A 55014-nucleotide genomic window follows, 5' to 3' on the forward strand; every position below is an offset into this window, starting at 1 on the left:
GGATGGGCACACCCACCCCTCTCCCAAAAAGTGCGCGCATTATAAGAGCACCCTTCTATTAGGTCAAACCGTTATGGGGTGCGGGAGGGCCTGTTGCAAGGGGTTTCGGGAAGCCCCGGCGGGCGCTTTACTGGATGTGTTCGAGGATACCGTCGAGTTCGTCGAGGCTGTTGTACTCGATGACCAGGCGGCCCTTCCCTTGCCGGTTGTAGCGGACCTGAACGGGGGCGCCGAGGCGGTCGGACAGGCGGCTCTCGAGTTGCCGGACCTCGGGCGAGGGACCGCTGTCCTTGCGCGGCTCGGGCTGGGCGGACAGCACCTTCTTGACCAGTTGTTCGGTGGCGCGGACGGTCATGTCGCGCTTGACGACCGTCGCGGCCACACCGGGCTGGTCGTCCAGCGGCAGCGCGAGCAGGCAGCGGGCATGGCCCATCTCGAGGCGGCCCTCGTTCACGTGTTCCTTGACCGCATCGTGCAGCTCCAGCAGACGCAGCAGGTTGGTCACGGACGTACGCGAACGGCCGACCGCATCGGCCGCGGCCTGGTGGGTCATCTCGAATTCGTCGATCAGACGCCGGATGGCCTGCGCCTCTTCCAGCGGATTGAGGTCCTCGCGCTGGATGTTCTCGATCAGCGACATCGCGGCCGCCGCCTGATCCGGGATATCACGCACGACCGCCGGGACGCTCTCCAGCCCGGCGATCTGGGCGGCACGCCAGCGGCGCTCGCCGGCGATCAGCTCGAAGCCGCCCTCGACCCGCCGCACGACGACCGGCTGGACAATGCCCTGGGCGCGGATGGACTCCGCCAGTTCGGCGAGCGCGGGCTCGGACATGTGCACGCGCGGCTGATACTGACCGCGGCGGATCTGTTCGATCGGCAGTTGCGCCAGGGAGTCGCTCTCGTCGCCGCCGCTCTGTGCCCCCGACAGGAGGGCATCGAGCCCGCGGCCCAGTCCACGTTTTGCCATCGTTTCAGTCCTGCTCGTGTATGCGGGATCAGCGGCGCAGCATCTCGCCAGCCAGCGCGAGGTAGGCCACCGCCCCGCGCGAGGAGGCATCATACAACAAGGCCGGCTGACCAAAGCTGGGGGCCTCGGCCAGACGGATGTTGCGCGGGATCACAGTCCGGAACACGCGTTCGCCGAAGTGGCCGGTGAGCTGGTCGGAGACGTCACCGGACAGGCGGTTGCGCGGGTCGAACATGGTGCGCAACAACCCGGCGATGCGCAGCTGCGGGTTCGGGCCCTTCTGGATACTCTCGATCGTGCGCATCAGCGCGGTCAGGCCTTCGAGCGCGTAGTACTCGCACTGCATCGGGATCACCACCCCGTCGGCGGCCACCAGGCCGTTGACCGTCAACAGGTTCAGCGAGGGCGGACAGTCGATCAGGATATGGTCGTAGTCGGCGGCCACCGGGGCCAGTGCCTCGCGCATGCGGTACTCGCGCCGCTCCTGGTCCATCAGGCGAACCTCGGCCACGGTCAGGTCCCCGTTGGCCGGCACCAGATCGAAGCCTCCCTCGACGCGATGGGCGGCCTCGGGAACCGTCGCCTGGCCCAGCAGCACCTCGCAGGAGGTCGGGTCGTCGGCATGCTTGTCCACACCGGAACCGGTGGTGGCATTGCCCTGCGGGTCGAGGTCCACGACCAGCACGCGCTTGCCCAGCCGCGCAAGCGAGGCGGCGAGGTTCACGCAGGTGGTGGTCTTGCCCACCCCGCCCTTCTGATTGGTGATGGCCAGCGTATCGGTCACGTCTCGGCTCTCTCGATAATGGCGATGTGCCGCTCGGCGGTCTCGCCGGGAATGGTAACCGGGTCCACACTCCGGTACGACCACGGGGCGGGCAGCGGCGCGTCCGCCACCGAGCGCTGTCCGAGCATGGCCAGCACGCGACCGCCCGGGGCCACCTGCGGTGCGACGCGCGCGACCATGTCCGCCGGGGCCTTGAACGCCCGCGCCAGCACCGTGGTGTAGGGCGCGGAGGGCCGGAAGTCCTCGATCCGCGTGTGCACGGCCTCGACCCGGGTCAGCCCGGCGAGCCCGACCACGTTGCGCAAGAAGCGGATGCGCTTGGCCGCGCTGTCCAGCAGGCAGAAATCGCGCTCGCGCTCGCAGGCGGCCAGCACGAAGCCCGGCAGGCCGGCGCCCGTCCCGACATCCAGGATGCGGTCCCCGTGAAGATACGGGCGCAGGGTCAGGCTGTCGAGGATGTGGCGGGGGATCCACTGTGCCGGGTCGCGCACCGCGGTCAGGTTGTGCACCCGGTTCCAGCGCCCGAGGTGCTCCAGATAGACCGCCAGGGCCTCGATAGCGGTTGCGTCCAGCGCCCACTCGTCGGCCACGGCGGAAAGCGCCGCGCGCCAGTCGTTACTCGCCACTGGCGCGCTGTTTCAGGTGTACGGCCAGGGCGGACAGCGCAGCCGGGGTCACGCCCGGGATGCGCTGGGCCTGACCCAGCGTATGCGGACGGAATTCGGCGAGCTTCTGGCGGATCTCGTTGGACAGGCCGTGCACGCGTGCGTAGTCGAGGTTGTCCGGCAGTGCCGTCTGGTCGGCCTTCGCCTGGCGTGCGACCTCGGCCTGCTGGCGCTCGATGTACCCGGCGTATTTGGCCTGGATCTCGACCTGCTCGCGCACGTCCGGCGTGCAGGCCGCATCCAGTTCGGGGAGCGCACCCATCAGCCCGTCATAGTCGGCCTCCGGCCGGCGCAGCAGGTCGAGCAGCGTGGCATCCGGCTCCGGGGCCTTGCCGAGGAGCTCGACCAGGGCCGGGCGGAGGCGCTGATCCCGATCTGGTCGCGTCTGTGCAAGCCGGCTCATTTCCGACTCGATCGCGGCGGCGCGGCACTCGAACTGTGCCCAGCGGGCATCGTCGACCAGGCCGTACTCGCGGCCGATCGGGGTCAGGCGCAGATCCGCGTTGTCCTCGCGCAGCAGCAGCCGGTATTCCGCGCGCGAGGTGAACATCCGATAGGGCTCCTGCGTGCCGCGGGTGACCAGGTCGTCGATCAGCACGCCGATGTAGGCCTCGGAACGCTGCGGGATCCAGGGCTCGGCGTCCTCCACAAGGCGGGCGGCATTGAGTCCTGCGACCAGGCCCTGGGCGGCGGCCTCTTCGTATCCGGTGGTGCCGTTGATCTGCCCGGCGAAGAACAGATTGGCCACCTCGCGCGTGGCCAGCGACGGGCGCAGGCCGCGCGGGTCGAAGTAGTCGTACTCGATCGCGTAGCCCGGACGGGTTATGCGGGCGTGCTCGAAGCCCTCGATGCTCTGCACCAGCGGCACCTGGATCGCATAGGGCAGGGAGGTGGAGATCCCGTTCGGGTAGAGCTCGTGGGTGGTCAGCCCTTCCGGCTCGACGAAGACCTGGTGGCTGGCCTTGTCGGCAAAGCGCACGACCTTGTCCTCGATCGAGGGGCAGTAACGCGGTCCGGTGCTGTCGATCTGGCCGGAATACATCGGCGCCTGATCGAGGTTCGCCCGGATCAGTTCATGCGTCTTTTCGCTGGTGCGCGCGATATGACAGGGGCGTTGGGCCGGGTGATCGTCCATCGAGCCGGTGAACGAGAAGACCGGGCGCGGGTCGTCGCCGGGCTGCACCTCGAGGCGCGCGAAGTCGACGCTGCGCCCGTCGATGCGCGGCGGGGTGCCGGTCTTCAGACGCCCGACCGCAAAGGCCATCTCGCGCAGGCGCGCGGCCAGGCGCACGCTCGGCGGATCGCCCGCGCGGCCGCCCGGCTGCTGGGTCAGCCCGGTATGCATCTGACCATTCAGGAAGGTCCCCACCGTCAGCACGACGGCACGGGCCTGGAACGCAATCCCCGCCTCGGTGACTACACCGGTCACGCGGTCACCCTCCATGGTGATGTCGGCCACCGGCTGCTGAAAGATCTCGAGATTCGGCTCGGCCTCCACGAGCTGGCGAATGGCCTGGCGATAGAGCTGCCGGTCGGACTGGGCGCGGGTCGCACGCACTGCCGGGCCCTTGCGCCGATTGAGGATGCGGAAGTGGATGCCGGCGGCATCCGCCGCCCGCGCCATCACGCCCCCCAGGGCATCGATCTCCTTCACAAGGTGGCCCTTGCCGATGCCGCCGATCGCCGGATTGCAGCTCATCTGGCCAATGGTCTCGATGTTGTGGGTCAGCAGCAGCGTGCGCGCACCCGCGCGCGCCGCGGCCAGTGCGGCCTCGGTGCCGGCGTGTCCGCCGCCAATCACGATGACATCGAATTCTTCTGCCATGACCTCTATAAGCCCGACCCATGGTCGGCCCGAAAACGTAAAATCAGCAGTTTAGCAGGAGTGGCGGCGGCATCGAAGCGGCCGCAACGGGATCGCGGAATCCTGGGGTAACAAGGCGAGCGTATACATGGATCAGGGTTTCCCTACGCCATCACTTGCCGATGCAGAAGCCGGCGAAGATCTCGCCGAGCAGGGCCTCGTGGTCCTGGCGACCCAGCAGGGCATCCAGCGCGGCCTCGGCCAGGCGCAGCTCCTCGGCGATCAGGTCGGGCGCAGCACTGGCCTCGATACGTCCCAGATGCAGCGCCGCCAGGCGCAGGCCATCTAGATGGCGTGCCCGCACACTGAAGCGCTGCTGTCCGCCCTCGCCGGCACCCAGCCGCTCGACGATCGCCTGCTTCAGTTCATCAATGCCCGCGCCCGTGCGCGCCGAGATGACGATCCCCTCTGCAGGTCGGGAATCCCCAACGCAGTCCTGCTTGTTCCAGACCGTGAGCCGCGGGATCTCGGGTGGGGCCTCCAGATCGGGGACGGCCTCCGGCCGGGTCAGATCCCGCAGCTCCAGGATCAGGTCGGCCCCGGTCGCCGCCTCGCGGGCGCGCTGCATGCCGATCCGCTCTACCGGATCGTCGCTGGCATGCAAGCCGGCGGTATCGATCAGCTCGACCGGGATGCCGTGAATGGCGATGGGTGAGCGCAGGACGTCGCGGGTGGTCCCGGGGCGATCGGTGACGATCGCCACCTCGCTCTCGGCCAGGCGATTCATCAGGCTGGACTTGCCGACATTCGGGGCACCCACCAGGGCCAGACGCAGGCCCTGGGCGAAGTAGCGGGCCGGGCGCAAACGCTCGAGGAGCGCAAGGATAGTCGTGTGCAGGTTCTCCGCCCGCCGGGCGATATCCGGGGCGGCCTCGGATTCGAGGTCGGTCTCGCCGAAGTCGATCTCGGCCTCGATGATCACGCGCATGTCGCGGATGGCCCGGGAGACCGGCTCCAGCTCCGCGGCCAGCGCGCCATCGAGGCTGGAGCGGGCCAGGCGCGCGGCCTGGGCCGTCTGGGCATGGATCAGGTCCGCGACGGCCTCCGCCTGCGCGAGGTCGAGGCGGCCATTGAGAAAGGCCTGTTCGGTGAATTCGCCCGGCCGTGCGCGGCGCGCACCAAGGCCGACCGCTGCCGCGACCATCCCCTCCAGCAGCACCGGGCTGCCGTGGCCCTGCAGCTCGATCACGTCCTCGCCGGTGTAGGAATGGGGGGCGGGGAAATAGAGGATCAGGCCATCGTCGATCGCCTCGCCGCTGGCCGGATCGAGGAGGCGGCCGTAGTGGGCATGGCGCGGTCGCAGGCGGTCGCGCCCGGTCAGGCGCCGCGCGATCGCCAGTGCCTCGGGGCCCGACAGGCGGACCACGCCGATGCCGCCGACCCCCGGCGGGGTGGCGACCGCGACGATGGTATCCGCCACGGTCACGGCCCGGTCAGCTCTTCTGCTTGTCCGGGTCCTCGCCGCCCTCGATCTTGCGCGTGATGTACCACTGCTGGGCGATGGAGAACAGGTTGTTGGTGAACCAGTACAGCACCAGGCCCGCCGGGAAGAAGGCGAAGAAGATCGTGAACACGAATGGCAGTGCCATGAAGATCTTCTGCTGCACCGGGTCCATCGGCGGCGGGTTCAGCTTGTACTGCACGAACATGGACACGCCCATCAGGATCGGCAGGATGAAGTACGGATCACGCGAGGACAGATCCTGAATCCACAGCCACCACGGCGCCTGGCGCAGTTCCACACTCTCCAGCAGCACCCAGTACAGGGCAATGAACACCGGGATCTGGACCAGGATCGGAAGACAGCCACCCAGCGGGTTGATCTTCTCCTTCTTGTACAGGTCCATCAGCGCCTGGTTCATGCGCTGCTTGTCGTCCTTGTAACGCTCCTTCAGTGCCTGCAGCTTGGGCGCGACCTTGCGCATGCGCGCCATCGAGCGGTAGCTGGTCGCGGACAGCTTGAAGAACGCGATCTTGATCAGGATGGTCAGCAGCACGATCGACCAGCCCCAGTTGCCGACCACGCTGTGGATCAGGTCCAGCAGCCAGAACAGCGGCTTGGCCAGGAAGGTGAACATCCCGTAGTCGACGGTCAGTTCCAGCCCCTGGGCAATCTCGGAGAGTTCGTCCTGCAGCTTCGGCCCGACCCACAGGCGCGTCTGCAGCTGCCCGCTTTCGCCCGGGCGCACCGTCAGGGGCTCGGCCGAGTGCAGGCCGATCAGGTATTCCTCGCCGACCTCGCCGGGCACGGCGCGCGCGTACAGGGCGTTCACCTCGTCACCGCCCGGGACCCAGGCCGAGACGAAATAGTGCTGGATCATCGCGACCCAGCCGCCATGCAGACGCTGCTGGATCGGGTCATCGGCGAGCGACTCGAAACGTTCGCGCTGGTAGCTGCCGTCGTAGTAGGCGGCCCCGGTAAAGGTATACAGCCACCAGGCCTCCCGGTCGGGTGTCGGGCCGTGGCGCAGCTGTCGATACTGGCGACCGGTCCAGGAGGAATCGCCCTGGTTGCGAATTTCGTAGTCCACCTCGATCAGGTGGGTTCCTCGGGTAAAGGTGTAGGTCTTGATGACCTCGATCTCGCCATCGTCCGAAGTCCAGCGCATCGGGACCTGGAGCGTGTCATCGTCCTCCGCCATCTCGAAGTGATCGCCGTCGACTTCGAAATTGGCGTGGTGCGAGGGCGCTCGGCCCTCCAACGCCCGGTCGTTGACGCGGTCGTGGGTCAGGCCACTCTGGGCGACGTAACCACGCACGCGATGGTCGAACAGGCGCACGGGCACCAGCGGGTCGTCCTGCAGGTCCCGTGGGTACTGGAGGAGATCGGCGCGCAGGATAGTACCGCCACGGGTGTCAATCAGTAGTTCGTGCTTGTCGGTACGGACCGTGAACTGGCGGCGATCCGGTTCCTGGATCGGGCTGATCTCGGGCTCGTCCTCGGCCGCGGCGCGGGGATCATCCTCGTCCTCGAACTGCGGCGCATCGGGCACGTCCTCGGGGCGCGCCTCGGGATCCTCGACTTCCTGCTCGGCGGTCTCGGGCTCCGCGGGGGTGCCGTAATCCTGGTTCCAGGCCTGCCACATCAGGAACAGGACAAAGGCCAGGCTGAGCCACAAGAGGGGACGCAAGTTATCCATGAGCGCGACTATTTCCGGGAGCGATGCGAATGGGCGGACAGGCGAGGTTCCGGGACGGGGTCATAACCGCCGGGCGACCACGGGTGGCAGCGCAGAATCCGCCGCAGGCCAAGCCAGAAGCCGCGCGCGACGCCGTGTTTCTCCACCGCCTCGACCGTGTAGGCCGAGCACGTCGGGTAATGCCGGCAGTGCGGCGCCATGAACGGTGAGATGCCGTATTGATAGGCGCGCACCGGCAGCAGGGCAATCTTGCGTACGAGCGTCATTGCAGGCGATCCAGCAGCGTTTCCATCTCCGAGCGCAGGGCCCGACTGTCACAGGCGCCGGCCCCTGGCCGGGCCAGGATGATCAGGTCCACCGGCGGCAGCACGGCGCGGCGTTGGCGAAAGGCCTCGCGCGCAATGCGCTTGATCCGATTGCGGTCCGTCGCCTTCCGGACATGGCGCTTGCCAATGGCCAACCCCAGCCGGGGCCCGTCGGCAACCTCGCGCGCGCGATACAGCAGCGTCAAGTAACGACCACGTACGGGCCGCGCATCGGCAAAGACGTGCTGGTAATCAGCACCGACCAGCAGGCGCGCCTGGCGCGGGAAGCCCTGCGCCCGGGCAGTCATGATGGCCGGCGGGTCAGCGCGTTCAGTTGGTCGGGCAGAGACGCTTGCGGCCCTTGGCGCGACGGGCGTTCAGGACCTTGCGGCCGCCACGGGTGGCCATGCGGGCACGAAAGCCATGGGTACGGGCACGGACAAGCCGACTCGGTTGGAAGGTGCGCTTCATGACGGATCTCGGACTATGGGATAAAGGGCGGAGAAAACTACCTCCAACGGTGCGTGAAGTCAATGAGCGGGCAGGAATCGGCTAGCGCCGGGGGGCGCCATCGGCGTAGACTCGGGGCCCCCGAACCTCGTGATCCCGGAGAGCCGCGTGTGACTGCCAATTCCCTGTGGACAGCCTGTCTGGATCGCCTGCAGGGTCGCGTAAGTGAGCAACAGCTGAACACCTGGCTGCGGCCCCTGCACGCCGAAGAGGAGGAAGGGGCCTTGCGCTTGCTGGCACCGAACCAGTTCGTCTTCGAGCATGTACGCGATCACCTGTTGCGGTCCATCGAGGAGGCCGTGAGCGAAGTACGTCCCGGGTCCGACGAGGTCGATGGGCAGCGCGTGCGGCTGGGTATCGGCGGTGCCGAGTGGCCAGCCGGGCAGCCGGAGGGCGTCGAGCCCGTCAGGGCTCCGTCAGGGACGAAACAACCGCGGGCAACCCTCCCGAAGGGTCCGGTAAGCAACCTCAACCCCGCGTTCACTTTCGAAACCTTTGTGGAAGGCAAATCGAACCAGCTGGCACGGGCCGCAAGCCTGCAGGTCGCCGAGAATCCCGGCGTCGCCTATAACCCTTTGTTTATATACGGCGGCGTGGGCCTCGGGAAGACCCACCTGATGCATGCAATCGGAAACCGCATCCTGGCCCGTCAACCGGAGGGGCGGATCATCTATCTGCACTCCGAACGCTTTGTGGCTGACATGATCAAGGCGTTGCAGCACAACGCGATCGACGATTTCAAGCAGTACTATCGAAGCGCGGATGCCTTGCTGATCGACGACATCCAGTTCTTTGCCAACAAGGAACGCTCGCAAGAAGAATTCTTCCATACCTTCAATGCATTACTGGAAGGTCAGCAGCAGATCATTCTGACTTCGGACCGCTACCCGAAAGAGGTCGAGGGGCTGGAGGAACGCCTCAAGTCGCGATTCGGCTGGGGACTGACCATCGCTATCGAGCCCCCGGAACTGGAGACACGCGTAGCCATCCTGCAGCGCAAGGCAGAGCAGGCCGGTATCGAGCTGCCGACGGAAGTCGCCTTTTTCATGGGCAAACGCATACGGTCGAACATCCGCGAGCTGGAAGGGTCGCTGCGGCGGGTCATTGCCAATGCGCACTTCACCGGGAAACCCATCACCCTCGACTTTGCGAAGGAAGCGTTGCGCGATCTCCTGGCGGTGCAAAGCAAGCTGATCACGCTGGAGAACATCCAGAAGACAGTCGCAGACTACTATCGCATCAAGGTGGCCGATCTGCTCTCCACCCGCCGCAGCCGTTCGGTCGCAAGGCCGCGCCAGATGGCCATGGCGCTTGCCAAGGAGCTTACGCAGCACAGCTTGCCGGAGATCGGTCAAGCGTTCGGTGGTCGCGATCATACGACGGTGATCCATGCCTGCCGCAAGATCGCGGAGTTGCGCGAAGCCGATGCCAGCCTGGACGAGGATTACGCCAATCTGCTGCGTACCCTGAGCAGCTGAACCCTCGGAAAGGCGAATACCGGCCCGGGAACAAGCTGTGGATAAGATGGGAGTAAATCGTGCGTATCCAGCAGAAAAAGTCCGGACCCGATTTCATCCACAGGATAGACACAGGCCTTGCAGAGGATTCAGGACCGCTGAGAGCCTTAAAAAATCATTAAAGTCAAATAGATAACGGTTTTCCTCACAGGGAGCCGCGGGCCTTATTATTATCAGTTTTAAATTACTTAAACCCAATTACAGGACACCGCCATGGAACTCTCTTTCCAGCGCGAAGCGATGACTGATGCCCTGCAACGGATTGTTGGGGCGGCCGAGAAGCGCTTGACGATGCCGATACTTGGTAACGTCCGCTTACGCCCGGACGAACGTGGCGGAATCCGGATGGATACGACGGACCTGGAGCTGGCCTGGCAGGGCGGGGCTGCCGGAACAATCCCGGGCGAATGCGATGTGACGGTATCGGTGCGCAAGTTGCTGGATGTGGTAAAGGCGGCACCGGAAGAAAGCGAAATTCGGGCGACGATCGATGGCGAGCGGATGTCGGTCGGGTTCGCCGGTTCCCGCTTCAGTCTCGCGACTCTTCCGGGTGCGGATTTCCCGGACTGGGAGAGCAAGAGCGCAGAGTGGACCCTGGATATCCCGCAGAATCGGCTGCGGCGGTTGTTGGAGGCAACGATGTTCTCAATGGCGCAGCAGGATGTGCGCTACTACTTGCAAGGATTGTTGCTCGTGGCCAGTGGGCCAAGTCTGCGGGCCGTGGCCACCGATGGGCATCGCCTGGCGCTGGCAGAGGCTGAACTCGATCAGGCGGTCGACGGGCGTGTAGAGAAGATCGTGCCGCGCAAGACGATCGCAGAGCTCCGGCGCAATCTCTCCGACGATGATGTGCCGGTGCGAGTGGGATTCAGCGATGACCAGGTGCTGTTCGATCTGGGAGAAGCGGTGCTACGCAGCAAGGTCATAGAAGGCCGTTTCCCGGATTACGAGCGCGTCATCCCGACGGATTTGCCGGCGACGCTGACGGTGGAGCGGGAACGCCTCAAGCAGGCACTCGGGCGAGTGGCGATTGTGGCGTCGGACAAGTATCGCGGCGTCCGGATGACGCTCGGGGATCAAGGGTGTCAGGTAATGACGCACAATGCGGATCGTGAAGAGGCGCAGGAATCTGTCGAGGCGGAATACCAGGGGCCGGCGATGGAGATCGGGTTCAATCTTGGTTACCTGGTCGATGTACTCAATGCGATCGAGACGGATCAGGTTCGGATCGGTCTGCGCGATGGAAATTCTTCGATTCTGGTCCAGGCTGAGCCACCAGGCGGCGCGCGCTACGTCGTGATGCCGATGCGACTTTAGTCGCGGTGGGGTGATTGCCCGTCGTGCTGGAAGCCCTGTGGTGGCATGGTGTGCGCAATCTCGTGGAGCAGGCCTTCGAGCCGGGTAGCGGCATCAACCGTCTCGTCGGCCCGAATGGTGCGGGCAAGACCTCGGTGCTGGAGGCCTGCCATGTGCTTGCGGCGGGTCGATCGTTTCGGACGCCGCAGCTTCGCAGGGTGGTGACATCTGGGAAGAAATCTCTGTGGGTTGGCGGTCAGGTGCGGGACCGCCAGGGCGGGGTGCATCGCCTGGGGGTCAACTGGGAGGGTGCGCGCCGCTCGCGGCTGGATGGTCGCTGGATGGAGGGGCACGCCAGTGTGGCCGAATGGCTTCCTGTACGGGTACTGCATGCGGGCTCGTTCGAGCTGCTGACCGGTTCGCCGGAAGAGCGGCGTCGGCTTCTGGACTGGGGCTGCTTTCACTCCGAGGCGTCGTATCGGCGGCAGTGGCAGCAATGGCGTCGGGCACACGAGCAACGGAATGCGGCGCTGCGCACCGGCGATCATCGGGCGGTGCGCGAGTTCGAGCGACCGCTGATCGAGGCCGGGGAAAAGATTACCTCGGCTCGTGAGGGCTACATCGAAAGCTGGCAAGCGAGTACCGCGAGGGCGGCCGCTGCATTTGGCTTCTCCGAACGTCTGGACGGTTTTCGGCTGCGGCTTCGGGTGGGCTGGGATCGGGACCGATCGCTTGCGGAGGCGATTGAGCGGAGTCGGGCGTCGGACATGGAGCGCGGGTTCGGGCAGGTCGGTCCGCAGCGTGCGGACATCGAGCTGCGTTTCGAGGGTCGGCCGGCGGCCGAGGCGTCGAGGGGTGAGCAAAAGCGCCTGATTGTGGCGCTGACCGGTGGGCAGGCGGGGATGCTCGAGGCGCAGACGGGCCGGGCTCCAGTCGTGCTCCTGGATGATGTTGTCTCGGAACTGGATGTCGACGCAGTGGAAGGTCTGATGACTGGCCTGTCGAGTTATGGATGGCAGGTGCTGGTGACCGCGGTGGACCCGGTGATCCCGGGGCTGGACCGTGCCGACTCGACCCAATTGTTTCACGTGGAACATGGTGTCGTGTCTCCGGCCTGAGGTCCGCCCGGCCCCTGTCTTTGGGTTATACTGCAGTGTCTGCCACCGGCCGGATACCGCACTCCATGTCCGAAACTGAACCGCTCGATCCCGAAACCTACGATTCTTCCCAGATCCGTGTCCTCAAGGGCCTGGATGCCGTGCGCAAGCGTCCCGGCATGTACATCGGCGATACCGATGACGGGACGGGGCTCCACCATATGGTGTTCGAAGTCGTCGACAACTCGATCGACGAGGCCCTCGCCGGCCACTGCGACACCATCGAGGTGACGATCCACGAAGACAACGCCGTGTCGGTCTCGGATAACGGTCGTGGCATCCCGGTGGATATCCACGAAGAAGAAGGCAAGTCCGCGGCGGAGGTGATCCTCACGGTACTGCACGCCGGGGGCAAGTTCGACAACAACTCCTACAAGGTTTCCGGGGGGCTGCACGGTGTGGGTGTCTCGGTGGTCAATGCCCTGTCGGAAGAGCTGCGCCTGGAGATCCACCGCGCCGGCGAGCGCCACGAGCAGACCTACCACCTCGGCGTCCCGGAAACCGCGCTGGCAGTCGCCGGTCCGACCGACCGGACCGGGACCCGGATCTGGTTCCGCCCGAGCGCGGAGATCTTCAGCGGTATCGAATTCCATTACGAGATCCTGGCCAAGCGCCTGCGTGAACTCTCGTTCCTGAATTCCGGTGTAAGGATTACGCTGCGCGACCAGCGCGACAACCGCGAGGAGACCTTTCTGTTCGAGGGCGGTATCCGCGCATTTGTCGAACACCTGAACCAGAAGAAAACGGCTCTCCACCCGACCGTTGTCTATGCGAACCAGACCCGCGAAGATGACTATGTCGTGGAGGTGGCCCTGCAGTGGAATGACTCCTACCAGGAGAACATCTTCTGCTACACCAACAATATCCCGCAGCGCGATGGCGGCACTCACATGGCCGGTTTTCGCGCGGCCCTTACGCGCACGATCAATCAGTACCTGGAGAACGAGGGCCTGATCAAGAAGGCCAAGGTCGCCACTGCCGGCGATGACATGCGCGAAGGCCTGACTGCGGTGCTGTCGGTCAAGGTGCCCGACCCGAAGTTCTCGTCGCAGACCAAGGACAAGCTCGTGTCCTCCGAGGTCAAGCCGATCGTCGATAGCGTTCTGTCAGATGCCGTACACAACTTCCTGCTGGAGAACCCCACCGAGGCCAAGGCGATCACCGATAAGGTGCTCGAGGCCGCGCGTGCCCGCGAGGCAGCCCGCAAGGCGCGGGAGGTCACACGCCGCAAGGGGGCGCTGGATGTCGCCGGTCTGCCCGGCAAGCTCGCGGATTGCCAGGAAAAGGACCCGGCCCATTCCGAGCTCTATCTGGTGGAGGGTGATTCTGCGGGCGGATCGGCAAAGCAGGGTCGCGATCGTCACTTCCAGGCGATCCTGCCGCTCAAGGGCAAGATCCTGAATGTCGAGCGGGCCCGGTTCGACCGCATGCTCGGCTCCGCCGAGGTCGGCACGCTCATTACGGCACTCGGTTGCGGGATTGGCAAGGACGAATACGATCCGGACAAGCTGCGCTACCACCGCATCATCATCATGACTGACGCGGACGTCGACGGCTCGCACATCCGCACCCTGTTGTTGACCTTCTTCTTCCGGCAGATGCCCGAGCTGATCGAGCGCGGCCACGTGTACATCGCCCAGCCCCCGCTGTACAAGATCAAGCGCGGCAAGCGCGAGCAGTATGTCCGGGACGAGGCCGAGATGGGTGAAATCGTGGTCTCGCTTGCTCTGGACGGCGCGGCGCTCTATCCGGGCCCCGAGGCCCCGCCGGTGACCGGCGAGGCCTTTGAAGAACTGGTCAAGGGTTATCAGAAGGCTGCGCGAGCCGTCGAGCGGCTGGGTCGCCTGTACGATTCGCGCATCCTTTGGGCGATGCTCGAGGCGGACGCCATTCCCGAACCGCGCAGTGTCACTAACCCTGACGTTCAGGCCTGGTTTGCCCGGATACTCGAAAGCATCTCCAGTGACCGGGCGGGTGCCACCCGCTACAGCCTCGGGCCCGTCACCGACGTCGACGGCCATGCACAGCTGAGCCTCGATCGCATCGAGCATGGGGCGGCCCTCTCGCAATACATCACCGATGACACCCTGGCGTCCCGCGATTTCCAGACCATCCTGGATCTGTCGGCCCGGCTGAATGCCCTGCTGGATTCCGGTGCCTACATCAAGCGTGGCGAACGGGTTCACCGCATCCAGGGTTTCTCCGAGGCGATGGAGTGGCTGCTTCACGAGGGCCGCCGTGGCCTTGCCACCCAGCGCTACAAGGGCCTTGGCGAGATGAACCCGGAACAGCTGTGGGAGACCACCATGAATCCGGAAACGCGGCGGCTCCTCCAGGTTCGCGTCGAGGACGCGATCCGGGCCGACGAGATCTTCACCACCCTGATGGGCGACCAGGTCGAACCCCGTCGCGATTTCATCGAGACGCGGGCCCTCAGTGCGGAGAACGTCGACGTGTAGTGACTGATGGCGATCCTCGTCATCCTTGCGATTGTCGGGCTCGTCGCTCTGACACTGGCGATCGCCCGCTTGTATTCCCATCTGGCTGTGCAGGAACGGCGGGTGGTCGGGGCATGGGACCAGCTGGAGCGCCTCCTGGTGCAGCGAAACGGTCACCTGCAGCAGGTCTGTACCGAAGGCGGAGATCGTGGTCCCGCCGCCCTGCGAGACCTGCATCGATCCTTGCAGCGCCAGGAGACTGCCCGTCGCCAGGGGGATCTGACTACAGTCGCCGAGGCCGAACGCGAGATCAGGAGCCTCTGGGATTTAATATCGTCACAAGGTCTTGATTTAAAAGCCGAAAAAGAAGGGGAAGCGGGCCGCCGAGTGGCCGCTCTGGACCAGGCGATCCGGGACACCCTGGTCCGTTACAACAGCGCCCTGGACGCGTATCAGCGTACGCGGCGCGCCCCCTTCTACGCACCGCTTGCGTGGCTCGCGGGCATGGGCCGTTACCTCCCCCTGCAGCCCCCTTCATCCGACAAGACTTCGCGCTGAGTCGACCGGACGGTTTCTGTGCAGAATCGAGGCGCGCAACCCCCGGAACACCCTCCCGGGGTTGCGGTCCGAATGGCATAATTCCCTCCCTAGTCGAACCAGGAGTCTCCGTGCCCAATCCCCTGCTGCAAACGGATCGTCTGCCGGCGTTTCGATCGATCGCCCCCGAACACGTGATACCGGCGCTCGATACCGTCCTCCAGGAGAATCGCGACGGGATCGAACAGCTCGTTGCGCAGGCCGGCGAGGCCCCCACCTGGGACGGCCTGGTCGCACCGCTCCAGCACCTGGATGCCCGACTCTCCCAGGTATGGGCGCCGGTTGGTCACCTGAATGCGGTGATGAACAGCCCTGAGCTGCGTCAGGCCTACAATGCCTGCCTGCCCAAGCTGTCCGAGTTCGGCAGCTGGGTGTCGCAGCACCAGGGCCTGTATGCCGCCTTCCGCCGCCTCGCCGATGGCCCGGAGTATGCCCAGCTCTCGCCCGAGCGGCGCAAGGTGATTGATGACGCCCTGCGTGATTTCCATCTGAGCGGCGTCGATCTCCCCGAGGATGCGCGTGCTCGCCTGCGCGAGATCGACTCCCGTCTGTCCGAGCTGACGGCCCGCTTCGAGGAGAACGTCCTCGATGCGACCCAGTCCTGGACCTGGCAGACCGACGACCCGGACGCACTCTCGGGCGTCCCGGCCGCCGAACAGGCGATGCTCGCCCAGAACGCCCGTGCCCACGAACAGACCGGCTACCTTGTCACCCTCGACTTTCCCAGCTATTTCGCCGTCATGAGCCACGCGGACGATCGCGACCTGCGTCGCCGGGTCTACGAGGCCTTCGCGACCCGTGCATCTGAACAGGGCCCCGATGCAGGCCGCTTCGATAACAGCGAAGTGATGGTCGAAATCCTCCAGCTACGGGAGGAGAAGGCAGGTATCACCGGGTTCGGGCACTACGCCGAGCGTTCGCTGGCGACCAAGATGGCCGAGACCGCCGCCCAGGTCGACACTTTTCTGCAGGACCTCGCCCGGCGCGCGCGCCCCCGGGCCGAGCAGGATCTGCAGGAACTGCGTACCTTCGCGCGCGAGGAGCTGGGGCTCGATTCCCTCGAGGCCTGGGACATGGCCTATGCCGCCGAGAAGATGCGTGAACGACGCTTGGGCCTGAGCCAGACGATGCTGAAGCCTTATTTCCCCGCCACCCAGGTTGTCGAGGGTCTGTTCCGTCTGGTCGAGCGCCTGTTTGGCGTGCGTTTCGAGGCCGACCCGAGTGTCGAATGCTGGCACGACGACGTGCTCTACTACCGTGTTATTGATTCCAACGGTGTCGAACGTGCCGGCTTCTACTTCGATCTTTACGCTCGCAAGAACAAGCGCGGTGGCGCCTGGATGGATGTCTGCCGCCAGCGTTTTGTCTCCGCCGACGCCCAGCAGGTCCCGGTCGCGTTCATGACCTGCAACTCCACCCCGCCCGTGGATGGCAAGCCGGCCCTGTTTACGCACGACGAGGTCATCACCCTGTTCCATGAATTCGGCCACGGTCTCCACCACATGCTTACGCGCGTGAACGAGCCCGAGATTGCCGGGATCAATGGGGTCGAATGGGACGCGGTGGAGCTGCCAAGCCAGTTCATGGAGAACTGGTGCTGGGAGCGCGAGGCCCTGGATCTGTTCGCTCGTCACCACAAGACTGGCGAGCCCATGCCGGACGACCTCTACCAGCGCCTGGTCGATACCCGCCACTTCCATGCGGCGCTCCAGCTGCTGCGCCAGGTCGAGTTCTCCCTGTTCGACATGCGTCTGCACGCGGGTCCGGCACCGGACAGTGCACAGGCCATCCTCGATCTCCTGGAAGCGGTCCGCGACGAGGTCGCGGTGGTCCGGCCGCCGGCGTTCAACCGCTTCCCCCATGGCTTCGCTCATATCTTTGCTGGCGGCTACGCGGCGGGCTATTACAGCTACAAGTGGGCGGAAGTCCTCTCTGCCGATGCCTTTGCGCGCTTCGAGGAGGAGGGGCTGTTCTCGCCCGACGTCGGAGCGGCCTATCTGCGCGAGATCCTGGAAGTGGGGGCCTCGCGACCCGCGGCCGACTCGTTCCGGGCGTTTCGGGGACGTGACCCCGAAATCGATGCGCTATTGCGCCACAGCGGCCTGGAGGATGCCGCGTGAAGATCGCCAGCTGGAACGTCAACTCGCTGAAGGTCCGCCTGCCCCAGGTCCTCGACTGGCTGGGCCGCTCGCGCACCGACATCCTCGCACTGCAGGAGACCAAGCTGACCGACGAGAACTTCCCGGTCAGCGCCATCCAGGATGCCGGTTACGAGGTCGTTTACTCTGGCCAGAAGACCTATAACGGCGTGGCCATCCTCTCGCGCAGCCAGGCGACCGACGTGGTCACCGACCCGCCCGGGTTAGAGGATGCCCAGCGCCGCATCCTGGCGGCCACGGTCGGCGATACCCGCGTCGTCAATCTCTATGTGGTGAACGGCGAAAACGTAGGCACCGAAAAGTACGCCTACAAACTCGACTGGCTGGCGCGCATGCGCGCCTGGCTGGCCGCCGAGATCGAGGCGCACCCGAATCTGGTGGTCCTGGGTGATTTCAATATCGCCCCGGAGGACCGTGACGTACACGATCCCGAGGCCTGGCACGAGCGCATCCTCTGCTCGACCCCGGAACGCGAGGCCCTGGCGGCCATCACGGAGCTGGGCCTCGCGGACACCTTCCGTGCGTTCGATCAGCCGGAGGGGGAATTCTCCTGGTTCGACTACCGTGCCGCCTCGTTCCGGCGCAACCGTGGCCTGCGCATCGACCTGGTGCTGGCCAGCCCGGCCTTGCAGAAACGCCTGACCGCTGCGGGGATCGACCGCGAGCCCCGCGGCTGGGAACGGCCCTCCGACCACGCCCCCGTCTGGGCCGAATTCAGCGACTAGGCCCGGCCACCGGCCGTGCCCTGGGAGATACCCGTGAAATACAGGGACCTGCGTGATTTCATCGATGGGCTCGAGGCCCGCGGCGAGCTCAAGCGCATCACCACCGAGATCGACCCGAACCTGGAGATGACCGAGATCGCCGATCGTGTGCTGCGCGCCGGCGGCCCTGCGTTGCTGTTCGAGAACCCCAGGGGTTCCGAGATCCCGGTGCTGGCCAACCTGTTCGGCACACCGGAGCGGGTCGCCATGGGCATGGGCGAGGACTCGGTAGAGGCCCTGCGCGAGGTTGGCCGGCTACTGGCCTTTCTCAAGCAGCCGGACCCGCCCAAGGGGCTGCGAGCGGCCTGGGAACAGCTGCCCGTGTTCCGCAAGGTGCTCGACATGGCGCCGAAGAAGACCCGCGGCGCTGCCTGCCAGCGCCACGTGATCGAAGGTGACGACGTGGATCTGTCGACCCTCCCGGTGCAGACCTGCTGGCCCGGGGATGCCGGGCCGCTGATCACCTGGGGGCTGGTCGTGACCCGTGGTCCGGAGAAGTCGCGGCAGAACCTCGGCATCTACCGTCAGCAGGTGATTGGTCGCAATCGCGTGATCATGCGCTGGCTGTCGCACCGCGGGGGCGCGCTGGACTATCGGGAGTGGTGCCAGGCCCGCCCGGGCGAGCCCTTTCCCATTGCGGTGGCCCTGGGCGCCGATCCCGCGACCATCCTCGGCGCGGTCACTCCGGTGCCGGATACGCTGTCGGAGTATGCCTTTGCCGGTCTGCTGCGCGGCAGCCGCACCGAGGTCACCCGCTGCATCGGTTCCGATCTCGAGGTGCCGGCATCGGCCGAGTTCGTGCTGGAGGGCCATATCCACCCCGGCGAAACCGCGCCGGAGGGACCGTTCGGCGATCACACCGGTTACTACAACGAGGTGGACGAATTTCCGGTGTTCACCATCGACCGTATCACCCACCGTGACCAGCCGATCTACCATTCCACCTACACCGGGCGCCCGCCTGACGAACCGGCGGTCCTGGGGGTTGCCCTGAACGAGGTGTTCATCCCGATCCTGCAGAAGCAGTTTCCGGAGATCGTGGACTTCTACCTGCCACCGGAGGGCTGCTCCTATCGCATGGCGGTGGTCTCCATGCGCAAGCAGTACCCCGGCCACGCGAAGCGCGTGATGATGGGCGTGTGGTCGTTCCTGCGCCAGTTCATGTACACAAAATTCGTGATCGTCGTCGATGATGACGTGAACACGCGCGACTGGAACGATGTGATCTGGGCGATTACAACGCGCATGGACCCCGCGCGCGATACGACGCTGGTGGAGAACACGCCCATCGACTATCTGGATTTCGCCTCGCCAGTATCGGGGCTGGGCTCCAAGATGGGTATGGACGCGACCTCCAAGTGGCCGGGCGAGACTGAGCGCGAGTGGGGCCGACCGATCACGATGGATCCGGCCGTACGCGAGCGGGTGGATGCCCTCTGGGACGAGCTGGGGCTGTAGCTGTCGCTACAGCCCCGCCCGACAGACTCCTAGTTGCCCAGGTGTGCGCCGTCCTCGGGTAGCCGCACCCAGGCCGCGATGTCGGAGCCCATGGCCCGTACCGTGCGCCCCATCACCGAGCAGCTGCCCTTGAAACCGCCGAACGCGCCGCCACCGGAAACCCGGCGCGAGGTGAATTCGGCCACTGCCTCGCCGTTCTCGTACAGCGTGCCCTCGGCCTCCGCCAGGGACCGGTGTCCGGACCAGGCATTGCCGTCATTGCGGGCCTGGGTGATCTCCACCATCAGCACCTTTCCGGCATCATCGGGGCCTACGTCTGCATCGGTCTCGACCCGCACATCGTGGCGCGCCCCGAACTCCTGGACGAAGCCCGGGAAGCGTTCCTCCAGCTCGCATTCGCGGCGAATGGCCTCGGCCACCGTCGCATCCTCGCTGTAGGCGAAGCGCTCCGGCACCGTAACGATCACCTCCGGATCGGTCACCTCGGCGGCGGCGGCCTCGGCGCTTGCATCGGCCCCCGAGTCCGCTTCACGGGTTTCGTTGGCCGCACAGCCGCCAAGCAGCATCAGCCCGCCAGCGGCCAGTGCGGCCACCCATTTTTCTCCCTGCATTCCTTTCTCCCTGCCTGTGTCTGGCGCCCCGAGTCTGCCCCATCCCGCCTGTGGATTGCACCCCCGGCATCGCCACATGCCGCTTCCGGGGTTGCTTGCGTTCGCCCGGGCCGTGGCGACAATGAGCCCCTTTGTTCGAGGTGCGAGGAACAGCGCATGGCCTTTGACGTGATCATCCAGCCCAGCGGGCAGCAGCTCGAGGTCGAGGACGACGAGACGGTACTCGAGGCCGCGCTGCGCCAGGGGTTTGCATTCCCCTACGGCTGCCGCAACGGCGCCTGCGGATCCTGCAAGGGTCGCGTGCTCGCGGGCGAAGTGGACCACGGGCCGACCAAGCCGCCGGGCATTACCGAGGCGGAACTGGCCGATGGCTGGGCACTGTTCTGCCAGGCGGTCCCGGTGGATGATCTGGAGATCGAGGTCCGCGAGATCGGCGCGGCCAAGGACATCGTCGTGAAGACGCTGCCCTGTCGCGTCGCGCAACTGAACCGCCTGGCCGATGACGTGATGGAGCTGCGCCTGCAGCTCCCCGCTACCGAGCGCATGCAGTTCCTCGCCGGACAGTACCTGGATGTCCTGCTCAAGGGCGGCGGGCGTCGCAGCTACTCGCTGGCCAATGCCCCGCATGACGACGAACAGCTGGTCCTGCATGTGCGCCATCTGGAGGGTGGGCGCTTCTCGAAGATGGTGTTCCAGGAGATGCAGCCGAAGGCGCTGCTGCGTATCGAGGGGCCGCTCGGCACGTTCTTTGTCGACGAGGAATCAGAGCGACCGCGCCTGTTCGTCGGCGGCGGCACGGGCTTCGGCCCGCTCAAGGGGATGCTGGACCATCTGGCGGTCGAGGGCTTCGACCGCCCGCACCACCTGTTCTGGGGCGCGCGCAGTGCAGAGGGGATTTACGCCCCCGAATGGCTCGGCCGCATGAGCGCCGAGCATGGCGAACACTTCCGCTTTACGCCGGTGCTGTCCGATGTCCCGGCGGATACGGCGGCCGGGTTCGCGGCTGTCGCGGGCTGGCCGCACGATGCGGTACTGGCCGAATACCCGGACCTGTCCGGCTTCGATGTCTACATGGCCGGCCCGCCGGCGATGATCGAGGCGGCGACCAATGCCTTCCTCGCCGCGGGGCTACCGACGGAGCAGCTCTACTACGACAGCTTCGAGCCGGCCGCGCCCCACGAGGTCGCTAACTAGTCGCGAGTTGCGCGGCCAGGCGCTGCACCGCCAGCTGCATTGCGGCGTCGGTCGGATCCTCGGCGACCTCCACGGTGGCCTTGAACCCCAGCTCCTGCGCGATCTCGCCGATGCGTTCGGAGCCTACCACCAGCGGTGTCTTGCGCAGCCACATGCGCCCGAGCTTGCCGACCATCTCGTAGAGATTGCGCAGGCCCTCTCCACTGGTGATGGTGATGATGTCGATCTGGTCGCGTGAGAACGCATACATCAGCGCACCGGTATCGCCCTCCGGGCGACCGCGGCGATAGGCCTCGGCAAAGGTGACCTCCGCGCCACGTGATTTCAGCGTATCGCCGAGGTATTCGCGCCCGCCGTCGCCGCGAAAGATCACCACACGCTGGCCGGCCACGTCCTGCATGGCCGGCTGTTCCAGCAGCGCCTCGCTGTCGAAGCGCCGCGGCGGGGCGATATCCACATTCAGGCCGAAGCCCTTCAGCTCCTTCGCGGTCCGGTTGCCGATGGCCGCGATCCGTGTCCCCTCGGGCCAGGCGCGGTCGGCCAGCGCCAGGTTCAGCACCCGCTGCACCGCGTTCGGGCTGATAAAGACCGCGATGTCGAAGGAGTCCAGCTGATCCAGCACCGCGCGCAGATTGGTCGGGTCGCTGGGCGCCAGGATCTCCAGCACCGGAAAGCGAATCACCTCGGCGCCATCGCCGGCCAGCAGGGTGCAGAACTCCTCGGCCTGCGCCGCCGGCCGCGTGACCAGGATCCCGCAGCCGTTCAGGGGGCCGTCGGCGGTGGGCTTCATGATATCCAGATCGGCCATCTTCAGGATCCTTTCGTGGAGGCTGCGTTTTCGGCATGGGCGGCGGCCAGCAGCTCGCCGGCCCCCAGTTCCAGCAGCTGTTCGGCCAGTTGCACCCCAAGGGCCTCCGCGTCCCCTCGCGGCCCTTCCACCTGGCGTCGCAGGAGCTGGCTGCCATCGACCGCGCCGACCAGACCGTCCAGGTGCAGCCGGTCGCCGTCCAGGGTTGCGTGGGCGGCCAGCGGTACCTGGCAGCCGCCCTCCAGGCGGCGATTGAACGCGCGTTCGGCGCGTACGCGGTCGGAGGTGTCGCGGTCGTTCAGGGGTGCGATCAGCGCAGCGATCTCCGGGTCGTTCTCGCGGCACTCGATGGCGATCGCCCCCTGCCCCACGGCCGGCAGGCTGACCGCCGGTTCCAGGCGGGCGCGGATGCGCTCGTCGAACCCGAGGCGCTTCAGTCCGGCTGCCGCCAGCAGGATCGCGTCGTATTCGCCGGCATCCAGCTTGCCCAGCCGGGTGTTCACGTTGCCGCGCAGATCCGTGATGTGCAGATCCGGCCGCCGCGCACGCAGCTGGCACTGCCGACGCAGGCTGGACGAACCCACGCGCGCGCCCTGGGGCAGCTCGTCGACATGTGCATAGGTGTTGGAGACGAACGCATCCAGCGGGTCCTCCCGGTCGAGGATGACCGGCAGCACCAGGTCCGCCGGCAGCTCCATGGGCACGTCCTTGACCGAATGCACCGCGATATCCGCACGATCTTCCAGCATCGCGATCTCCAGCTCCTTCACGAACAGCCCCTTGCCGCCGATCCGGGCCAGGGGGGAGTCGAGCACGCGGTCGCCCTGGGTGGTCATGCCGACCAGCTCCACCGGCCGATCCGGGTGCAGTTCCCGCAGGCGCGCGGCAACATGTTCCGCCTGCCACATGGCGAGCGGGCTTTTTCGAGTGGCGATACGCAGGGGTTTCATGCGGGGTCCGTGGTCCGGCGGCTGGAGAATAAAGCGCCGTAGTATAACGGTTTCGGCGAAGTGGCCCGAACCCAGCCTGATCCAGGGGCTTTCCTCCCTGCTATGCCAGATCGCCGCGGAGGAAAGCCCGTACCTGCGACAGCTGACGGCGGCTGACAGGGACGGGATCCACGTTGCCGTGAAACAGCAGGCGGTGATCGGCCGGGCCGCGCGTCTCCAGCCCCCGGATCGCCGTGCGTACCACCAGGTAGCCCCGGCGCACGCACAAAAGGGCATCGCCGAATCGGGCCTCCAGTTCGCGCAGTCGCGTATCCACAAACCCCTCGAGCTGTTCGCCACGCGCAATCACGTAGCCGTCCTCGGCCGCGAAGTAGGCAATACGAGCCAGGGCCACGCGCTCCTCGCGCCGCCCGATGGTCAGGCGAACGGTCTGCGGAGCGGGCGCCGAGGGCCCCGTTTTGTACCGGGCCGCGCGCTCCAGGGCCTGGCTCAGGCGATCGCCACGCACGGGCTTGAGCACGTAGTCGCGCACGCCGGCCTCGAAGGCATCCAGGCTGAACTGGTCATGTGCGGTCACCAGGATCACCATCAGGTCGGGTCGCCTGGAGCCGATCTCGGCGGCCAGATCCATGCCCGACTCGCCGGGCATCTCGACGTCCAGAAGGACCAGATCGGGCCCTTCGCGGGTAATGGCATCGCGCGCGCCAATCGCCTCGCCCGCCTCTCCGATTACCTGGTGTCCGGCGTCAGCCACCAGCCCCGCCAGGCGCTGGCGCGCGATGGGTTCGTCGTCCACGATCAGGACGCGCAAGGCTTCACTCGACATGTTAATCCCCCCGTTCCAGTGGCAGGCGCATGCGGACCTCGAACTCGCGTTCCCGGGACTCGGTCTCGAAGCGGAACCGATCGCCGAACGCATGGTGCAGGCGCAGGCGCACGGCATCGGTGGCGGTGCCGGTTCCCTCGCTGTTCGCCTCCGGGTCGACACTGTTGGTCAGCGACAACATCACCGTGCCGGAGTCGAGCCAACAGCGCACGCGCACAAAGCCGGGACCACGCGCCGGCCCGATCCCGTGCTGGATCGCGTTTTCCGCCAGCGGCTGCAGGATCAGGGTGGGCACGCTGACGTCCAGGCCGGCCTGGTCCGGGCAGTCCCACTCCACCTGGAGGCGTTCGCCAAAGCGGGTCTGCTCGATATTCAGGAACGCGCGCACCAGTTCCAGTTCTGCCCGCAGGGACTGGCGATCCCCGGTCGCGAAGGTGGCGCGAAAGAGATCCGCCAGATCCAGCGTGACCTGTTCCGCGCGCGGGGGATCGCTGCGGCACAACCCCGCGATGGTGTTCATGCTGTTGTAGAGAAAATGCGGCCGCAGCCGGGCCCGCATCGCCTGTTCGCGGGCCCGCGAGACCGCCCGGGTCTCGCGCTGCCAAGCCGCCTGCAGATAGAGATAGTGCATCGCCACCAGGCTCAGGATCGTGGCCACCGCGATCGCCGGCCAGCGCCAGGCCGGATCGGCCAGCTGCAGCCCCTCGGCCCCGAAAAAGACCGCCGCCGTGTTGGCGATCGGCACCAGCGGGGGCAGGATGATCTGGCCCCACAGGGGCAGGCGCACCAGCAGCCGCTTGCCGGCGCACAGGATCAGCAGGCTGGTCAGGGCGACCCAGAAGATGAACAGCGCATGCAGGGCCAGCCCCGGCACCCAGTCCTGCCCGCCCCCGCGCAGCAGGGTCACCGCCAGGGCCAGCAGTACAGCGACCATCAACACGCGCAACAGCGTCTCGGCGCTGCAGAAATCCGGCAGCGGCGATTGCTTCGCCAGCTCGGTGGTCTCGTCGTCCGGCGCAGGTGCCCTCACGACCCGTCTCCCCTCCGGGTGCTGCCCATCCTTGTAATTGGTCGGGGACACTGTGGCGTGTCTCCCTTATACTTCCGGGTCTTTCCAACCCGGTTCAGGGTGCACCATGACGCAGGATTCCGCACGCGACAAGCCGCAGGCCCCCGCCCCCGAGGGCGAGGCCAAGCTCTGGGGTGGCCGTTTCTCCGAGCCCACCGATGCCTTTGTCGAACGCTTTACCGCCTCGGTCGAGTTCGACCAGCGCCTGTACCGCGAGGACATCCAGGGCTCGCAGGCGCATGCGCGCATGCTGGCGAAGGTCGGCGTGCTGACCGACGCCGAGGCCGAACAGATCCTGCAGGGGCTGGATGCCATCCGCGACGAGATCGCCGCCGGCGAGTTCGAGTGGCAGATCGGCCGCGAAGACGTGCACATGAACATCGAGGCGCGGCTGATCGAGCGCATCGGTGATGTCGGCAAGAAGCTGCACACCGGCCGCTCGCGCAACGACCAGGTGGCGACCGACATCCGCCTGTGGCTGCGCGCCGCGATCGACGACATCCTCGCCCTGATCCGGGGGTACCAGCGCGGGCTGGTGGATCTGGCCGAGCGCGAGGCCGCGACGGTGATGCCCGGTTTCACCCACCTGCAGACCGCGCAGCCGGTGACCTTCGGTCACCACATGCTGGCCTGGTACGAGATGCTGGAGCGCGATGCCCGGCGCCTGGTGGACTGCCGGGCGCGGGTCAACGTCCTCCCGCTGGGCGCGGCCGCGCTGGCCGGAACGCCATACCCGCTGGATCGCGAGTACACCGCCGAGCTGCTGGGTTTTGACGGGGTGACGCGCAACTCGCTGGACGCGGTCTCGGATCGCGACTTCGCGATCGAATTCACCGCCGCGGCGGCGACCCTGATGATGCACCTGTCGCGACAGGCCGAGGAGCTGATCCTCTGGACCAGCGCGCAGTTCGCGTTCATCGACCTGCCGGATCGCTACTGCACCGGTTCGTCGATCATGCCGCAGAAGAAGAACCCGGACGTGCCCGAGCTGGTGCGCGGCAAGACCGGCCGGGTCTATGGCCACCTGATGTCCCTGCTGACCCTGATGAAGGGCCAGCCGCTGGCCTACAACAAGGACAATCAGGAGGACAAGGAACCGCTGTTCGATACCGTGGACACCCTGCTCGGCTCGCTGCGCGCGTTCGCCGACATGGTGCCCAACCTGGAGGTGCGCGCGGAGAACACCCTGGCCGCCACGACCAAGGGCTTTGCCACGGCAACGGATCTCGCCGACTACCTGGTCGGTCGGGGTGTGGCCTTCCGCGATGCCCACGAGGTCGTGGGCCGTGCGGTGCGGGTCGCGCAGGAGCGCGGGGTCGACCTGGCGGAACTGCCGCTGTCCGACCTGCAGGCCATCAGCGAGGCGGTGGGCGACGACGTCTACACCGTGCTGACCCCGGAGGGCTCCGCCGCTGCCCGCAACCTGACCGGTGGTACCGCCCCGGAGCAGGTCCTGCGCCAGGTCGCGGCCGCGCGCGAACACCTCGCGGGCATGCTGGACTGAAACAAGATCGAAGTGGTGCGAAGCCGCACCACCTGATTGGTCAGGATCGTCAGTAGTCCAGCGTCGAGTCGATCACTTCCCACATCACGTTGCCGTGCACCACCTCGTAGCCGAGCAGGACCTGGCCGTGGGCCTCGTCACCCTCGAAGTTCGCCAGCACCCAGCGATGGTTCAGCACGTGGATGCCGTCGGGCCGGAACGCAAAGCCCTCGTCGCCCTCGGCCTCGTGCGGGATCAGCTCCGGGTGCTCCATCAGGTCATCGCGCAGGCGCTCCTCGGCACGCGCCATGCCGCGGCGCTGCAGGTCCTGGATATGCGCGTTGGTCAGGCCCAGCTCGACCGGGCGCGGGATCTCGTGCCGCGTGTACTCCTGCAGCTGCACCTGGGTCTCATACAGCTCGCGCTGCGCCTCGGTCACATCCTGCTCCAGCCCGGTGGCGCGGGCAATGTAGATGGCGAGGATGATGACGAAAAACAGCATGAAGCCCAGCCAGGCCAGGCGTTCGCTGTTTTTCAGGCCACCCTGATTCTTGTTGTCCTGCTCTTCGCTCACGGGTCTCCTCCCGGAAATGGGGCGTACGGCATGGCCGCCGTGCCCGCGTGACGGAACACCCGGGCACTGTGGGCCCAAAGGTGCAAAATCCAAACGTCGCGCATCATAACGCCTGAAGCCGCGATCTGCCGAGGTATCGATGTCCCGCGCCGAAGCCCCAGCGCCTAGCGCCCCCGAACTGCAATGGGTGAATCGCTTTGCCAGTCTGCCGGAGGCCTTTTATGACCGTCCGGCGCCGGCCCCGTTCCCGGACGCCACATGTCTGGCGACCAGCCCCGCGATGTGCCGGCGCCTGGGACTGGCCGAGACCGACCTGGCCAGCCAGCCCTGGCTGGGGGCCTGTACCGACGGACACCCGATGGAAGGCCCCGACCCGCTCGCCAGCGTCTATGCCGGGCACCAGTTCGGTGTCTATGTCCCGCAGCTGGGGGACGGGCGCGCGAAGCTCCTGGGCGAGGTCAAAACCGCCTCCGGCGAACACTGGGAACTGCAGGTAAAGGGTGCCGGGCGCACCCGCTATTCGCGCGGCGCCGATGGCCGCGCGGTACTGCGCTCCTCGATCCGTGAGTACCTGATCTCCGAGGCGATGGCCGCGCTGGGCGTGCCGACCACGCGCGCGGTGGCCCTGTACGGCTCCAGCCTGCAGGTGCTGCGCGAGCGCGTGGAGCCGGGGGCGATCGTGCTGCGCGCGGCACCCAGCTTCCTGCGCTTCGGGCACTTCGAGTACTTCCACTACAGCGGCTACAGCGAACGTCTGCGCGAACTGATCGACTATGCGCTGGCGCACGATTATCCCGAGCTGGCGGACGCCGACGACCCGGTGGCCGCGATGCTCGAACAGGTCATCGCGAACACCGCCGAGATGATCGCCGACTGGCAGGCCGTCGGGTTTTGCCACGGGGTGATGAATACCGACAACATGAGCCTGCTGGGGCTGACCATCGACTATGGCCCGTTCGCGTTCCTGGACGCCTACGATCCGGGCTACATCTGCAACCACACCGACCAGGGCGGCCGCTACGCCTTCGACCAGCAGCCGGCGATCGCCCAGTGGAACCTGATCCGTCTGGCCGAAACCCTGGTGATCCATTTCCAGGACGCCACCCGCGAGGCCGCGATCGAGCGGGCCAAGGCACTGCTGGTGGACTTCATGCCCCGGTTCGAGCAGGCCTGGCTGGCGCGCATGCGCGCGAAGCTGGGGCTGGTGGAGGAACGCGAAGGAGACCTTGAGCTGAGCCAGGACCTGCTGGCGCGCATGGCTGCGGAGGGCGTCGACTACACGCGCTTCTTCCGCCAGCTGCCGGATCTGGAACAATCCGAGATCCGCGAACAGCTCGAGGCCGAACTGGAGGACACGGCTGCCTGGCACGCGTGGTGGTCGCGCTATCAGTCGCGCCTGCAGGTGGAGGCCCGCCCGTTCGCGGCGCGCCGGGCAGCGATGAACGCGGTCAACCCCAAGTACATCCTGCGCAACCACCTGGCGCAGGCCGCGATCGAGCAGGCCGAGGCGGGCGATACCTCCGAGCTGGTACGGCTGCAGGCCATCCTCGCGCGTCCGTACGACGAGCAGCCCGAGTTCGAGGCCTACGCGGACCTGCCGCCCGCCTGGGCCGCCGGCATCCAGCTGAGCTGCTCCTCCTGATGATCCGCTGCCTGGTCAGTTGACCGCGCCCTCCGGGGGCAGCTTTTCCTTCATGGCGTCGGACAGCGGGACGTCGTGCACCACCAGCACCGGCAGGCGCGCGTTGCGCACCAGCCACTCGGTCGCGGACCCGGAGAGCATACTGGCGATCTGGCTGCGACCGCGGGTGCCCATCACGATCATGTCCGCACCCCATTCCTCGGCATGGCGGGAGATCTCCTCCGGTGCGCTGCCGATGGCCACGGCGACCTCGTCGTCCGCCTCGGCCCATGCCTCGAGCTGTGCGCGGACCTTGTCTTCCGCCGAGTGGCGCATGTCCTTCGCGTTCAGCGGCGAGGTGCCGGCGCCACTGAAGGCGCCGGCCGCGCTGGGCCCGGCCACGTCCGAGGGCTTCATCACGTAGAGCAGGCGCTTCTTCGCCCCCGGGCAGTGCTGCCGGGCGACGGCCAGGGCCGCGGCGGAGGCAGGAGAGAAGTCGACGGCGATGATGACGCGCTGCAGCATGGGGATCCTCGGGCTGGTCGTGGGAAGGGCCTCGGCGAGACCCCACAGGGGGCGCGCGGTTCAGCGTCGTGGTGCGAGGTGCTAGACTTCGCCCCCTTTCGGCGGTTTCAGTCTGTACTGGCACCAGACCGCTTGCAACCGCGCCCGCCAGGGGTGTCACACGGGCGAGTTTCCCCCGGCACCTGTTCGCTCACCCGTCAGTCCGGCCCCCGGTCGATAGAGCGGCGCGCATCCGTATGGGGGATTCCCACGTGCAGCAGACCCTACAAGACTTCCTGGCCCGCCAGCGCAAAGTCTGGTTCTTCAACGTCCGCGCTGACCTGATCGCCGGGATCGTGGTCGCGCTGGCGCTGATCCCGGAGGCGATCGCGTTCTCCATCATCGCCGGGGTGGACCCGAGCGTGGGCCTGTACGCCTCGTTCACCATGGCGGTGGTAATCGCCTTCGCTGGCGGACGCCCCGGCATGATCTCGGCCGCGACCGGGGCCATGGCGCTGCTGATGGTGACGCTGGTGGCGGAACATGGGCTGCAGTACCTGCTGGCCGCGACCATCCTGACCGGGATCATCCAGCTCCTGTTCGCCTGGGCCAAGCTCGCGCGCTACATGATGTTCATCCCGCGCACGGTGCTGGTCGGCTTCGTCAACGCGCTGGCGATCCTGATCTTCCTGTCCCAGGTGCCCTACCTGGTGGATGGCGACACCACCATGTGGGCGCTGGTCACCGCCGGGCTGCTCATCCTCTACGGCCTGCCGATGATCCCGGGCTACCCGAAGCTGCTGCCGCCGCCGCTGGTCGCGATCGTGGTGCTCAGCGTCCTGGTCTACTTCATGGGCCTGCCGACGCTGGAGGTCGGCGACATGGGCGAACTGCCGGACGGCCTGCCGGTGTTCCTGTTCCCGGACATCCCGCTGAACTGGGAGACCCTGCAGATCATCTTCCCGACCGCCTTCGCGCTGGCGATCGTCGGCCTGCTGGAGTCGCTGCTGACCGCCTCCATCCTCGACGACCTGACCGACACCCCGTCGGGCAAGAACCGCGAGGCCCAGGGCCAGGGCATCGCCAACATCGTCACCGGCTGCTTCGGCGGCATGGCGGGCTGCGCGATGATTGGCCAGTCGGTGATCAACATCAAGTCCGGGGGGCTGGGGCGGTTGTCCACGCTGTCGGCGGGGATCTTCCTGCTGATCTTCATCGTGTTCCTCGGCGACCTGGTGTCGATGATCCCGATGGCCGCGCTGGTGGCGGTGATGATCATGGTCTCCATCGCCACCTTCGACTGGGGCTCGCTGACCACCCTGCACAAGCTGCCGCGCACCGATGCCACTGTGCTGATCGTGACCGTCGGCACCACCGTGATCACCCACGACCTGTCGCTGGGCGTGTTCGCCGGCGTGCTGCTCTCCGCGATCTTCTTCGCGCGCAAGATGGTCAAGGCGGTCGAGGTCACCAGTGCCTTGTCCGAGGACGGCCGGACGCGCATCTACACCGTGCGCGGCCAGCTGTTCTTCGTCGCCGTGGACAAGTTCATCGACAGCTTCGACTACCGCGAGGGTATCCATCACATCGAGATCGACCTGACGCGCGCCTCGCTGTGGGACAGCTCGGCGGTGGCCGCCATCGACAAGGTGGTCGGCAAGTTCCGCCGCAACGGCATGGAGGTCGAGGTGAAGGCTCCGCGCGGTGAAAGCGGTGAACTGCACGACAAGCTCGCGCAACACGACAAGGGCGCCGACCTGGGACCGGGCGGGCACTAGCGCCGCCACCGTCATTGCGAGGAGTGCAGCGACGAAGCAACCTCCCTCCGAAACCCTCGGACCCCGACACTGCGCAAGCTTCAGGAGGTTGCCGCGGCCCCTGCGGGGCCTCGCAATGACGGTGCCCGTGGCGGCGCCGGGGGATGGGAGAGATTGGACCTCTTGTCCAGGCATGGCAGGCTAGGCGGATGATGAACCTTCGCCGGCCGGCAGCCCCGGCCGACCCCCGGGCCGAGCAGGAACGGATTCGGCGTGCGCTGTTCTGGCCCATGCTGGGGGCTGCCATCCTGATCGTGATCCATGCCCTGCACGACCTGCTGGGCGGGGACTGGTCGCATTTGGGCATCCTGCCGCGCGACGCGGTGGGGACACTGGGCATCATCACCTCGCCGCTGATCCACGGCTCCTGGGGTCACCTGCTCGCCAATGTGCCGACCCTCTGGGTGCTCGGCATGCTGACGCTCTACGGTTTCCCGAGGGCCACACGCGTTGCGGTCCCGCTGATCTGGCTGATGGGCGGACTAGGCGTCTGGCTGTTCGGCCGCGAGGGCCTGCACATCGGCGCCTCGGGCCTGACCCACGGGCTGATGTTCTTCGCCGTGGTGATCGGGATTCGCCGGCGCGATGCAATGTCCATTGCCGTCGCCATCATCATCCTGTTCCTCTACGGCAGCATGATCTGGGGCGTCTTCCCGAGCGCGCCCGGGGTATCGTACGAGGCACACCTGTTCGGGGCCGTGGCGGGCGCGGTCTGTGGCTGGTTCCTGTACCGCCGCGACCCGTTCCCGGTGTACCGGCGGCACGACTGGGAGGACGACGACCCCACCGACCCTGAGACGCTGCGCAAGATCGAACAGGGGCGGCTCGACGAGATCGAGCCGAAGGAACCGCCGGAGGGGCCTGGGCGGCGCGATTAGCCGGACACCCTTTCTGGATGCCGTTCGTCGCGCTCGGTGCATCCCGCGACGTAGCGGCGACGGCGCTTCGTCGCACCGTCATTGCGAGGAGGCGAAGCCGACGTGGCAATCTCCGAACTCTGGCAACGCGGTGCTTCCGGAGCGAGATTGCTTCGTCGGCTTCGCCTCCTCGCAATGACGGGGGCAGGGTCCGGCGTGGTGGGGCGCGCTAGCGCCCGAAGGTCATGCGCATGCCGGCCATCAGGGTCAGGCCCGGGGCCGGTTCGAAGTAGCGACGGTTGCCGTCGTTGATGCGGATGTTGTCGACGTTGTCCGCATCCAGCAGGTTGTTCGCGGCCACGAAGGCCTCGACATGGGCGTTGCCATCCTGCCAGTGGCGGCCCGCGCGCAGGTTCAGCGTGGTCTGGCCGCCCACGCGTTCGTCGTTGGCGTCGTTCACGTAGCGCGCGCCTGTGTACAGCGCATCGACGGTGACAAAGTAAGGGCCCTGGCGCCAGTCGGCCTCCACGAACAACTGCTCGCGCGGCAGCCCGGGCAGGCGGTTACCATCGCGCCGCTCACCCCGCTGGTCCACGAAATCCCGATAGCGGAAGTCGTTCAGGCTGAGCGCGCTGGACAGCGTCCACTGCTCGGTTGCGGACCAGTCGACCGCCAGTTCGAAGCCGTTGCGCGCGGTTCGGCCGGCGTTGGTGTAGAACGTGCGACCGTCCACGTTGGGCTCTTCGAACGGGGCGATCTCGTCGCGCACGCGGGTCGCGTAGACCGAGGCATCCCAGGCCAGGCGACCGGTCTCGCGGCGGATCCCGACCTCGATGCTGCGTGCCCGTTGAGGGTCGAGATGGGCGTTGAATCCGCCCCCGCCCTCGGGGTTCGCGAACTCGGTGAAGGTCGGCGTCTCGAAGTTGGTGGCCACGTTTACGTACGCTCGGTATTCGGGCCGGAAGTGCCAGATCAGCCCCGCCATCGCGCTGGTCTCGCGGAAGGTCCGCGCATCCGAGCGGTCCGGTTCGCCTACCCTTTCGGAGAAATGGTCATCGATGGACATGCGGATACGGTCGTGGCGCGCGCCGAGCACCATGTTCCAGTCCGACCCCAGCGCGGTGTCGGTCTGCACGAACACCCCACGCGAGCGGGCGCGTTCGCGCTGATCCAGCGCGAGATCGGTCAGAGCATCTTCGGGTTCTGCCGAACATTCGCGGGCGTCAGGTGCACGGTCAAACAACTGGCCAGCGGAACAGCGCCGGGTGCGGTCGTCGCGCTGTTCTTCCAGGTCGATTCCGGTCAGCACCCGGGTCGGCCCGATATCCTGCTCGTACTGGGCGTTGAGCCCGTAAAAGTCGCGATCAAAGGCCACCCGCGAGTCGCCGGGAAATGGCAGTTGCTGCGCGTAGTCGCGCTGGGTCCAGAACCCGCCGAGGCGCAGCTCGCCGGGGCCGAGCGACTGCTCCCACTGCAGCCCCGTCGTCAGCTGCTCGGCCTCCTGGGTGCTGTCGAGGGCCGTGGCCAGGGGTGCGGCGGCACGCCGGTTCTGGCGCATCTCCTCGCGCGTGAGCCCGCCAGGGTCGTCGGTGCGCGGGGCATCGAGGTAGCGCAGGTGGAAGTTCAGCGTACCCGCCTCCAGTTCCGAGGCGGTGTGCAGGCGCAGGTAGCGCTTCTCGGCGGTGGACTGGTCGCGGTAGCCGTCGATGGCGAAGTCGTGGGCGGTCAGGGAGTAGCGATGGGCCCCGAGATCCTGTTCGGCGATGGCCTCGGCGCGGCGATAGCCGTAGCTGCCCAGCATGACCCCGCCGCCAAAGCCGCGCTGGTCGCGGCCGTCGCGGGTGCGCGCCGAGATCACGCCGCCGGAGGCATTGCCGTATAGCGCCGCGCTGGGCCCGCGCAGGACCTCGACGTCGCGCAGGTTCAGCAGGTCGATCGCGTCCACCTGCGACTGGCCGTCCGGGGTGGTCTCGGGGATGCCATCCTGCAGGATGCGCAGCCCGCGCACCCCGAACGGTGCGCGCGAGCCGAAGCCGCGGATGGAGATGCGCGCGTCCTGCGCGAAGTTGTAGCGGTTCTGGGCGAACAGCCCCGGAACGCGATTCAGCGACTCGTCCAGCTGCAGGCCCTGGCGTCCCTCGGTGGCCTGGCGCTCGTCCACCCGCGATACCGCCGCCGGCAGGTCCGCCAGCGGGGTGGCCAGCCTGGGCGCGGTCACCGTGATCTCGACCGGGTCGAGCACGGGTACGTCGTCCTCGGCGATGGCCGTTGGAGCGGCCAGGCCCAGCACCGGCAGGGACAGCGGCAGCAGAGCGACCGGTCCCCTGAGGCTCCGGGTCTGCCCGTCTGCCGGTCGCCTGTGCATCGCGCGTTAGTCCCGGACGATCAGCTGCTCGGTCAGGACCTCGCCATGATCGAGGAAGGCGTCGTACAGCGCCCGGCTGCGTTCCGCCAGCGCCTCGTCGTCGCCCCAGGACCCTGGGCGGTCGAAGGCCTCGCCCGTACGGTAGCCATTGGCCACGGCCATCATGAAGGCCGCGACGGACCGGGTGGTCACGGTCGGGTCGGCCACCGACCCGTCTTCGTAGGCCAGGCGAGTGGGGACGATGGCAGAATCGAGCTGGTATTCGAGTGCGCCCTTGAACAGACGGTCGATTGCGGCACCCATTTCTTCTTCCAGCTCCGGCGCCCGCTCGCTCAGCAGCTTTGCGGTCCCCTCGCGTTCGCGCAGCAGGGAAAAGCCGCCAGTGACCTGGTGGACGAACCGCCATTGCGCGGCGACGTCGACGTGGTCGGAGGCCGCACGGGCCTCGCCGTCCTCGAACGCGATGCGTGCGGGCAGGCCCCAGTCGCGGATCGGCCCGTCTTCGGCCACGATGGCGCGGGTGATGGATGCAGTGCGGTCCGCCAGGGTCTCGGCGCGTGCCTGGTCGTCTGCATCCCCGAACAGGTAGAGCGTCTCGTAGACACCCTTGAGGCCACGCAGCAGCGCCCCGACCTGATCCACCGACCATTCGGCGCCCTGGTCGCGGACAAACATCCCGGCATCGTCGTCCCAGGCCGCGTCGGCGGTATCCGCCATGGCCCGGGCGATCTCGACCATGTCGTCGCGCGAGTGGCCCAGCCAGCCCGCGAGGGTCTGGAGCTCCAGTTGGCCCATGTCGTCCTCGCCACCCGGCTTGTGCTGGCGCACCCAGGCGTATGCGGGGCCGTGCAGGGCGTCGAGGCCGAAGGCGAGGGCATCGGTGTCCGAGTCGTTGGCCGCTGCCACCTCGCCGTCGGCGTAGCGCTCGTTGACCAGGTGGTCCGCCAGCGCCGACATCAGCGGGGCGGGGTTGTGGGTGACCTGGTCGTACAGGCCCAGGTGCTCGAAGCGACCCCCGCTGTGATGCATATGGTAGAGATACGCGGCATCGGCATAGGCGGCGGGATCGGCCTCGTCGTCGCGGCCGGCCTGGGCGCGCATGCGCCCTTCATCCACCAGCTTGCCGTGCACCGTATCCAGCAGGCCGAGCCAGGTCTCGCCGATCTGCCGCATCGGGTCATCGGCCAGTTCGGGGCGGTAGTCGTCGTGCCCCAGCTCGCTGTCGCGCATCAGGCGGCCCTTGACCGTCAGAGCCCCCAGCGTCATGAACGCATCATCGGCCGGCATCCCGTCGGCATGCACGAGCACACGGTCCTGACTATCGAGCCCGTGGGCGATCCCGAGCGGCGAGGCCTGTGCGAGCATGGGCCCCAAGAGCGAAAACGCGGCTGCTGCCGCGATTGCGGACTGCTTCATCATGGACTCCCTGGTTCGTTCGTAGGTTTTGGGCCCGGAAGGCCCTGTTTCACCTGGCCGAGCACATTGGGCCACGGTTCACTTCTTCTGTCTTGCCCGGGCGATCCCCCAACAAGGCGAGCGTTCCCTAAAAGTCGTAGCGGATGCCGGCGGCGATCACCTGGCCACCCGAGGCGCCTGCGGGGAAGGTCTCGGCCCCGGCGCGGCGTTCGGTGATCGCCGCGGTTTCCTCCTCGGAGTAGTACTCGGCAAACAGCTTCAGATTGTCGGTCCAGAGGTAGTCGTAACCGAGATGGGCAATGGTCTCGCCATAGTGGTCGACCTGCGCCAGCATGCCCTTGAACACATGGGGTCCCCAGCGGTAGCTGGCGAACACGTTGAAGGCCTCGGAGCCATCCTGGCCGAAGGCCTGCTCGTCGATGTCACTGGAAAATCGTTCGTACTTGGCCGCGAGATACAGGTCGCCCATCACATGGGAAATGGAAGCTCCGTAGAGACGCAGGTCCTTTTCACCTCGCTGATCGTCGACACCGACCGCGACGGTGGTATCGCCCACGGCGTACTGGGCGACGGCCTGATAGTGGTCATCGGGCGTTCCGTCCACTCGCAATGCGCCCCGGTTGCGGCTGTAGGAACCGGCAAACGTAAACCCGCCCAATTCGGGAGTGTAGTACGACACGGTATCGCCCAGCCGAAAGGATGTGAACGTCGCAAAGCCGCTGTAGTACGTACTGAACATGTCCAGCGGGGATGCGATCGCGTTGTAGTACGGCATCCACTGCTGGCCGTAGGCGACCCGACCGAAGTCCCCGCGCAGCCCTATCTGCGCGACACGGACGTCCGCGTCCTGGTCCCAGGGGTCCTGCACCTTCCCGTTGGCGGTGTCGATCGGGAGCTCTACCTGTCCGAAGAGGTCGATCCAGTCATTAAGGGCCCAGTCCATATGGACGCCCAGGCGCGAGTAGGCATCCCGCACTCCCCAGTAGGCATCCAATCCATCCTCGGACTCGTCCCGGTTGTCCGGCCGCACATACTCACCCTGTGTTCGCAGCGAGCCATAGAAGTCGAACTGGGGGGCACTGTTCGCCCCCTGGTCCGCGTGGATGGCCCCCGTGCCGGCAACCGTGGCGATCGCAACCGCGGCCGACAGGGCCGCCTTGCCCCAAGCAGGGTGCTGGTCCATTCGAACCCTCCTCTTGAATCGAAAATGAAGCGTCACAGCGGGGTCGGCGTCCAGACCCCAAACGGGGGAACCCCCGGGAGTTGCTCTTGAAGAGGGGACGCCAATGAGGGGGCTTCAGTTCCTCTCGGTAGACAGGGTTTTCGTCCGGACGCCCGACACGCGAAGTTGCAAGCACGTTATTTTTGTACAAAACTATATGATCATTGCCATACCGAGCCCATTTGAAATGTCAGCCGTTTCCGCCCAGAGCCAACCCGACCGCACGCCCATGGAGACAGAACCGGATCTTTCGCGTTCCGTGATTCGTCAGTTGCGCGTGATCATCCGTGCCCTGCAGGGGCATTCGCGGGCGGTCGAGCGTGCCTGCGGGATCAGCGCCTCGCAGTTGTGGGCCCTGTGGGAACTGCAGCGCACGCCCGGGCTGAACGTCAGCGATCTTTCGCGGCGGCTGTCGGTGCATGCCTCGACCACCTCGAACCTGCTGGACAAGCTGGAGTACAGCGGGCTGGTCGAGCGCCGCCGGCCCGAGAAGGACCAGCGCATCGTGCGGCTGTATGTCACGGCCAAGGGCGAAGAGCTTCTGGCCAATGCGCCGGCGGCCCCCCAGGGCGAGCTGAACCGAGCCCTGCAGGCCCTCCCGCCCGAGCGCCTGGCGGAGCTGGACGGGGGGCTCACCCTCCTGGTCGAGGCCATGAATACCACCGAGCCTCGTGCTGGCCTGCAGCCGTTCGAGGTGAAAACCTGAGCGGCGTGACCGCCGGGAAACGCGCCATGCGCCCTATCCTGCCTGCCAGCCTCCTGCTCCTCCTTCTGCTGCCGCTGGCTGCTCTCGCCGAACCTCGCTTTGACGATCCGCCCACGGATTCGCGCGATGGCGGCTTCACCCTGGAATGGAACGCCGAGGGGGCCGTCGAACTCGAACGGGCAAGCGGACCGGACTTCGATGACGCCCGCGTGATCTATCGTGGCGGAGATACCAGCAGCGTGATCAGCGGCCTGCCGGATGGCGAGTACCGGTTCCGTCTGCGAGCCGAGGGTGCGGACGACTGGGCCGACGAGGCCCGTGTTGAAGTGGCGCACCACAGCCTGGCCCGAGCGTTTGGTTTCTTTGCGCTGGGAGGCGCCGTCTTCCTGGTCCTGATCGTCGCCATCCTGCGCGGCCGACCGCGCGACTGAATTCACCTGCCCCGTCCGTCGATCCGCGTGCACCGCGACCGGGGCCGGTGGCCCCACCGGAGAACACGATGCACGAGCTCAAGATCAACATGCAGCGCCTTCAGCAGGACATCAACGAACTGGGGCAGATCGGTCGCGATGCCGATCGGGGGCTGCACCGCCGTGCCTTCAGCGAGGGTGATCGCGCCGGACGCGAGTGGTTTCGCAGCCGGCTCGAGGCCGCAGGACTGGATGTCTGGCAGGACGGTGCCGCCAACCTTCATGGCCGGCTCGACTACGACGGCAAGCGCCCGGTGGTTGCCATGGGTTCGCATCTCGATACCGTCCCCGGCGGAGGCCCACTGGATGGTGCCCTAGGCGTACTGATCGGGCTGGAGGTGCTGCGCACGGCCAAGGAACACGAAGTCGACCTGCAGTATCCCCTGGAGGTCATCGACTTCACCGACGAGGAGGGCCGCTTCGGCGGCATGTTCGGCTCGCAGGCGATGGCCGGCAAGCTGACCCCTGAAAGCATCAGTCATGCCCGGGATCTCGAGGGCATCACGCTGGTCGAGGCGATGGCGGACTGGGGGCTTGATGCCGACGATGCACTGAACGCCCGTCGTGATCCGCACACCCTGCATGCCTTCATCGAGACCCATATCGAGCAGGGCCCGGTGCTGGATCGCCGCGGCCTGAGCGTGGGGGTGGTCGAGGCCATTACCGGCCTGTTCAAGTGGGAGGTGCGCCTGAAGGGGCAACCGAATCATGCGGGCACCACGCCCATGGACATGCGTATTGATGCCTTCCAGGGGCTGGCCGAGTTTGGCGGCGAGATCAATCGCCTGCTGGAGGAGCACGGCAGCCCGAACTCGCGCGCCACCATTGGCCGCGTGGAGCTTTCGCCGGGTGCGGCGAATACGGTCCCGGGTGCGGCAACGTTCTCCTTCGAGGTGCGCGACACTGACGAGAAGGTGCTGACCGCACTGGCCCACGCGGCCCGGCGTACCTTGTCGAGTCTCGCGCGCCGCCGCGATCTGATGTTCGAGTTCGACGTGCTCTCCGAGATCGACCCGGTGCGCTGCGATCCAGGGGTCGTGCAGACCATCGAGACGACAGCGGAGCGCATGGGCCTGGAATACCTGACCATGCCGAGCGGGGCTGCGCACGACACGCAGAGCATGAGCGCGATCACGCGCACGGGCATGATTTTTGTGCCGAGCCTGCAGGGTCGTAGCCATTCCGCGGCGGAATGGACAAACTGGGAGGACATCGAGACCGGCGCCAACCTGACACTGCAAAGCGTCCTGGCCCTGGCCGCCCGTTCGTGACCGTCTACCATCACCGCGATCCAAGGACAGCCCGGTATGGCCAATAACGACAACGTCTCCCAGATCACCGACTACGACGCCCTGGATCCGCTGCGCGAGCAGTACCAGGAGAGCCTGATCACGACCCCGGTCCTGCGCCAGGAGCTGCGCGAGCATCACGTCGCCCTGCTGTGCATCGACCTGCAGTACCTGGACGCCGCGCGCGGCCACGGTGTGTTTGCCGACTCGGTCCAGTCGGGGGTCCCGCCCGAGGCACAGGAGTACTACTTCAACCGCCTGGAGCAGACGGTGCTCCCGAACGTGCGCCGGCTGCAGGATGCGTTTCGCGAGCAGGGGCTGGAGGTGATCCACACACGCATCCGCTCGCTGACCCACGACGGCCGCGACCGCAGCCCGGGGCACAAGCGTCTGGGGCTGCATGCCGCGCCCGGCTCCAAGGACGCGGAGTTCGTCGAGCAGGTGGCGCCGGTGGGCGACGAGATTGTGCTGGACAAGACCGCCAGCGGGGTCTTCAACTCGACTAACCTGCACTACATCCTGCGCAACCTGAACATATCGGCCCTGTTCATCGTCGGCGTCTATTCCAACGAGTGCGTATCCACGGCGGTGCGCGATGCCTGTGATCTGGGCTTCTATGTCACGCTGATGGACGACGCCACCGCGACGGTGACCCCGGAGATGCAGAAGGCGACGATCACCACCATCAAGGACCGCTACGCCCGCGTGATGACCACCGACGAGGCGATCCGCGAGATCAAGAAGGTGAAGGAGGCCTCGTGACCGGCCTCGACGCCCCGATCCTCCCGACCTCCATCGCCTGGGGGCTGCTGATCGCGTTCAGCATCCTCTGGGTGTTGCTCGGCTGGTGGCTGGGTCGTCGCAACCGAACCGCCGAGGACCACATGCTGGCCGGGCGCAACGTGGGGCTGGCGCTGGCCACCGCGACCGCGATGGCCACCTGGGTCACCGCCAATACCACGATGACCGCCCCGCAGCTGGCACTGCAGCTGGGCGTCTGGGGCATGCTCGGCTACTCGCTGGGGGCGCTGGGCCTGATCCTGTTCGCGCCGCTGGCGCGGCGCATCCGCGAGCTGATGCCGGGCGGGTTCACCTCCGGGGACTTTATCCGGCTGCGGTTTGGCACCTTTACCTGGCGGGTATTCCTGGTGGTCTCGCTGATCTATGCCTTTGGCTGGCTGGTCTCGATGGCCATGGCCGGTGGCGTACTGATCAATGCTCTCGCCGGGATCGATTATCGCGTGGGCATGAGCGTGATCCTGACGGTCTGCGTGATCTATACCCTGCTGGGCGGTCTGCGCGCTGTCATCGGGACCGACTTCATCCAGACCATCATCATCATCGCCGGTGCGGCGTTCATCGCCTGGCTGACCATCGACCGGGTCGGCTTCGAGGCGATCCACTTCAACCTGATGGAAGAGCGCCCGGAACTGCTGAGCCTGCTGTTCCCGGCCGCGATCATGTTCCTGTTCAATAACCTGCTGTTCGGGGTCGGCGAGATCTTCCACTCCAACGTCTGGTGGTCCCGCGCGTTCGCCTTCGGCCGCAACGTCGGCTTTCGTGCCTACCTGCTGGGCGGATTGCTGTGGCTGCCGATTCCGATCGTCGCCGGCTTCGTCGCCCTGGCCACGCCGGCGCTGGGCATCAACGTGCCCGCCGCGGACATGGTCGGGCCGCTGGTCGCGGCCGAGGTGCTCGGACTTACGGGCGCGATCGTGGTCTTCATCGTGGTGTTCGCCGCACTGGCCTCGAGCCTCGATTCGCTGCTGGCCGCGACCTCGGACCTGGTCACCCGCGACATCTATCGCGGCCACATCCGTCCGCAGGCCAGCGAGCAGAGCCAGTTCCGTGCGACCAAGGTGATCGTCGTGCTGCTGGGGCTGCTGACCTGGCTGGCCGCGAGCTATCGCGGCGAGTTGCCGATCATCGGCTCGCTGGCCGAGCTGTTGTACTTCACCGGTGCGTTCGTGGCATCCGCGATCTGGCCAATCGTCGCCGGGCTGTACTGGCGGCGGGCGAACCCTCATGGCGCGGCCTGGTCGATGATATTGGGGTCGGGCATCGGACTGGCCAGCTATTTCCTGATCGGCTTTTATGTCGCGGCACTGGTGGGCGCGGCCGTCTCCCTGGCCGTGATGGTGCTGAGTACCTGGCTGGCGCCCCGGTCGTTTGACTGGGATCGTCTGTCCCGCGATGCCTCGACCGAGGAGGTCCGGACCGCATGATGATCTCGAGTACCGCCTTGTCAGTGATTGTCGTGGTTGCCACGCTGGTGGCCAGCCTGACCCCGATCCTGCTGCTGGCCCTGTTTATTCGCGACTGGAAAAAAGGATGCCTCTGGTGAACTACACCGAAGATCCCCTGCACGTGCTCCACCCGAAAGACGGCGCCGCCGGTACCGATCGGCCGAAGGCCTTGCTGGCTGCGGTAGAAGAGGACCCGGACCCGCTGCTGAAGCTGGCGGCCGCGCATGTCGTCTCCAGTCAGCAGTTCTCGCGCGAGGAGCTGCTGCAACTCTTTCGTCTGGCGGCGCAATACGAGACGACACCGGCACTCATGCACCTGCCCCTGGCGGGCAAGATCCTGATCAGCGCGTTCTACGAGCCGTCCACGCGCACCCGGCTGTCGTTCGAGAGCGCCTGGCACCGCCTCGGCGGGGCGGTGATGTCGATCACCGACCCCAAGAGCACCGGCATCGCCAAGGGCGAGTCGCTGGCGGACATCGCCGAGATGTTCAACAACTACGGCGACGTTCTGGTGCTGCGCTCCTCCGATGGCGAGGCGGCGCACAACATGCTGGAGAACCTGCGGATCCCGCTGGTCAACGCCGGCAACGGGATCGACGAGCACCCGACCCAGGCGCTGGCGGACGTCTACACCCTGGCCAAGTGGCGCCCGGAGCTGTTCACCGGCCCCGTGGCGCCGGAAAACCGCATCAAGGTCGGCATCATCGGCGTACCGTCGCGCATGCGCACGGTGCGTTCGCTGCTGCGGCTGCTGAGCCTGTTCCCCGAGGCGATCGCGGAGGTCGTGATCATCTCGCGCGAGGACGAGAACTTCGATCCCGACCAGCGCGAAGAACTGGAGGAGGCCGGTCTGCAACTGCGTGTAGTGCACGAACTGGATCCGGTGCTGCCGGATCTGGACGTGGTGTACATCAACGCCATCGCCTGGGTGGGCGATACCTTCGAGTCGATGGGAGAGGGGCTGAAGCTCGACCGCAACTCCCCGCTCAAAGACAGCGCGATCATCATGCATCCGCTGGCACGGGGTGCGGAGCTGTCCACCGACCTCGACGACACCCCGCACAACTGGTACTTCGCCCAGGCCCGCGGGGCGGTGTTCGTGCGCATGGCGCTGCTGACCAGCGTGGTGCGCCGCATCAGCCAGGTCATGGATACGCCGGAAGGCTGAGCCCGGGCTGCAACTGAACCGCGAGCGGCGCGGCGCGTCGGGTTCGCCCGGGCTGCGCCCCGCTCGCCGAGAACGAATAACCAAGGAGACATGCCATGTGTGGCATCGCCGGAATCTTCAACGCCGACCCGAACCGGAAGGTCGACCCGCAAACCCTGGTCAACATGGCCGCGATCCAGTACCACCGTGGCCCCGATGGCTTCGGCTACAAGACGCTGGATGATCGCGGGGTGGGCTTCTCGCACGCCCGGCTGTCGATCATCGACCTGGACGAGAACCGCGGCCGCCAGCCGTTCTCCATGCCCGACGGGTCGATCATGACCGCGGTTAACGGCGAGCTGTACGACTACAAGCGCATCCGTACCGACCTGACCTCGCGCGGGGTGAAGTTCCGCACCAAGAGCGACTCCGAGATGGTCATGCACCTGTACCAGCGCGAGGGCCTGGAGGACGCGCTCAGGCACTTCCGCGGCGAGTTCGCGATCTCCTTGTATGACCGCGAGCATGACCGCCTGATCCTGATCCGCGATCGCTTCGGCATCAAGCCGCTGTACTTCACCGAGGCCAACGGCAGCTTCGTGTTCGGCTCCGAACTGAAGGTGCTGTTCGCCAACCCCGACGTCCCGCGCCAGTTCGCCGACGACGGCCTGTACCACCAGCTGATGCAGACCATGGTCCCGGGGACCACCGCCTTCGAGGGCATCCAGCAGGTGAAGCCCGGCCACATGGTCATTGTCGAGCGGGCCCATGGCAGGCTGAAGGTGCGCCAGGAGAAGTACTGGGACATGGACTTCCCGCTGGCCTCCGAGCGCCCGCCCGAGGAAGACACCGACGAGAACTACTGGATCGAGGGGGTGCGCGAACAGCTGATGGAGGCCGTCCAGCTGCGCCTGGAGGCCGACGTGCCGGTCGCCTGCTACCTCTCCGGCGGGATCGACTCCTGCATCACCCTGGGCCTGGCCTCGGCCAGCCAGCAGTCGCCGGTCAAGGCCTTCACCATCGGCTTCGACAACGACGACTACGACGAGACCGCGATCGCCCGCGAGATGGCCGAGAGCGTCGGTGCCGACCAGGACATCCTGCGGCTGGATGCCGACCACCTCTACGACAACTTCGAAGAGGCCCTGTGGCACGCCGAGCGCACCATCTACAACACGCTGGGGGTGGCCAAGCTGCTGATGAGCCGCCACGTGAACGAGGCCGGCTACAAGGTGGTGGTCACCGGCGAGGGCTCGGACGAGCTGTTCGGTGGCTACCCGGCGTTTCGCCGCGACATGTTCCTGCACGGACTGGACACCCTGCCGGAGGCCGACCGCGCCGCCTGGCAGCAGATGCTGAACGAGTCCAACGAGCTGTTCTCCGGCGCGATGCTGGCCGAGGACGAGGTCGATGACCCCGAGTTCACGAAGATGATGGGCTTTACCCCGTCCTGTCTGCAGCCCTGGCTGGCGGCAGCCGAGCACGTGCCCGGCCTGCTGGCGCCGGAGCGCCGCGAGCGCATGCAGGGCTATCAGCCCGGCAAGGCGATCGCCAACGCCCTGGACGACGACATGCTGGACGGACGCCATCCGCTGGACAAGGCCCAGTACGTCTGGATCAAGACCATGCTGGAGGGGCAGATCCTGACCTGGGGTGGCGACCGCATGGACATGGCCAACTCCATGGAGGCGCGCCCGCCGTTTCTCGACCACCACCTGGCCGAGTTCTGCGCCCAGCTGCCCCCCACGATGCGCATCAAGGGCCGCACGGAGAAATACGTACTGCGCGAGTCGATGAAGGGCCTGCTGCCGAAGGTGCTCTACGAGCGCGAGAAGTTCGCCTTCATGGCCCCGCCGGCGCATACCGATCCGGTCAAGTGGGCGGCGATGAAGGCCCTGGCCGATCGCTACCTGTCGCCGGAGAAGGTGGCCGAGGCCGGGCTGCTGGATCCCGAGGGCGTGCGTCGCGTGTTCGAGCTGCACGAGGACGAGAACACCCCGGCGGCCACCCAGGTCCAGCTGGATGCGGTGATCAACCACATGATCGGGGTGCAGGTGCTGCACGAGAAGTTCGTCGCCACCGATATCCCGGCGCTGGCCCGCCAGAAGGCCGACGAGTTCGGCTGGCGCCCGTAAGCTGGCGGTTCGGCCAACGGCCACCTCGGACGAGGCGGCCAGGCCGGCCCGTGCTCAATCCCAGTTGATCCGGGCGTCCTGGTAAAAGCCGGGGTCGTCGCTGGTGGCGCCCTGCAGGGTGCAGACGGCTGCCGCGAAGGCCAGCGCGCGTTCGAGGGTGGTCGGCCAGTCCCAGCCCTGCCGCATGCCGAGCAGGACCACACTGGCAAAGGCGTCGCCGGCCCCGACCGCATCGCGCAGTTCGGGTACCGGCGGGGCCGGGGCCGCCACGCGTTCGCCCTCGACGGTGCGAATGCTCGCCCCGTCGGCCCCGGCGGTGACCACCAGGGCCTGACGGATGTCCGCCTGCTCCAGCAGGGCCGTTTCCGCCTCGGTACCCGCAGTCCCGGGGGCCAGGGTTTCCAGCTCGTCCTGGTTCAACTTGACCACGTCGGCGCCACTGATCAGGGCCAGCGCCGTGTCGCGGGTATACCAGGGTTCGCGCAGGTTCACATCCACGAAGCGGTGCCCTGCGCGTTCGCGCAGGTGTGCCAGCAGATCGTGGTTCCCCCGGCGCAGCGCCAGGGTCCCGTGGTAGAGCAGTGGCGTGGCGTCGGGCAGTCGATCCGCCCAGGCTGCGGGTACGTCGTCATAGGCCTGGTCCGGCACGATGGTGTAGCTGGGCTCGCCGTGGGCGAGTTCGACGCGGACCTCGCCGGTCGGTGCCTCGGGGTGCCGGTACAGCCCGCTGGTGTCCATGCCGATCGCATCCATGCGGGCCCGCACCTCGGCACCCGCCGGGTCGTCGCCAATACCGCCGACGAAACAGACCGGCTCTCCGAGCTGATGCAGGTTCCAGGCGACATTGAACGGTGCCCCTCCCAGGACGCGCTGTCCATCGGGAAAGACATCGAACAGGACCTCGCCAAAGATCAGCTGGGGGGATGACTCGGCACTCACATTGGCCTCCTTCCTATTCGGGAAACACGGATCAGTGCTTCCCTGGCAATCAGGATGGGTGAGGCTCGCGGTCGGCCCGCTCCACGCGGTCGCGCCCGAGCTGTTTCGCCTGTAGCAGGGCATGATCCGCGGCGTCGAAGATGGCCTCGGTGGACTGTCCGGCCACGATCGGGGACATGCCCGCCGATATCGTCACGCGCAGCCGCGTCTTGCCGGCGCGCACGATTAGCCGATCCACGGCCTCGCGGATCGAATCGGCGCGCCGCTGACAGGTGTCCGGGTCCGAGGTGAGGATCATCACGAACTCCTCGCCCCCGTAGCGGGCGACAAAATCCTCGCTGCGCACGCCCTCGGCGAGGATCTCCGCAACCGCCTTCAGGACCTTGTCCCCGGCGCTGTGGCCGTATGCGTCGTTGATTGCCTTGAAGCGGTCGATGTCCCAGACCAGCAGGCAGGCCGGTTGCTCCGGCCCCAGATCCTCGCGCAGTCCGTCCAGATAGTGCTCGAACGCACTGCGGTTGGGCAGCCCGGTCAGATTGTCGCGGTAGGCCTCGGCCCGCGCCTGATCCAGTCTCTTGCGCAGCGCATGGACCTGCGACTCCAGCGTACGACCCTTCGCCCGCAGCAGGCGGTTGCGTTCCAGGGCCTCGAGCAGGTCGGTCTCTTGCTGGTTGCGAAAGGTCGCCACATGTTCGACGACCCGATCCAGGCCCCGGGTAATCTCCTGGCGCAGGGTGCCGATGTCCTCGTGGTCATCCATGCGGCCTTTCATGGCCCGAACGTCGTCCGAGATGCCGTCGTGCAGGGTGGCAACCGAGGCGCGCGCCCGTTCGCTGCGCGCCTCGTCTTCCGACAGGGCCGAGTCGACATCCTCCAGGCGATGCCAGATTTCTCCCACGACCTCGGAGAGTTCCTCGCGCTCGTGCATGGCGCGCTCGCACTTGTCGTGCAGCACCAGGAAGAGCTGCGAGAGCGTGCGTTCAATCTCGGAGCGATCGCGCCGCTCCGCAGCGCGGTGCAGGTCCTCCAGGCCGGGATCGAGGAAATCGAATCCGTTGAGTCCGCGGCGCACGACCTCCAGCATCGTGGTCGCCAGATCCTCGTGCTGATCCGAGCTGCGTACGGCGTCGGCCAGCTGAACCCCGAGCCGATCCATCCAGGCGGAGTCGGGCGGGCGGGCCTCCACCGCACGGGAAAGATCCTGAACCGCGCCCTCCAGGGTGGGCACGCGGGCCCCAACCACCGCCAGTGCCCGCAGCGCCACACGTCTCAGTGCGTCCTGCTGGGCCTGTTCGCGCTCGAGGCGCCGCTCGAGGTCGATGATGGTCCTGCGCATCTCGCTGGCGGACATGGGGCTCCCGGAAGGGCGTTGGCGTGTGGGCGTGCGGCTCATTTAACCGCGTCCGCGACGCGGATGCCAGCCAAGGGGGTCAGGCCGTGTGACGGGTACCGTGCAGCGACTGGGCGGCGGGGAGCTCGATCTCGATGCCGACCGGGAGGTGGTCGGACAGCGCCACGTTGTAGACCCGCATGTCGCTCACATGCAGGTCCGGGGTCAGCAGGATGTGGTCGAACACGAGCCGCGGATCCCAGGACGGGTAGGTCGCCGGGCAACTCATCGGCTCCATCAGTCCGGTACGGGCAACCAGGCGGCGGATCTCGAGGCTGTCCTGCTGGCAGTTGAGGTCCCCCATGACCACGGCGTGGCGTTCCGACTGGATCCGCTCGGCGACATAGTCCAGCTGGGCCTGGCGAGCACGCCGGCCCAGGGCCAGATGCAGCAGGAACAGCACCAGCTCCTCGCCGTTATCCATCGCGTAGCGGGCCTCGATGGCCCCGCGTCCCGGCAGTGGCCCGGGAAGCCGGTGCATTTCGACCTTTTCGGGTTCGAGGCGGGTGAACAGGGCGAGCGAGTGCTTGGCAAACTGGCCCAGATTGCGGTTGATCCGGTTGTAGGTGTGCGGGAAGCGAGCCTTTTCCGACAGGTAGGACGCCAGGTCGACGAAGCTGGAGCGCAGGCTCCCACCGTCGAGCTCCTGCACCCCGACGATGTCGAAATCCGCGATGAACCGCGCCACGCGGTCCAGATTGCCGATGCGGCCCTTGTAGGGCAGCACATGTTTCCAGGAGTTGGTGACGTAATGGTGCAGGCGGGAGGACGGGATCCCGACTTGCGCGTTAAAACTGAGCAGGCGCAAGCGCTGCGCACCCTGGTCGTGCTGGTAGGTCAGTCCGCGGGCCTCCGTCGAGGCCGGTTGCGCGCGGACCGGTTCGGCACTCTTGCCGCTGGCCGTGGCCGTCATACTGCTGTAGTTCCCCAAAACTGCGGGTTCATTGCGCCCCGCCTCGCTAGAATGGACAAACCAGCTCGCCCAAACGTTCCGTCAGTTTCAGGTTTTCGCTGTAATCGACCGGGCAGTCGATGATCGTGACACCAGGTGACGCCAGGGCCTCGCGCAGGGCGGCCTCCAGGCTGTCGCCCGGTCCTACCCGCACGCCGCTGGCCCCGAACGAGCGCGCCAGCTGGACAAAGTCGGGATTGCCGAAGTCGACGAAGGCCTTGCGTCCGTACTCGCGTACCTGTTTCCACTCGATCAGGCCGTAGGCATTGTCGTTCCAGATCAGCACCACGAAGTTCTGGCCCAGCCGCACGGCCGTTTCCAGTTCCTGCACATTCATCAGGAAGCCGGCATCGCCGGTGACCGCGATCACCTGACGTTCGGGGTAGAGCGCAGCGGCCGCGATGGCCCCCGGCAGGGCGATGCCCATGCTGGCAAAGCCGTTCGAGATCAGGCAGGTGTTGGGCAGTTCGCAGCGGAACATGCGCGCCATCCAGAGCTTGTGCGCACCCACATCCGTAATCACCACCGCATCGAGCTCGGCCGCGGTGCGCAGATCCCAGATCAGCTTTTGCGGCTTCAGCGGGAACTGGGTGTCCTCGCGGTGCTCGTTCATGTCGTCGATCAGGCTCTGACGCAGCGGGCGCAGGATGGTCTCCTCGCGCGGATCGACCAGATCCATCAGCCGTGCGAGGCAGGTGTTGAGGTCACCGATGACCTCGGACGAGACGTTGTAGTGACCGTCGACCTCGGCCGGGGCGGAGTCGATGTGGATCAGTGTGCGGTCGCCGGTCGGGTGCCAGAGCTTCGGTGGATACTCCACCAGGTCGTAGCCGATACAGACGATGACGTCGGCCTTGTGAAAGCCGAAATTCACGAAATCCTGGCTTTGCAGGCCGACCGAGCCGAGCGCCAGGGGGTGACGAAACGGCAGCACGCCCTTGGCCATGAACGTGTTGGCCACCGGGATGTTCAGCGCGGACGCCAATTGCGACAGGGTGCCGCTGGCCCCCGAACGGATTACGCCGTTGCCCGCCAGGATCAGCGGGTGTTCGGCCTCGTTGAGCAGCCGCGCCGCGGCTTCCAGTGAGGCGTCGGCGGGCACCGCCTCGGGTCCTGCATGGACGGGCAGCGGCCGATTGGGGCACGGCAGGGCTGCGACATTCTCGGGCAGCTCGATGAAGCTGGCACCGGGCTTGCCGCCCTCGGCCCACTTGAATGCCTTGCGCACGACCTCGGGGAGGATCTCGGGCTCGACCACACTCGAGCTGTACTTGGTGATCGGCTGGAACAGGCCCTTCAGGTCGAGGACCTGATGCGACTCCTTGTGCAGGCGGTGGGTGCTCGCCTGGCCCGCAATCGCGACCAGCGGGGCATGATCCATGTTGGCATCGGCGACACCGGTGATCAGGTTGGTCGCGCCCGGGCCGAGGGTGGCCAGGCAGACGCCGGCACGGCCGGACAGCCGGCCATGGACGTCCGCCATGAAGGCTGCGCCCTGTTCATGGCGTGTGGTAACGAATTCGATGGGGGAGTCGGCCAGGGCGTCGAGAACGGCCATGTTCTCTTCCCCCGGCAGGCCGAACACGCGCTCGACCTCTTCCTGCTCCAGGCACTCGACGAGTCGCTGGGCGGTGGTGGCGGTCGTGCTCACGCGCGATGCCACCCGGCCGGCCGGGGCCTCCTGGACACGGGCGGGATCAGCCCCGGGCCCGTTCGATCAGGAAGTCGGCGACGTCGAGCATTTCCTCGTGGCTGCGCGTCATGCTGGCCGAGACCACGGCCTCGCCATCGATGACCAGTGTGGGGACGCCCTCGACGCCGTACTCCTGCACGTCCTGGCCGGCCTCGGTCACCTTGCGGCGAATCTCTTCGGAGCGCATGACCTCGCGGAACTCGTCGGCATCCAGCCCGCGCTGGTTGATAAAGCGCAGGATCGCGCTTTCCGAGCGCATCTCGCGGCCCTGGTCATGGATGGCGTCGTAGAACGCCTGGTGAACCTCGTCCAGGACATCCAGCTTCTGCGCGGTGTAGAAGACACGCGCATGCAGGGCCCAGACATCGTTCATTGGCGCAGGCAGATAGACAAACTCGATGTCGTCATCCAGCCCCTTCTGCCATTCCTGCACATAGGGCTCGAACGAATAGCAGTGGGGGCAGCCATACCAGAAGACCTCGACCACCTGGATCTTGCCATCCTCCAGGCCGGTATCGACCGGGGGCTGGATCGTGCGGAAGTTCTGGCCGTCCCGGTATTCGCGAGCCAGGCCGGTGCCGGTTGCCAGGAGCAATCCGGCACCGCCGACGGCGCCCAGGAAATCACGACGCTTCATTTACAGCTCTCCGTAGGAATGCAGCCCGGACAGGAACATGTTCACGCCCAGGAAGGTGAAGGTGGTGACAAACAGGCCGATGATGGCCCACCAGGCCATGACCGGGCCGCGCCAGCCCTTGGTAAAGCGCATGTGCAGCCAGGAGGCATAGGTCAGCCAGAGGATCAGGCTCCAGGTCTCCTTCGGGTCCCAGGTCCAGTAACCGCCCCAGGCCTCGGCCGCCCACATCGCGCCCAGCACGGTGGCGATGGTGAAGAAGGCGAAGCCGATCGCGATGGCCTTGTACATCACGCCGTCCAAGGCCTCCTTGCTGGGCAGGCGCTTGGTGATTGCCGCATCCGGCCGGGTGCGCTCGAACCGGTGTTTGAACAAATAGGCCACACCCAGCATCGCGGCGATGGCAAAGCCGCCGTAGCCGACAAAGTTCGTCGGGACATGGATCTTCATCCACCAGCTGTTCAGCGCCGGCACCAGCGGTTCGATCTCGTGGGCCTGGCGGTCCCACATGTACCACAGCAGGAAGGTGACGGAGGCCGCGATGACCAGCATCACGAACGCACCCATGGTGCGCTGGCCGGTACGCTGCTCGTAGTACAGGTACATCAGCGTGGTCATCACCGCCAGCAGGATGAACACCTCGTAGAGGTTGGACACCGGGATGTAGCCCCAGCTGGGATCAGTCAGGTAGATCTCGCGCCAGCGCACCATCAGCGCCATCATGCCGGCGCCCGAGCCGATCCAGGCGAACGCCGCCCCAAGGCGGGACGGGAAGTCGGATTTGCTGAACAGGCCGAGGATGTAGGTCGCGGTGGCCATGTAGAGCATCACGCTCATCCACATGACGCCGGCCTGACCCGAACCGACATAGTTCAGCCAGAAGTTCGTGCTGCCGCGGGCCAGGTCGTCGCCGTACAGCCAGACACCGAACAGGGAGAGGGCGGCGACGATGATGGAAAAGAGCTGCCAGGGGCGCCAGAACCAGCCCAGCCAGGCACTCATGCCGGCGGCCAGGATCAGGCCCCCGGTGTCGTAGCGATCCATCAGGTGGCCGTACTGCCAGTGGGCGATCACCGCAACCGCGAGCACCAGGGCAAAGTATGCCCAGTCGAGCGGCCGGATGCGCTGCAAGATACTGGGCCGTTCAAAATCCAGGGCCTCTTGGGGTACTGACATGGATCGCTCCTCCGACTGCTACCGGTTAGTCGTTCTTATTGGTTGATTCACGGTGACCATCATCGGAGCCGTTGGCCGGCTTCTGATCAATGATCCAGCGCTTAAGATGCGCGAAACGATTCTCGAATTCCACCTTGTGCCGGTTGCTGGTGCCGGCCATGGTCACGTGGGTCCCCTCGCCTTCTTCTCGGCGTCGGGCGATGATCCACAGACGCTGATATGACACGTAGAACATCAGGAAGATCCCGATGATCAGCATCACGCTGCCGGTGTACACGGTGCTTTCACCCGGGGCGCGCGCAATCTGCAGGCCCGAGGCTTCGCGGTGCTCGAAATCCGTCAGGTGGAAGAAGAACGGCGACTCGTACATGCTGATCGCGTTGATCGCGGAGACCGCGTCCTCCAGCCAGCGCTGCTCCTCTTCCTGGATCGAGACCACGCCCTCGTCCTCCAGAACCTCCATGTACAGGGCCTGCAGTCCGGCGTGGAGCACGCGCATCAGCAGTTCGCCGACCTGTTCGCGTTGTTCTTCCGGCACGCGGCGGTCGATTTCGGCGTGCACCGCCCCGTAGCCGCCCTCGGCGAACAGGCGCATGAGTTCGGCGGTCGTCTGGGCGATAGCGGCCCCGGACGGGTCCTCGGCCGCGACTTCGCGCGCAATGGAGTTGCGCACATCCGCGTTGTGCAGCATCGCCAGATAGGTCCGGAAGCGGTCCAGCGAGTCATCGGCGTCGGCCGGCAGGAACAGATAGTGGAACTCGTCGCCCGGGCTCTCGCGCACGCCACTCAGGAAATACATCGCGCCTTCCTGGAGAGCCGGCCGCATGTAATTGCGGTAGTACAGGCCGTGGCCGGTACGGTCCATCAGGCGGAAATCGAAGGCGGGACCAAGGTGCCGGTTTTCCCGCTGCCCTTCCTCGTTCAGGAGCGGTACGACGTTTTCGTCCCGGAAGTCGATGAACTCGATGGTTCGTGTGTCCCCCTGCGGCGTCGGGACCTCCTGCTCCTGGAATACGCGGCCCGGAACATCCAGTGAGCGCAGCGCCTCCGCTCCCAGCGGGATGGCCTCGATATCCAGCTTGGTCCCGCCGTCGGCAAAGCTCGCCTGGTAGATGGCGTAGCCTTTGTAGATCAGCGGGTGGTTGACCGAAATGGTGTGACGCAGGGGTTCGTCGCGCTCCGGATCATGAATGACCAGATCGGATTCGAAGGAGCTCTCCGCACCGGTCGAGAAACGCTCGATGCGGAACTCTTCCAGCTCGATGCGAAACGGCAGCTGCTGGACGAAGTAGCCCTCGCGCATGGGCAGGAACACCACATCCGCGGAGGATCCCTCGGGGATCTCGACCATGCCGCGGAACGACGGGTTGGAGACCGGTACCCAGGCGGATTCCGGTACTTCGGACACGGGGACACTGCGGGTCTCGATTTCGATATTGCCCAGCCACTCGTTGAGCTTGAGCAGGGTCTGCCCGTCCACCAGGGCGCCTACACAGATCACCACGATCCCCACGTGGGTCAGCAGGTAGCCCAGGCGATTCCAGCGGCCTTTCATGGCAGCGATCACGGTCTGCCCGTCAGATTCCTTCTCGCGTGCCTTGAAGCCCTGGGCCTTCAGTACGCGCCGGGCATGATCAACGAACTCTTCCTGGGGCTGGTCCAGCTCCCCGGTTGCACTGGAGTGGAACGAGCGCAGGGACTTTTCCTTCACCTGCAGGTTGTAACGCCGCAGGTCCTTGAGGATCCCCGGGCTTTGCCGATAGACGCAGAAGGAGGTCGATAGCACCAGGAAGGTGACGATCAGCAGGAACCAGGTGGCGGAATAGACTTGATAAAGACCCATGCCGGCAAAGATCTCGTGCCAGAACGGGCCATAGTCGATGAGATACTCGGTGTAGGGCTCGTTTTGCACGAGCACGGTGCCGATCACGGAGGCGATGGCCAGCGCCACCAGCAGGGTGATCGCCAGGTTCATCGACCCCATGAACTCGACGAGGATGCGGCTGCGCCGCGGAGCACGGGTTGATTTGCTGCGGGCAGTGGCCGCGGGGGCGGAGCCCGCCACCTGTTCGTTATTCGACATGCTGAAACCTGCGTTAGCCTTCGCGACTATGCGAAGCACCCCTGTCGGAGTTCAATTTCCTAGACAAACTGCACGGAAGTTTCGTGCAATCCCTGTTATCAGAGGTGGTGGCCTCTGAGATCCGCCCTGTGTGACGCGACAGCCCCCGGCGCCATTCCCGGCGTCGGACAGTTTTGCATGTCCCGAGCAGCAAAAAGGGGCGGCCATGGCCGCCCCTTCCCTGGGAGGTTCTGCCGCCGAGACTGCGCGGCGCTCCGGCCTGATCAGTCGGATGACAGCCCGGCCATGTACTGCGATACGGCCTCGATGTCCTCGTCGGACATGCGCTGAACCACGTTGCGCATCATGCGTCCGGCGTCGTTCGAGCGCTCGCCGTCGCGGAACTTGCGCAGCTGGTCCGCACTGTAGGTGGCGTGCTGGCCTGCCACCTTCGGGAACATGGCCTCCGGATTGCCCTGGCCGTTCGGGCCGTGGCACGCGATACAGGCCGCGACGTTCTGCGACGGGATGCCGCCACGGTAGATACGCTCGCCGCGCTCGACGACGTCCTCGTCGGCGGTCTCGGTGGTGATGGACTGCTCGGCGAAATAGGCCGCCAGGTCACGCATGTCCTGTTCGTCCAGGTCCGCCACCTCACCTGCCATCAGGGAGTCGGAGCGGGTCTCGCCTTCCTTGAAGTCACGCAGCTGCTTGACGGTGTACTTCGGGTGCTGGCCCGCGAGCTTCGGCCACTCCGGGTTGGTCGAGTTGCCGTCCGCCTGGTGGCAGGCCGCGCAGGACTGGGAGATTTCCTGGCCGCGCTGGGGATCGCCCGCCTGAGCCGCCGACAGCGGGAGCAGCAGGGATACGGACAGGGCAGCAAAGAGAGCGGAAAGCTTGTGGTTCATGATCGAAGATTCTCCTGCATGTAAATGCGTGCCGGGTCGGACCCGCGTTCCTTGTGCCCCTTGGCAGGGCGATCAACATGAAGGAAACACTGGTCAATGTACACCCTCGCGCTCGAGTCGCTTTTGCGTGCGAACAAGGCGCGGTGACTGCGGTGCAGTCATTCTGCACAAGGGAGCCGCAACGCCGTTCGCGCGCAAAAGCGGCCGAGCCCCTGCATTGTAATGGGTTATGGGGTTGGTACCCCAGGTTCCCCGATCCTGCGTTGCGCCGCTTGCGGGTAGAACCACTACCCGCTGCACGACGCGCCTTGTCTCGGAAAACCTGG

At 66.4% G+C, this 55014-nt stretch carries 48 protein-coding genes; 21 read left to right on the forward strand and 27 right to left on the reverse strand.

Annotated features, from left to right (window positions below; genetic code table 11):
• Positions 1-127: 127 nt before the first annotated feature.
• The 9 genes from G372_RS0110295 to rpmH form a co-directional block, all read right to left on the reverse strand.
• Entirely contained in the window at positions 128-970 is an 843-nt protein-coding gene (locus G372_RS0110295; protein ID WP_018863325.1) for a ParB/RepB/Spo0J family partition protein, read from the reverse strand.
• Positions 971-998: 28 nt separating this feature from the next.
• Positions 999-1754, reverse strand: a complete 756-nt coding sequence (locus G372_RS0110300; protein ID WP_018863324.1) for a ParA family protein — start codon at positions 1752-1754, stop codon at positions 999-1001.
• Positions 1751-2380: a 16S rRNA (guanine(527)-N(7))-methyltransferase RsmG gene (rsmG, locus tag G372_RS0110305; protein WP_019623871.1), complete on the reverse strand. Its 630-nt coding sequence runs from the start codon at positions 2378-2380 to the stop codon at positions 1751-1753. Before rsmG ends, G372_RS0110300 begins: the two co-directional genes overlap by 4 nt.
• A complete protein-coding gene (mnmG, locus tag G372_RS0110310; RefSeq protein WP_019623870.1) occupies positions 2370-4244 on the reverse strand; it encodes a tRNA uridine-5-carboxymethylaminomethyl(34) synthesis enzyme MnmG in 1875 nt (624 codons plus the stop codon). The genes rsmG and mnmG overlap by 11 nt, the downstream gene beginning before the upstream one ends.
• 151 nt (positions 4245-4395) lie before the next feature.
• Complete coding sequence (gene mnmE / locus G372_RS0110315; RefSeq protein ID WP_018863321.1) at positions 4396-5709, reverse strand: tRNA uridine-5-carboxymethylaminomethyl(34) synthesis GTPase MnmE; 1314 nt, start codon at positions 5707-5709, stop codon at positions 4396-4398.
• A 7-nt stretch (positions 5710-5716) separates the two neighbouring features.
• Positions 5717-7423: a membrane protein insertase YidC gene (gene yidC, locus G372_RS0110320; RefSeq protein WP_038070480.1), complete on the reverse strand. Its 1707-nt coding sequence runs from the start codon at positions 7421-7423 to the stop codon at positions 5717-5719.
• 8 nt (positions 7424-7431) lie between these two features.
• Positions 7432-7689 (reverse strand): membrane protein insertion efficiency factor YidD, encoded by a 258-nt coding sequence (gene yidD, locus G372_RS0110325; RefSeq protein WP_018863319.1) that lies wholly within the window; start codon positions 7687-7689, stop codon positions 7432-7434.
• On the reverse strand, positions 7686-8036 hold the full coding sequence (rnpA, locus tag G372_RS0110330) for a ribonuclease P protein component (RefSeq protein ID WP_018863318.1): 351 nt from the start codon (positions 8034-8036) through the stop codon (positions 7686-7688). Before rnpA ends, yidD begins: the two co-directional genes overlap by 4 nt.
• Before the next feature lie 22 nt (positions 8037-8058).
• Positions 8059-8199 (reverse strand): 50S ribosomal protein L34, encoded by a 141-nt coding sequence (gene rpmH, locus G372_RS0110335; RefSeq protein WP_012983964.1) that lies wholly within the window; start codon positions 8197-8199, stop codon positions 8059-8061.
• Between the two features lie 62 nt (positions 8200-8261).
• On the opposite strand from rpmH, the gene dnaA reads away from it, so the two are divergent.
• The 8 genes from dnaA (at position 8262) to ubiD (ending at position 19624) form a co-directional block, all read left to right on the forward strand.
• Positions 8262-9716, forward strand: a complete 1455-nt coding sequence (gene dnaA / locus G372_RS0110340; protein WP_425274046.1) for a chromosomal replication initiator protein DnaA — start codon at positions 8262-8264, stop codon at positions 9714-9716.
• A 252-nt stretch (positions 9717-9968) separates the two neighbouring features.
• Complete coding sequence (gene dnaN, locus G372_RS0110345; protein ID WP_026340340.1) at positions 9969-11072, forward strand: DNA polymerase III subunit beta; 1104 nt, start codon at positions 9969-9971, stop codon at positions 11070-11072.
• A 23-nt stretch (positions 11073-11095) separates the two neighbouring features.
• Positions 11096-12169: a DNA replication/repair protein RecF gene (gene recF, locus G372_RS0110350; RefSeq protein WP_019623868.1), complete on the forward strand. Its 1074-nt coding sequence runs from the start codon at positions 11096-11098 to the stop codon at positions 12167-12169.
• 65 nt (positions 12170-12234) lie between these two features.
• The gene (gene gyrB, locus G372_RS0110355; RefSeq protein ID WP_018863314.1) at positions 12235-14667 is read left to right on the forward strand and encodes a DNA topoisomerase (ATP-hydrolyzing) subunit B; all 2433 of its coding nucleotides are present in this window, start codon (positions 12235-12237) and stop codon (positions 14665-14667) included.
• A 6-nt stretch (positions 14668-14673) separates the two neighbouring features.
• Positions 14674-15204 carry a hypothetical protein gene (locus G372_RS0110360; RefSeq protein WP_019623867.1) on the forward strand — a complete coding sequence of 177 codons (531 nt, stop codon included), beginning with the start codon at positions 14674-14676 and terminating at the stop codon, positions 15202-15204.
• A 110-nt stretch (positions 15205-15314) separates the two neighbouring features.
• On the forward strand, positions 15315-17363 hold the full coding sequence (locus tag G372_RS0110365; RefSeq protein ID WP_019623866.1) for a M3 family metallopeptidase: 2049 nt from the start codon (positions 15315-15317) through the stop codon (positions 17361-17363).
• A complete protein-coding gene (xth, locus tag G372_RS0110370; RefSeq protein ID WP_018863311.1) occupies positions 17360-18127 on the forward strand; it encodes an exodeoxyribonuclease III in 768 nt (255 codons plus the stop codon). The genes G372_RS0110365 and xth overlap by 4 nt, the downstream gene beginning before the upstream one ends.
• A gap of 33 nt (positions 18128-18160) precedes the next feature.
• A complete protein-coding gene (ubiD, locus tag G372_RS0110375; protein WP_018863310.1) occupies positions 18161-19624 on the forward strand; it encodes a 4-hydroxy-3-polyprenylbenzoate decarboxylase in 1464 nt (487 codons plus the stop codon).
• 29 nt (positions 19625-19653) lie between these two features.
• Here the strand turns inward: ubiD and G372_RS0110380 are convergent, their stop codons facing one another.
• Positions 19654-20235, reverse strand: a complete 582-nt coding sequence (locus tag G372_RS0110380) for a hypothetical protein (RefSeq protein WP_019623865.1) — start codon at positions 20233-20235, stop codon at positions 19654-19656.
• A 156-nt stretch (positions 20236-20391) separates the two neighbouring features.
• Here G372_RS0110380 and G372_RS0110385 point away from each other — a divergent pair, with 156 nt between their 5' ends.
• Positions 20392-21429 carry a CDP-6-deoxy-delta-3,4-glucoseen reductase gene (locus G372_RS0110385; RefSeq protein ID WP_018863308.1) on the forward strand — a complete coding sequence of 346 codons (1038 nt, stop codon included), beginning with the start codon at positions 20392-20394 and terminating at the stop codon, positions 21427-21429.
• On the opposite strand, the gene G372_RS0110390 is transcribed toward G372_RS0110385, so the two are convergent.
• The 4 genes from G372_RS0110390 to G372_RS0110405 form a co-directional block, all read right to left on the reverse strand.
• Positions 21422-22237, reverse strand: a complete 816-nt coding sequence (locus G372_RS0110390; protein WP_018863307.1) for a uroporphyrinogen-III synthase — start codon at positions 22235-22237, stop codon at positions 21422-21424. The two genes, G372_RS0110385 and G372_RS0110390, sit on opposite strands and share 8 nt — an antisense overlap.
• Positions 22238-22239: 2 nt before the next feature.
• The gene (gene hemC, locus G372_RS0110395; protein ID WP_081618858.1) at positions 22240-23187 is read right to left on the reverse strand and encodes a hydroxymethylbilane synthase; all 948 of its coding nucleotides are present in this window, start codon (positions 23185-23187) and stop codon (positions 22240-22242) included.
• 100 nt (positions 23188-23287) lie between these two features.
• Positions 23288-24013 carry a LytR/AlgR family response regulator transcription factor gene (locus G372_RS0110400; RefSeq protein WP_019623864.1) on the reverse strand — a complete coding sequence of 242 codons (726 nt, stop codon included), beginning with the start codon at positions 24011-24013 and terminating at the stop codon, positions 23288-23290.
• Position 24014: 1 nt separating this feature from the next.
• Positions 24015-25043: a sensor histidine kinase gene (locus G372_RS0110405; RefSeq protein WP_019623863.1), complete on the reverse strand. Its 1029-nt coding sequence runs from the start codon at positions 25041-25043 to the stop codon at positions 24015-24017.
• 106 nt (positions 25044-25149) lie between these two features.
• On the opposite strand from G372_RS0110405, the gene argH reads away from it, so the two are divergent.
• Complete coding sequence (gene argH / locus G372_RS0110410) at positions 25150-26586, forward strand: argininosuccinate lyase (protein ID WP_018863303.1); 1437 nt, start codon at positions 25150-25152, stop codon at positions 26584-26586.
• Positions 26587-26635: 49 nt separating this feature from the next.
• On the opposite strand, the gene G372_RS0110415 is transcribed toward argH, so the two are convergent.
• Positions 26636-27139, reverse strand: a complete 504-nt coding sequence (locus G372_RS0110415; RefSeq protein WP_018863302.1) for a hypothetical protein — start codon at positions 27137-27139, stop codon at positions 26636-26638.
• A 139-nt stretch (positions 27140-27278) separates the two neighbouring features.
• Here G372_RS0110415 and G372_RS0110420 point away from each other — a divergent pair, with 139 nt between their 5' ends.
• Positions 27279-28781, forward strand: a complete 1503-nt coding sequence (locus G372_RS0110420; protein WP_026340339.1) for a protein adenylyltransferase SelO — start codon at positions 27279-27281, stop codon at positions 28779-28781.
• A 15-nt stretch (positions 28782-28796) separates the two neighbouring features.
• Here G372_RS0110420 and G372_RS0110425 read toward each other — a convergent pair whose 3' ends face one another.
• A complete protein-coding gene (locus G372_RS0110425; RefSeq protein WP_018863300.1) occupies positions 28797-29285 on the reverse strand; it encodes a universal stress protein in 489 nt (162 codons plus the stop codon).
• Between the two features lie 251 nt (positions 29286-29536).
• On the opposite strand from G372_RS0110425, the gene G372_RS0110430 reads away from it, so the two are divergent.
• Positions 29537-31042 (forward strand): SulP family inorganic anion transporter, encoded by a 1506-nt coding sequence (locus G372_RS0110430; RefSeq protein ID WP_026340338.1) that lies wholly within the window; start codon positions 29537-29539, stop codon positions 31040-31042.
• A 188-nt stretch (positions 31043-31230) separates the two neighbouring features.
• Positions 31231-31959 carry a rhomboid family intramembrane serine protease gene (locus G372_RS0110435; protein WP_019623860.1) on the forward strand — a complete coding sequence of 243 codons (729 nt, stop codon included), beginning with the start codon at positions 31231-31233 and terminating at the stop codon, positions 31957-31959.
• Between the two features lie 208 nt (positions 31960-32167).
• Here G372_RS0110435 and G372_RS0110440 read toward each other — a convergent pair whose 3' ends face one another.
• The 3 genes from G372_RS0110440 to G372_RS0110450 form a co-directional block, all read right to left on the reverse strand.
• Complete coding sequence (locus G372_RS0110440; RefSeq protein WP_425274047.1) at positions 32168-34303, reverse strand: TonB-dependent receptor family protein; 2136 nt, start codon at positions 34301-34303, stop codon at positions 32168-32170.
• Positions 34304-34309: 6 nt separating this feature from the next.
• A complete protein-coding gene (locus G372_RS0110445; protein WP_019623858.1) occupies positions 34310-35722 on the reverse strand; it encodes a hypothetical protein in 1413 nt (470 codons plus the stop codon).
• 124 nt (positions 35723-35846) lie between these two features.
• Entirely contained in the window at positions 35847-36902 is a 1056-nt protein-coding gene (locus tag G372_RS0110450; protein ID WP_019623857.1) for a porin, read from the reverse strand.
• A gap of 226 nt (positions 36903-37128) precedes the next feature.
• Here G372_RS0110450 and G372_RS0110455 point away from each other — a divergent pair, with 226 nt between their 5' ends.
• From G372_RS0110455 to asnB, 8 genes are all read left to right on the forward strand, one after another.
• Positions 37129-37647: a MarR family winged helix-turn-helix transcriptional regulator gene (locus G372_RS0110455; RefSeq protein ID WP_038070478.1), complete on the forward strand. Its 519-nt coding sequence runs from the start codon at positions 37129-37131 to the stop codon at positions 37645-37647.
• Between the two features lie 26 nt (positions 37648-37673).
• Positions 37674-38078 (forward strand): fibronectin type III domain-containing protein, encoded by a 405-nt coding sequence (locus G372_RS0110460; RefSeq protein ID WP_019623855.1) that lies wholly within the window; start codon positions 37674-37676, stop codon positions 38076-38078.
• 68 nt (positions 38079-38146) lie between these two features.
• The gene (locus G372_RS0110465) at positions 38147-39388 is read left to right on the forward strand and encodes a Zn-dependent hydrolase (protein WP_019623854.1); all 1242 of its coding nucleotides are present in this window, start codon (positions 38147-38149) and stop codon (positions 39386-39388) included.
• 36 nt (positions 39389-39424) lie between these two features.
• On the forward strand, positions 39425-40168 hold the full coding sequence (locus tag G372_RS0110470) for a cysteine hydrolase family protein (protein WP_018863290.1): 744 nt from the start codon (positions 39425-39427) through the stop codon (positions 40166-40168).
• Positions 40165-41631 carry a sodium:solute symporter family protein gene (locus tag G372_RS0110475; RefSeq protein WP_019623853.1) on the forward strand — a complete coding sequence of 489 codons (1467 nt, stop codon included), beginning with the start codon at positions 40165-40167 and terminating at the stop codon, positions 41629-41631. Before G372_RS0110470 ends, G372_RS0110475 begins: the two co-directional genes overlap by 4 nt.
• Positions 41628-41750, forward strand: a complete 123-nt coding sequence (locus G372_RS14525) for a hypothetical protein (protein ID WP_018863288.1) — start codon at positions 41628-41630, stop codon at positions 41748-41750. The genes G372_RS0110475 and G372_RS14525 overlap by 4 nt, the downstream gene beginning before the upstream one ends.
• The gene (locus tag G372_RS0110485) at positions 41738-42820 is read left to right on the forward strand and encodes an aspartate/ornithine carbamoyltransferase family protein (protein ID WP_020008861.1); all 1083 of its coding nucleotides are present in this window, start codon (positions 41738-41740) and stop codon (positions 42818-42820) included. Before G372_RS14525 ends, G372_RS0110485 begins: the two co-directional genes overlap by 13 nt.
• Positions 42821-42915: 95 nt before the next feature.
• Positions 42916-44934, forward strand: coding sequence for an asparagine synthase (glutamine-hydrolyzing) (gene asnB / locus G372_RS0110490; protein ID WP_019623851.1), 2019 nt, complete (start codon positions 42916-42918; stop codon positions 44932-44934).
• Positions 44935-44988: 54 nt separating this feature from the next.
• Here the strand turns inward: asnB and G372_RS0110495 are convergent, their stop codons facing one another.
• The 8 genes from G372_RS0110495 to G372_RS0110530 form a co-directional block, all read right to left on the reverse strand.
• Positions 44989-45873, reverse strand: a complete 885-nt coding sequence (locus G372_RS0110495; protein ID WP_019623850.1) for a carbohydrate kinase family protein — start codon at positions 45871-45873, stop codon at positions 44989-44991.
• 49 nt (positions 45874-45922) lie between these two features.
• Complete coding sequence (locus tag G372_RS0110500; protein ID WP_019623849.1) at positions 45923-47224, reverse strand: GGDEF domain-containing protein; 1302 nt, start codon at positions 47222-47224, stop codon at positions 45923-45925.
• Positions 47225-47303: 79 nt separating this feature from the next.
• Positions 47304-48176, reverse strand: coding sequence for an endonuclease/exonuclease/phosphatase family protein (locus tag G372_RS0110505; protein WP_018863282.1), 873 nt, complete (start codon positions 48174-48176; stop codon positions 47304-47306).
• Between the two features lie 46 nt (positions 48177-48222).
• Entirely contained in the window at positions 48223-49866 is a 1644-nt protein-coding gene (locus tag G372_RS0110510; protein ID WP_018863281.1) for an acetolactate synthase large subunit, read from the reverse strand.
• Positions 49867-49912: 46 nt separating this feature from the next.
• A complete protein-coding gene (locus G372_RS0110515; protein WP_018863280.1) occupies positions 49913-50545 on the reverse strand; it encodes a thiol:disulfide interchange protein DsbA/DsbL in 633 nt (210 codons plus the stop codon).
• Positions 50546-51718, reverse strand: coding sequence for a c-type cytochrome biogenesis protein CcsB (gene ccsB, locus G372_RS0110520; protein ID WP_018863279.1), 1173 nt, complete (start codon positions 51716-51718; stop codon positions 50546-50548). It abuts the gene before it with no gap.
• A 25-nt stretch (positions 51719-51743) separates the two neighbouring features.
• Positions 51744-53801 (reverse strand): cytochrome c biogenesis protein ResB, encoded by a 2058-nt coding sequence (locus G372_RS0110525; RefSeq protein WP_018863278.1) that lies wholly within the window; start codon positions 53799-53801, stop codon positions 51744-51746.
• Positions 53802-54064: 263 nt separating this feature from the next.
• Entirely contained in the window at positions 54065-54688 is a 624-nt protein-coding gene (locus G372_RS0110530; protein ID WP_018863277.1) for a c-type cytochrome, read from the reverse strand.
• Positions 54689-55014 lie beyond the last annotated feature (326 nt).

It is taken from the genome of Thioalkalivibrio thiocyanoxidans ARh2 (genome assembly GCF_000385215.1).
In the GTDB taxonomy this organism is placed as follows: Bacteria; Pseudomonadota; Gammaproteobacteria; order Ectothiorhodospirales; family Ectothiorhodospiraceae; genus Thioalkalivibrio; species Thioalkalivibrio thiocyanoxidans.

Bases quoted from the DNA above. Each gene is read 5' to 3' on its own strand.
- G372_RS0110295 (WP_018863325.1), bottom strand. From the start codon at position 970: ATGGCAAAACGTGGACTGGGCCGCGGGCTCGATGCCCTCCTGTCGGGG.
- mnmG (WP_019623870.1), bottom strand. From the start codon at position 4,244: ATGGCAGAAGAATTCGATGTCATCGTGATTGGCGGCGGACACGCCGGC.
- yidC (WP_038070480.1), bottom strand. From the start codon at position 7,423: ATGGATAACTTGCGTCCCCTCTTGTGGCTCAGCCTGGCCTTTGTCCTG.
- yidD (WP_018863319.1), bottom strand. From the start codon at position 7,689: ATGACGCTCGTACGCAAGATTGCCCTGCTGCCGGTGCGCGCCTATCAA.
- rnpA (WP_018863318.1), bottom strand. From the start codon at position 8,036: ATGACTGCCCGGGCGCAGGGCTTCCCGCGCCAGGCGCGCCTGCTGGTC.
- rpmH (WP_012983964.1), bottom strand. From the start codon at position 8,199: ATGAAGCGCACCTTCCAACCGAGTCGGCTTGTCCGTGCCCGTACCCAT.
- dnaA (WP_425274046.1), top strand. From the start codon at position 8,262: ATGAGCGGGCAGGAATCGGCTAGCGCCGGGGGGCGCCATCGGCGTAGA.
- dnaN (WP_026340340.1), top strand. From the start codon at position 9,969: ATGGAACTCTCTTTCCAGCGCGAAGCGATGACTGATGCCCTGCAACGG.
- gyrB (WP_018863314.1), top strand. From the start codon at position 12,235: ATGTCCGAAACTGAACCGCTCGATCCCGAAACCTACGATTCTTCCCAG.
- G372_RS0110360 (WP_019623867.1), top strand. From the start codon at position 14,674: ATGGCGATCCTCGTCATCCTTGCGATTGTCGGGCTCGTCGCTCTGACA.
- G372_RS0110380 (WP_019623865.1), bottom strand. From the start codon at position 20,235: ATGCAGGGAGAAAAATGGGTGGCCGCACTGGCCGCTGGCGGGCTGATG.
- G372_RS0110385 (WP_018863308.1), top strand. From the start codon at position 20,392: ATGGCCTTTGACGTGATCATCCAGCCCAGCGGGCAGCAGCTCGAGGTC.
- G372_RS0110390 (WP_018863307.1), bottom strand. From the start codon at position 22,237: ATGGCCGATCTGGATATCATGAAGCCCACCGCCGACGGCCCCCTGAAC.
- hemC (WP_081618858.1), bottom strand. From the start codon at position 23,187: ATGAAACCCCTGCGTATCGCCACTCGAAAAAGCCCGCTCGCCATGTGG.
- G372_RS0110400 (WP_019623864.1), bottom strand. From the start codon at position 24,013: ATGTCGAGTGAAGCCTTGCGCGTCCTGATCGTGGACGACGAACCCATC.
- argH (WP_018863303.1), top strand. From the start codon at position 25,150: ATGACGCAGGATTCCGCACGCGACAAGCCGCAGGCCCCCGCCCCCGAG.
- G372_RS0110420 (WP_026340339.1), top strand. From the start codon at position 27,279: ATGTCCCGCGCCGAAGCCCCAGCGCCTAGCGCCCCCGAACTGCAATGG.
- G372_RS0110425 (WP_018863300.1), bottom strand. From the start codon at position 29,285: ATGCTGCAGCGCGTCATCATCGCCGTCGACTTCTCTCCTGCCTCCGCC.
- G372_RS0110435 (WP_019623860.1), top strand. From the start codon at position 31,231: ATGATGAACCTTCGCCGGCCGGCAGCCCCGGCCGACCCCCGGGCCGAG.
- G372_RS0110440 (WP_425274047.1), bottom strand. From the start codon at position 34,303: ATGCACAGGCGACCGGCAGACGGGCAGACCCGGAGCCTCAGGGGACCG.
- G372_RS0110445 (WP_019623858.1), bottom strand. From the start codon at position 35,722: ATGATGAAGCAGTCCGCAATCGCGGCAGCAGCCGCGTTTTCGCTCTTG.
- G372_RS0110450 (WP_019623857.1), bottom strand. From the start codon at position 36,902: ATGGACCAGCACCCTGCTTGGGGCAAGGCGGCCCTGTCGGCCGCGGTT.
- G372_RS0110455 (WP_038070478.1), top strand. From the start codon at position 37,129: ATGTCAGCCGTTTCCGCCCAGAGCCAACCCGACCGCACGCCCATGGAG.
- G372_RS0110460 (WP_019623855.1), top strand. From the start codon at position 37,674: ATGCGCCCTATCCTGCCTGCCAGCCTCCTGCTCCTCCTTCTGCTGCCG.
- G372_RS0110465 (WP_019623854.1), top strand. From the start codon at position 38,147: ATGCACGAGCTCAAGATCAACATGCAGCGCCTTCAGCAGGACATCAAC.
- G372_RS0110470 (WP_018863290.1), top strand. From the start codon at position 39,425: ATGGCCAATAACGACAACGTCTCCCAGATCACCGACTACGACGCCCTG.
- G372_RS14525 (WP_018863288.1), top strand. From the start codon at position 41,628: ATGATGATCTCGAGTACCGCCTTGTCAGTGATTGTCGTGGTTGCCACG.
- G372_RS0110485 (WP_020008861.1), top strand. From the start codon at position 41,738: ATGCCTCTGGTGAACTACACCGAAGATCCCCTGCACGTGCTCCACCCG.
- asnB (WP_019623851.1), top strand. From the start codon at position 42,916: ATGTGTGGCATCGCCGGAATCTTCAACGCCGACCCGAACCGGAAGGTC.
- G372_RS0110500 (WP_019623849.1), bottom strand. From the start codon at position 47,224: ATGTCCGCCAGCGAGATGCGCAGGACCATCATCGACCTCGAGCGGCGC.
- G372_RS0110505 (WP_018863282.1), bottom strand. From the start codon at position 48,176: ATGACGGCCACGGCCAGCGGCAAGAGTGCCGAACCGGTCCGCGCGCAA.
- G372_RS0110515 (WP_018863280.1), bottom strand. From the start codon at position 50,545: ATGAAGCGTCGTGATTTCCTGGGCGCCGTCGGCGGTGCCGGATTGCTC.
- ccsB (WP_018863279.1), bottom strand. From the start codon at position 51,718: ATGTCAGTACCCCAAGAGGCCCTGGATTTTGAACGGCCCAGTATCTTG.
- G372_RS0110525 (WP_018863278.1), bottom strand. From the start codon at position 53,801: ATGTCGAATAACGAACAGGTGGCGGGCTCCGCCCCCGCGGCCACTGCC.
- G372_RS0110530 (WP_018863277.1), bottom strand. From the start codon at position 54,688: ATGAACCACAAGCTTTCCGCTCTCTTTGCTGCCCTGTCCGTATCCCTG.